At 58.9% G+C, this 56,926-nt stretch carries 52 protein-coding genes and 3 pseudogenes (1 of these 55 cut by a window edge); 13 read left to right on the plus strand and 42 right to left on the minus strand.

Annotated elements, in window-relative coordinates; all coding sequences use genetic code 11:
- The first annotated feature begins 177 nt into the window (after positions 1–177).
- Positions 178–1,038, plus strand: a complete 861-nt coding sequence (locus JJB74_RS28660; protein WP_200597979.1) for an MOSC domain-containing protein — start codon at positions 178–180, stop codon at positions 1,036–1,038.
- A gap of 333 nt (positions 1,039–1,371) precedes the next feature.
- The gene (locus JJB74_RS28665) at positions 1,372–1,536 is read left to right on the plus strand and encodes a winged helix-turn-helix domain-containing protein (RefSeq protein ID WP_234484951.1); all 165 of its coding nucleotides are present in this window, start codon (positions 1,372–1,374) and stop codon (positions 1,534–1,536) included.
- A 211-nt stretch (positions 1,537–1,747) separates the two neighbouring features.
- On the opposite strand, the gene JJB74_RS28670 is transcribed toward JJB74_RS28665, so the two are convergent.
- Positions 1,748–2,773 (minus strand): IS110 family RNA-guided transposase, encoded by a 1,026-nt coding sequence (locus tag JJB74_RS28670; protein ID WP_200597981.1) that lies wholly within the window; start codon positions 2,771–2,773, stop codon positions 1,748–1,750.
- Positions 2,774–2,858: 85 nt separating this feature from the next.
- On the opposite strand from JJB74_RS28670, the pseudogene JJB74_RS28675 reads away from it, so the two are divergent.
- A pseudogene (locus tag JJB74_RS28675) lies at positions 2,859–3,455 on the plus strand (IS630 family transposase); the annotation flags it as partial.
- Here the strand turns inward: JJB74_RS28675 and JJB74_RS28680 are convergent.
- A pseudogene (locus JJB74_RS28680) lies at positions 3,437–3,685 on the minus strand (transposase); the annotation flags it as partial. The pseudogenes JJB74_RS28675 and JJB74_RS28680 sit on opposite strands and share 19 nt — an antisense overlap.
- Positions 3,686–3,900: 215 nt before the next feature.
- Positions 3,901–4,473: a hypothetical protein gene (locus tag JJB74_RS28685; protein ID WP_200597983.1), complete on the minus strand. Its 573-nt coding sequence runs from the start codon at positions 4,471–4,473 to the stop codon at positions 3,901–3,903.
- Positions 4,474–4,565: 92 nt separating this feature from the next.
- On the opposite strand from JJB74_RS28685, the pseudogene JJB74_RS28690 reads away from it, so the two are divergent.
- Positions 4,566–4,928, plus strand: a pseudogene (locus tag JJB74_RS28690) (transposase); the annotation flags it as partial.
- Positions 4,929–5,253: 325 nt separating this feature from the next.
- Here the strand turns inward: JJB74_RS28690 and JJB74_RS28695 are convergent.
- Genes JJB74_RS28695 through JJB74_RS28710 form a run of 4 tightly spaced genes read right to left on the minus strand, consistent with a single transcriptional unit; the run spans position 5,254 to position 8,774 of the window.
- Positions 5,254–6,183, minus strand: coding sequence for an electron transfer flavoprotein subunit alpha/FixB family protein (locus tag JJB74_RS28695; RefSeq protein ID WP_200597984.1), 930 nt, complete (start codon positions 6,181–6,183; stop codon positions 5,254–5,256).
- 37 nt (positions 6,184–6,220) lie between these two features.
- Complete coding sequence (locus JJB74_RS28700; RefSeq protein ID WP_200597985.1) at positions 6,221–6,970, minus strand: electron transfer flavoprotein subunit beta/FixA family protein; 750 nt, start codon at positions 6,968–6,970, stop codon at positions 6,221–6,223.
- Positions 6,971–6,988: 18 nt separating this feature from the next.
- Positions 6,989–7,795, minus strand: coding sequence for an N-formylglutamate deformylase (gene hutG, locus JJB74_RS28705; protein ID WP_200597986.1), 807 nt, complete (start codon positions 7,793–7,795; stop codon positions 6,989–6,991).
- 10 nt (positions 7,796–7,805) lie between these two features.
- Entirely contained in the window at positions 7,806–8,774 is a 969-nt protein-coding gene (locus tag JJB74_RS28710) for a LysR family transcriptional regulator (RefSeq protein ID WP_200597987.1), read from the minus strand.
- Between the two features lie 189 nt (positions 8,775–8,963).
- Between JJB74_RS28710 and JJB74_RS28715 the strand changes: the two genes are divergently transcribed.
- From JJB74_RS28715 to JJB74_RS28725, 3 genes are all read left to right on the plus strand, one after another.
- On the plus strand, positions 8,964–10,148 hold the full coding sequence (locus JJB74_RS28715) for an NAD(P)/FAD-dependent oxidoreductase (protein WP_200598042.1): 1,185 nt from the start codon (positions 8,964–8,966) through the stop codon (positions 10,146–10,148).
- Positions 10,149–10,168: 20 nt separating this feature from the next.
- Positions 10,169–10,756 (plus strand): HutD/Ves family protein, encoded by a 588-nt coding sequence (locus JJB74_RS28720; RefSeq protein WP_200597988.1) that lies wholly within the window; start codon positions 10,169–10,171, stop codon positions 10,754–10,756.
- 238 nt (positions 10,757–10,994) lie between these two features.
- On the plus strand, positions 10,995–11,597 hold the full coding sequence (locus JJB74_RS28725) for a HupE/UreJ family protein (protein WP_200597989.1): 603 nt from the start codon (positions 10,995–10,997) through the stop codon (positions 11,595–11,597).
- A gap of 105 nt (positions 11,598–11,702) precedes the next feature.
- Here the strand turns inward: JJB74_RS28725 and JJB74_RS28730 are convergent, their stop codons facing one another.
- The 25 genes from JJB74_RS28730 to glnT form a co-directional block, all read right to left on the minus strand.
- On the minus strand, positions 11,703–13,712 hold the full coding sequence (locus tag JJB74_RS28730; protein WP_200597990.1) for a nitric oxide reductase activation protein NorD: 2,010 nt from the start codon (positions 13,710–13,712) through the stop codon (positions 11,703–11,705).
- A gap of 12 nt (positions 13,713–13,724) precedes the next feature.
- Positions 13,725–14,531 (minus strand): CbbQ/NirQ/NorQ/GpvN family protein, encoded by an 807-nt coding sequence (locus JJB74_RS28735; protein WP_200598043.1) that lies wholly within the window; start codon positions 14,529–14,531, stop codon positions 13,725–13,727.
- 66 nt (positions 14,532–14,597) lie between these two features.
- Positions 14,598–15,635, minus strand: a complete 1,038-nt coding sequence (locus JJB74_RS28740) for an aliphatic amidase (RefSeq protein WP_200597991.1) — start codon at positions 15,633–15,635, stop codon at positions 14,598–14,600.
- Positions 15,636–15,674: 39 nt separating this feature from the next.
- Positions 15,675–16,607: an urease accessory protein UreD gene (locus JJB74_RS28745; RefSeq protein ID WP_200597992.1), complete on the minus strand. Its 933-nt coding sequence runs from the start codon at positions 16,605–16,607 to the stop codon at positions 15,675–15,677.
- Positions 16,604–17,278, minus strand: a complete 675-nt coding sequence (gene ureG, locus JJB74_RS28750; protein WP_407672440.1) for an urease accessory protein UreG — start codon at positions 17,276–17,278, stop codon at positions 16,604–16,606. Before ureG ends, JJB74_RS28745 begins: the two co-directional genes overlap by 4 nt.
- 23 nt (positions 17,279–17,301) lie before the next feature.
- A complete protein-coding gene (gene ureC / locus JJB74_RS28755; RefSeq protein ID WP_325170195.1) occupies positions 17,302–19,005 on the minus strand; it encodes an urease subunit alpha in 1,704 nt (567 codons plus the stop codon).
- Between the two features lie 30 nt (positions 19,006–19,035).
- Positions 19,036–19,731 (minus strand): urease subunit beta, encoded by a 696-nt coding sequence (ureB, locus tag JJB74_RS28760; RefSeq protein WP_200597994.1) that lies wholly within the window; start codon positions 19,729–19,731, stop codon positions 19,036–19,038.
- A gap of 8 nt (positions 19,732–19,739) precedes the next feature.
- The gene (locus JJB74_RS28765) at positions 19,740–20,456 is read right to left on the minus strand and encodes an urease accessory protein UreF (protein WP_200597995.1); all 717 of its coding nucleotides are present in this window, start codon (positions 20,454–20,456) and stop codon (positions 19,740–19,742) included.
- Positions 20,431–20,940, minus strand: coding sequence for an urease accessory protein UreE (gene ureE / locus JJB74_RS28770; RefSeq protein ID WP_200597996.1), 510 nt, complete (start codon positions 20,938–20,940; stop codon positions 20,431–20,433). Before ureE ends, JJB74_RS28765 begins: the two co-directional genes overlap by 26 nt.
- A 20-nt stretch (positions 20,941–20,960) precedes the next feature.
- A complete protein-coding gene (gene urtE / locus JJB74_RS28775) occupies positions 20,961–21,650 on the minus strand; it encodes an urea ABC transporter ATP-binding subunit UrtE (RefSeq protein WP_200597997.1) in 690 nt (229 codons plus the stop codon).
- A gap of 2 nt (positions 21,651–21,652) precedes the next feature.
- Positions 21,653–22,390, minus strand: a complete 738-nt coding sequence (urtD, locus tag JJB74_RS28780) for an urea ABC transporter ATP-binding protein UrtD (protein ID WP_200597998.1) — start codon at positions 22,388–22,390, stop codon at positions 21,653–21,655.
- The gene (gene urtC / locus JJB74_RS28785) at positions 22,387–23,595 is read right to left on the minus strand and encodes an urea ABC transporter permease subunit UrtC (protein WP_200597999.1); all 1,209 of its coding nucleotides are present in this window, start codon (positions 23,593–23,595) and stop codon (positions 22,387–22,389) included. The genes urtD and urtC overlap by 4 nt, the downstream gene beginning before the upstream one ends.
- The gene (gene urtB / locus JJB74_RS28790; protein WP_200598000.1) at positions 23,592–24,494 is read right to left on the minus strand and encodes an urea ABC transporter permease subunit UrtB; all 903 of its coding nucleotides are present in this window, start codon (positions 24,492–24,494) and stop codon (positions 23,592–23,594) included. The genes urtC and urtB overlap by 4 nt, the downstream gene beginning before the upstream one ends.
- A gap of 162 nt (positions 24,495–24,656) precedes the next feature.
- Positions 24,657–25,856, minus strand: a complete 1,200-nt coding sequence (urtA, locus tag JJB74_RS28795) for an urea ABC transporter substrate-binding protein (RefSeq protein WP_200598001.1) — start codon at positions 25,854–25,856, stop codon at positions 24,657–24,659.
- Positions 25,857–26,093: 237 nt separating this feature from the next.
- Positions 26,094–26,393 (minus strand): hypothetical protein, encoded by a 300-nt coding sequence (locus JJB74_RS28800; RefSeq protein ID WP_200598002.1) that lies wholly within the window; start codon positions 26,391–26,393, stop codon positions 26,094–26,096.
- 59 nt (positions 26,394–26,452) lie between these two features.
- Entirely contained in the window at positions 26,453–27,154 is a 702-nt protein-coding gene (locus JJB74_RS28805) for a tetratricopeptide repeat protein (protein ID WP_200598003.1), read from the minus strand.
- Entirely contained in the window at positions 27,151–28,275 is a 1,125-nt protein-coding gene (locus tag JJB74_RS28810) for an aromatic ring-hydroxylating oxygenase subunit alpha (protein WP_200598004.1), read from the minus strand. The genes JJB74_RS28805 and JJB74_RS28810 overlap by 4 nt, the downstream gene beginning before the upstream one ends.
- 85 nt (positions 28,276–28,360) lie before the next feature.
- Positions 28,361–30,805, minus strand: coding sequence for a N,N-dimethylformamidase beta subunit family domain-containing protein (locus tag JJB74_RS28815; RefSeq protein ID WP_200598005.1), 2,445 nt, complete (start codon positions 30,803–30,805; stop codon positions 28,361–28,363).
- Positions 30,806–30,910: 105 nt separating this feature from the next.
- Positions 30,911–31,351 (minus strand): hypothetical protein, encoded by a 441-nt coding sequence (locus JJB74_RS28820; RefSeq protein ID WP_200598006.1) that lies wholly within the window; start codon positions 31,349–31,351, stop codon positions 30,911–30,913.
- A 185-nt stretch (positions 31,352–31,536) separates the two neighbouring features.
- Entirely contained in the window at positions 31,537–31,992 is a 456-nt protein-coding gene (locus JJB74_RS28825; RefSeq protein WP_200598007.1) for an ISAzo13-like element transposase-related protein, read from the minus strand.
- Between the two features lie 570 nt (positions 31,993–32,562).
- Positions 32,563–33,951, minus strand: a complete 1,389-nt coding sequence (locus tag JJB74_RS28830; protein WP_407672441.1) for an ammonium transporter — start codon at positions 33,949–33,951, stop codon at positions 32,563–32,565.
- A 110-nt stretch (positions 33,952–34,061) separates the two neighbouring features.
- Positions 34,062–35,399, minus strand: coding sequence for an FMN-binding glutamate synthase family protein (locus tag JJB74_RS28835; RefSeq protein WP_200598008.1), 1,338 nt, complete (start codon positions 35,397–35,399; stop codon positions 34,062–34,064).
- Positions 35,399–36,091: a GltB/FmdC/FwdC-like GXGXG domain-containing protein gene (locus tag JJB74_RS28840; protein WP_200598009.1), complete on the minus strand. Its 693-nt coding sequence runs from the start codon at positions 36,089–36,091 to the stop codon at positions 35,399–35,401. The genes JJB74_RS28835 and JJB74_RS28840 overlap by 1 nt, the downstream gene beginning before the upstream one ends.
- Entirely contained in the window at positions 36,079–36,987 is a 909-nt protein-coding gene (locus tag JJB74_RS28845; protein ID WP_200598010.1) for a class II glutamine amidotransferase, read from the minus strand. The genes JJB74_RS28840 and JJB74_RS28845 overlap by 13 nt, the downstream gene beginning before the upstream one ends.
- A gap of 68 nt (positions 36,988–37,055) precedes the next feature.
- Positions 37,056–38,384: a type III glutamate--ammonia ligase gene (glnT, locus tag JJB74_RS28850; RefSeq protein WP_200598011.1), complete on the minus strand. Its 1,329-nt coding sequence runs from the start codon at positions 38,382–38,384 to the stop codon at positions 37,056–37,058.
- Positions 38,385–38,652: 268 nt separating this feature from the next.
- Between glnT and JJB74_RS28855 the strand changes: the two genes are divergently transcribed.
- The 3 genes from JJB74_RS28855 to JJB74_RS28865 all read left to right on the plus strand — a co-directional run bounded on the left by JJB74_RS28855 (position 38,653) and on the right by JJB74_RS28865 (position 42,367).
- Positions 38,653–39,246 (plus strand): helix-turn-helix domain-containing protein, encoded by a 594-nt coding sequence (locus JJB74_RS28855; protein WP_200598012.1) that lies wholly within the window; start codon positions 38,653–38,655, stop codon positions 39,244–39,246.
- Between the two features lie 238 nt (positions 39,247–39,484).
- Positions 39,485–40,342 carry a hypothetical protein gene (locus tag JJB74_RS28860; RefSeq protein WP_200598013.1) on the plus strand — a complete coding sequence of 286 codons (858 nt, stop codon included), beginning with the start codon at positions 39,485–39,487 and terminating at the stop codon, positions 40,340–40,342.
- Between the two features lie 60 nt (positions 40,343–40,402).
- Positions 40,403–42,367: a tyrosine-type recombinase/integrase gene (locus JJB74_RS28865; RefSeq protein WP_200598014.1), complete on the plus strand. Its 1,965-nt coding sequence runs from the start codon at positions 40,403–40,405 to the stop codon at positions 42,365–42,367.
- 799 nt (positions 42,368–43,166) lie between these two features.
- Here the strand turns inward: JJB74_RS28865 and JJB74_RS28870 are convergent.
- The 8 genes from JJB74_RS28870 to JJB74_RS28905 all read right to left on the minus strand — a co-directional run bounded on the left by JJB74_RS28870 (position 43,167) and on the right by JJB74_RS28905 (position 52,654).
- Positions 43,167–44,228 (minus strand): hypothetical protein, encoded by a 1,062-nt coding sequence (locus JJB74_RS28870; RefSeq protein WP_200598015.1) that lies wholly within the window; start codon positions 44,226–44,228, stop codon positions 43,167–43,169.
- A 252-nt stretch (positions 44,229–44,480) separates the two neighbouring features.
- Complete coding sequence (locus JJB74_RS28875) at positions 44,481–45,560, minus strand: ParB/RepB/Spo0J family partition protein (protein ID WP_200598016.1); 1,080 nt, start codon at positions 45,558–45,560, stop codon at positions 44,481–44,483.
- Positions 45,560–46,810: a ParA family protein gene (locus tag JJB74_RS28880; RefSeq protein WP_200598017.1), complete on the minus strand. Its 1,251-nt coding sequence runs from the start codon at positions 46,808–46,810 to the stop codon at positions 45,560–45,562. Before JJB74_RS28880 ends, JJB74_RS28875 begins: the two co-directional genes overlap by 1 nt.
- Positions 46,811–47,175: 365 nt before the next feature.
- Complete coding sequence (locus tag JJB74_RS28885; protein WP_200598018.1) at positions 47,176–48,411, minus strand: type II toxin-antitoxin system HipA family toxin; 1,236 nt, start codon at positions 48,409–48,411, stop codon at positions 47,176–47,178.
- A complete protein-coding gene (locus JJB74_RS28890) occupies positions 48,412–48,717 on the minus strand; it encodes a helix-turn-helix domain-containing protein (RefSeq protein ID WP_200598019.1) in 306 nt (101 codons plus the stop codon).
- Positions 48,718–49,204: 487 nt separating this feature from the next.
- Positions 49,205–49,894: a hypothetical protein gene (locus JJB74_RS28895; RefSeq protein WP_200598020.1), complete on the minus strand. Its 690-nt coding sequence runs from the start codon at positions 49,892–49,894 to the stop codon at positions 49,205–49,207.
- A gap of 45 nt (positions 49,895–49,939) precedes the next feature.
- Entirely contained in the window at positions 49,940–51,358 is a 1,419-nt protein-coding gene (locus JJB74_RS28900) for a replication initiation protein (protein WP_200598021.1), read from the minus strand.
- A 1,035-nt stretch (positions 51,359–52,393) separates the two neighbouring features.
- Positions 52,394–52,654, minus strand: a complete 261-nt coding sequence (locus JJB74_RS28905; protein WP_200598022.1) for a hypothetical protein — start codon at positions 52,652–52,654, stop codon at positions 52,394–52,396.
- Between JJB74_RS28905 and JJB74_RS28910 the strand changes: the two genes are divergently transcribed.
- Entirely contained in the window at positions 52,653–53,156 is a 504-nt protein-coding gene (locus JJB74_RS28910; protein WP_200598023.1) for a hypothetical protein, read from the plus strand. The two genes, JJB74_RS28905 and JJB74_RS28910, sit on opposite strands and share 2 nt — an antisense overlap.
- A 223-nt stretch (positions 53,157–53,379) precedes the next feature.
- The gene (locus tag JJB74_RS28915) at positions 53,380–54,834 is read left to right on the plus strand and encodes a putative bifunctional diguanylate cyclase/phosphodiesterase (protein ID WP_200598024.1); all 1,455 of its coding nucleotides are present in this window, start codon (positions 53,380–53,382) and stop codon (positions 54,832–54,834) included.
- Between the two features lie 64 nt (positions 54,835–54,898).
- On the opposite strand, the gene JJB74_RS28920 is transcribed toward JJB74_RS28915, so the two are convergent.
- Both JJB74_RS28920 and JJB74_RS28925 read right to left on the minus strand, forming a co-directional pair.
- Positions 54,899–55,183, minus strand: coding sequence for an HU family DNA-binding protein (locus JJB74_RS28920; protein ID WP_200598025.1), 285 nt, complete (start codon positions 55,181–55,183; stop codon positions 54,899–54,901).
- 33 nt (positions 55,184–55,216) lie between these two features.
- Positions 55,217–56,332 carry a hypothetical protein gene (locus tag JJB74_RS28925; RefSeq protein WP_200598026.1) on the minus strand — a complete coding sequence of 372 codons (1,116 nt, stop codon included), beginning with the start codon at positions 56,330–56,332 and terminating at the stop codon, positions 55,217–55,219.
- 139 nt (positions 56,333–56,471) lie between these two features.
- Between JJB74_RS28925 and JJB74_RS28930 the strand changes: the two genes are divergently transcribed.
- On the plus strand, positions 56,472–56,926 hold the 5' end (the start) of the coding sequence (locus JJB74_RS28930) for a DUF1173 family protein (protein WP_200598027.1). Its footprint extends 910 nt past the window's final position; 455 of the gene's 1,365 nt are visible here — the first part of the coding sequence; its start codon is at positions 56,472–56,474; its stop codon lies off the right edge, out of view.

Raw genomic sequence — 56,926 nt, forward strand, 5'->3', positions numbered from 1 at the left:
CCGCAAACGCGCCAAAGCAGACGCAAACGCAAGGCTGTTTCAGAATGCGGCAACGGCAAGTCAGTGTTTTCATGGCTTTAAGAAAACGGCGACACTCGCACGGGTGGTATTTCAGCAGCCTGTTAGGCGGTAAAAAATAGCCGTCTCTTCATAAACCGCATCTTCTGGAGAAAGGTCATGAAAAAAGTCGGCGAGATTCGAGAGATCTGGCGTTACCCAGTTAAGGGCATGGCGGGTGAGCGCTTGGTACGCAGTCAGATTGGGGCAACGGGTCTGGACGGGGACCGCATTCTCGCAGTCCGCGATACCGCACGACAAGAGATCCAGAGCTGTAAATTCAGACCTGAGCTATTGTTGTGCTCAGCTCGCATCAATACTCGCTCGCCGCTCGCCGTCGACATTATTTTTCCGGACGCCAGCGTCGTTGACTGGACAGATGTCCGAGCCTCCACACAGGTTTCGGAACTGGTCGGTCGCCACTCGACGATTGAACCATTGCGCCCGGTATCGGACGCAGACTTCTACCGGCGTCACAAGACGGACGAACATACCTGGATGGCTGAATTACGCGCAACATTCGAGCGTGAAGAAGGCGAACCGCTGCCGCCGATTCTGGACAACTTTCCCAGCACTGCTGCTGAATATGTGGTGATGCCGGGGAGCTTTTTTCTAGTTACCCAGCTTCACCTGCTAACCACGAGTAGCCTGACCTGGATGAAGGCGCTCAACCCGGAGGCTGATTGGCAGAGCCGCCGTTTTCGCCCGAATGTCGTCATTGATACCGGCAGCAGTCGGGGTATGATTGAGAATAGATGGATCGGGATGCAGATCGTGATGGGCAACGCTGCCGTTTCTTGCGTCGGTTCGACACCGCGCTGCGGCGCCATTACACGACCGCAGGCAGAGCTGCCAATGAATAAGACCATGCTTCGGACAGTCGTAAAACATGCTGACCAAAACCTTGGCGTTTATGGAGAGTCGGCCCTGCCCGGAGAGATACACGTTGGCGACGCCGTGTACGTGCGCGCCCCCCTGTAGCGCACAGTTAGAGCATTTTCCCCCTGACTTGCGTCATTAAAGGACGAAAACTTCGATGTGTAGGGGCAATCAAAGCGGTACTCAGTGACGGGAGTACGGCCATGGTCTGGCATCTGGGGCAAGCCTACGGGCAAGATTTGCGCGATCGCGTACTTAACGCGACGGGCAGCATTCGCGAAGTCGCAGCACGGTTCGGTGTCAGTCAAATCGTATGTGGCCCGGGCACGTTCCCGCCGACGCCGAAACGGCGAGGATACCCCGGGACAGCAATGCAACCATGTGCCGTCCAAACTCAGCGGCTTGGAGCAAGCCTTGGCGGATCAGGTGGCGAGCGTGAACGATCTGACCTTGCAGCAGTTATGCGCCTGGCTTCACGCCGAGCACGGCGTCCGGGTGGGAATCACTACCATCTGGAAGACGGTCGGCCGGCTGGGCTTGAGCCTGAAAAAAATCTATGGTCACCCTCCTTTTTGCAATCAGAGATTTTGGGTTTTGTAGTTGGCTTGCTTTAATCTATCCGGCGTCGATGTGAAGAGTCTGATCTTCGCGCCACGATGAGAGTCGCGCCCGGTAGTCCTAAAAAGTCACTCGGCCTCGAGAGCCGATTTTTTCATCAGGTTATCTGCCGGGCCGTTATGCCGTTTACGTCATCCAATTTCTACAGTCGCAAAACCAGGTAGGTGATTTGGTACAGCCAGAACAGTGCTTCTCAGGTCCCCACAGGCACCGGAGCAGCGTGATATTCGGTGTGTCGAGCAGCAAGTGCCCATACAATACGGGCCAGCTTATTCGCCAGTGCACAAGCTACGACATTGGAGTGCCGCCGTGTCAGCATCGAGCGAACCCAGTCCGCAAGTATTCCCTTGTGCTTGTCCAGGCGCTGCATGAACGCCCTAGCACACTGTACGAGGAGTCGTCGCAGATTCTTATCGCCGCGTTTACTGATGCCGAGAAGGTTGGCATGGCCGCCCGTACTGTACTGGCGTGGCACCAAACCCACCGACGCTGCGAAGTCGCGCCCACAGCCGTACTGCTTGCCGTCTCCAAGTTCAGCCGACAGCAGGCTTGCGGTAATGGGGCCAACGCCCGGCACTTTCAGTAGACGCTGGCCGAGGTCGTCCACATTGAGTTGTTGCACCAATTCCTTCTCCACTTCAGCAATCTGTTCATCCAGGTACTTGTAATGCGCATGCAAGCGCTCGAGGATGGCAATCAGCCGTGCTGGCAGGGCCGTTTCTGCCAGTGCGGAAGGCAAGTGTCTAATGATCGTACGGCCGATGGGCAAGCTAATACCAAACTCCAAAAGAATGCCGTGGATCTGGTTGGAGGTCTTGACGCGATCGCACACCAAAGACTCCCTTACGCGATGCAATGCGCTTACGAGTTGCTGAGCTTCTGTCTTGGGAGTGACGAAGCGCATAGTCGGGCGGGAGGCAGCTTCGCAAATGGCTTCGGCATCGATGAAATCGTTCTTATTGCCCTTGACGAAGGGCCGGACGAATTGTGGATTAATGAGCTTCACTGCATGCCCAAAGGACATCAGAAAGCGCGCCATATGGTGAGCTCCGGCACAGGCTTCCATCACGACGGTGCAAGGGTGGAACGTGGCCAGGAAGGTGATGAGCTGTTTGCGGGTGCATTTCTTGCGGAATATCCCTTTGCCGGCGGCATCCTGCCCATGGATGTGGAAAGAATGCTTCCCCAAGTCAATCCCGATCAGTGTGACTTCCTGCATGATAGTCTCCTCGCTTGTTAAACAAAAAGATCGCGCCAGCGTAACCGCTTGTGGATGTGGATGGTGACCATCTCATTAGTCACTCCATGCGGCCGAGCAAACGCGTCCTGACGTAGCGCAGGCACGTCAAGCTTGGCGGGCCGAGCAGCCTGGTGCAGAGCTTGGCCGACTGGTGTTTCTCGATGAGACCTGGGCCAGCACCAACATGACGCCTACCCGGGGACGCTCGCCCATTGGTCAGCGCTGTATTGGGCAAGCACCTTACGGGCATTGGAAAACCACTACCTTTGTTTGCGCCTTGCGCGCCACGGGGTTGATTGCGCCATTGGTGCTCGATGGCCCGATGAATGGGCCGGCCTTCCGCGCGTGGGTACAACAAGCGCTGGTTCCCGAATTGCAGCCCGGCGATATCGTCGTGCTGGACAATCTTGGCGCGCACAAAGTCGGTGGCATTGCCGAAGCGATTCACGCGGCAGGAGCACAACTGTGCTATCTGCCGCCCTACAGCCCCGACTACAACCCGATCGAGCAGGTGTTTGCCAAGCTCAAAACCCTGCTCAGGAAAGCAGCCAAGCGCACCATTGACGCCCTGTGGTCCGCCATGGGCGACTTAATCGACTGCTTTACTCCAGATGAATGCGCGCGTTATATCCACCATGCCGGCTATGGCAGGTCAGCGTGAAAATGCTCTAGCAAGGCCGCCCGCGGATGTCCCAGCGTGACGACCTCGCTGTGCAGCACCGACTCCAGACGCTGAAACAGTGATTCGATTTGCCAGCGCTGGCGATACAACCGCGCAATCCGACGCGGCGTGAACTGGGACGCCGGCAGATTGCTCAGCAGTCGGATCGTCGTGTCGCCATCTTCGGTCGCACGCTCCAGATGCAATTCCACCCGGCGCAGCCGCAGACGTTGTCCCCATCGTCCTCGACTTCCACCGCTTGCTCATACACCGTGCCGGCTTCAATTCTTCCCCGGTACTGCACGGGCTCCAACGGCTGCGGGTTCGGTGTACGGCCGTGTTCGCGCACGATAAAACTGCTGCCCTGGCCATGCAAACCGCAAAGGATGCGTCGCGTGCTGAAATTGCGGTCGGCAAGCCACAACTCGCCGGGCTGGGCCTGGCGTTACGCCAGTTCCATCAGGCTGCGTTCCTGCGCATGGCCATCCTCACACGGCACCAGATCGACCACCAGATTCAGTTCCGGGTCGTACACCACCAGCGACTGTCCTGGCAAGGCCGCGCCGCGAAAGCCGCGCAATGGCTTCAGCCGTTTCTCCGTGGCCGGCAGATGATTGCCGTCGACAATCCTCAGCCGATAGCCAGGCACCGTGGGCAACTTGTCGCTCATCATGGGCAGCAGCACTTCCTGTAAGCGCACCGCTCTCTGCTGCACCAGCGCCCGCACCAGCGAGGGGTCCGTACGCCGGATCTTGTCGTACAGGGCTTGCACCGAGACCGGCAAGTCCTTGCAAGCCTTGGCGGCCGCGTGCACCGACGGGCGCAGTCCAACTGCCACGACTGACATCAATTCCACCGTGGTGGAAAACAGCAACTCGCGGGTGTACTGGGTGCCACCGGCCCGCTCAAACAGTTCATCTATCCATGCCGGTTCCAGCGCCCGTTGCAGCGCCAGTCTCGCCATGACTGTCACCGGGCTTTGCTCAACACAACGTTCCACCACTGCATCGATGAACATCGCACACCTCCAGAAACCATTAGAGGCAGTTCCGATTGTCTAGTGCGCCGACTTTCGATCAGTCTATGAATTACCTTTAAAGCGGTAGGCCTTTGACCGCAACTGCAGTGGTTGCCACTACGACTGACCATCATGGATTCAGAAGCGGCCGGCAATTTGCTGCATGGCTGGGGCTGACACCGCGGCAGACCGGTACTGGAGGAAAGATTCGCCAGCTGGGCATTTCCAAGCGGGGGGACTCGTATGTTCGGACCTTGTTAATGCATGGTGCCAGAGCCATCATTGCACGATGCAGTCGAACTGCCTGGGTCACTGCGCTATTGCAGCGACGCCCCTACTGCGTGGTGGTCGCAGCGCTGGCAAACAAATTGGCACGCACCGCTTGGGCGGTCCTAGTCAAAGGTAAAGCCTTTGACCAGGGAAAATGGCATCCTGGCGAACTCGCCATGGCATGAGCATGAGCAAGTCCATCGCGAGTTAAGGTAATGAGAGTTGTGTAAAGGAGAGCAGGCACCAGCAAAGTGATGGGTCAACAGGTAATGCAGGGCAAGGAGAATCCGCTAGTCGCACAGGGCATCAAGCCCGTTCTGCAGATAGGAACCTTGTCCGCGAATGCCATCCGGGCCAGCAGGATAAATGCCTGCATGAACAGGCCGTATATAAGACTGCGAACCTCCGTCGACGCTTCATGCTGCCAAAGCTTGCCGTCCCAGAGACGTCCATATAAGGTGCGACTTCATAGCCTCGCGCGAACCGTATTGCTCCAACAGGTCCATGGGCTCAGCCTAGCGCCGAAGTCAGCTGCGGCACGATCTCGAACAGGTCGCCGGCGATGCCATAGTCGGCTACCTGGAAGATCGGCGCTTCCGGATCCTTGTTGATCGCCACGATGGTCTTCGAATCCTTCATGCCGGCCAGGTGCTGGATCGCGCCCGAGATGCCCACCGCGATATACAGCTGCGGCGCCACGACCTTGCCGGTCTGGCCGACCTGCCAGTCGTTCGGAACGAAGCCCGCATCGACCGCTGCGCGCGAGGCGCCCATCGCCGCGCCGAGCCGATCAGCCAGCGGTTCGAGCACCTTGAATGCTTCGCCGGAGCCCATGCCGCGGCCGCCGGAGACGATGATCTTCGCCGCGGTCAGTTCCGGGCGGTCCGACTTTGCCACTTCGCGCGACACGAAGCTGGACTTGCCGGCATCGCCGACCGGGGTGATGTTCTCGGCCTGGGCCGAGCCGCCCTGCGCGGCGGCATCGAAGCCGGTGGTGCGCACGGTGATGACCTTCACCGGATCGGCCGACTGCACCGTGGCGATCGCATTGCCGGCGTAGATCGGACGCTCGAAGGTGTCCGGCGACACGACCTTGGTGATCTCGGAAATCTGCGCCACGTCCAGGCGGGCCGCCACGCGCGGCAGGATGTTCTTGCCATAGGCGGTGGCCGGGGCCAGCACATGGCTGTAATTGCCAGCCAGCGCGATCGCCTGCTCGGCGACGTTCTCGGCCAGGCCGTCGGCGAACTGCGCCGCGTCGGCAACCAGCACCTTGGCCACGCCGGCGATTTTCGCTGCGGCTTCGGCCACCGCGCCGGCATTCTGGCCGGCGACCAGGATATGGACGTCACCGCCGCATTGCGCGGCCGCGGTGACGGTGTTCAGTGTGCTGCCCTTCAGGTGGGCATTGTCGTGTTCTGCGATAACAAGTGCGGCCATGATGTTTGTCTGCCTTTATGCGGTATCTATGCGGGGGTTAGAGGACTTTGGCTTCGTTCTTGAGCTTGGATACCAGCTCGGCCACGTCCTTGACCATGATGCCGGCGGAGCGCTTCGGCGGCTCCGACACTTTCAGCGTCTTCAGGCGCGGCGTCACGTCCACGCCCAGGTCGGCCGGCTTGACGGTTTCCAGCGGCTTTTTCTTGGCCTTCATGATGTTGGGCAGCGTCACATAGCGTGGCTCGTTCAGGCGCAGGTCGGTGGTGACGATGGCCGGTAGCGGCAGCGCCACGGTTTCCAGGCCGCCATCGACTTCGCGGGTGACGGTTGCTTTGCCATCTTCGATGACGACCTTCGAGGCGAAGGTGGCCTGGCCCCAGCCGAGCAGCGCGGCCAGCATCTGGCCGGTCTGGTTGCTGTCGTCATCAATCGCTTGCTTGCCGAGGATGATCAGCTGCGGCTGCTCCTTGTCGGCCAGCGCTTTCAGCAGCTTGGCCACAGCCAGCGGCTGCAGTTCTTCGGTGGTTTCGACCAGGATGCCGCGGTCGGCGCCGATGGCCATCGCGGTGCGCAGGGTTTCCTGGCACTGGGTGACGCCGGCCGAAACCGTGATGACTTCGGTGACCTTGCCCGCTTCCTTCAAGCGCATGGCTTCTTCGACGGCGATCTCGTCGAACGGATTCATTGACATCTTGACGTTGGCAATATCGACGCCCGAGCCGTCGGATTTGACGCGCACCTTAACATTGTAGTCCACCACGCGCTTGACTGGAACCAGGACTTTCATAGATCTTCCCTTGTCGATTTATAAATCCGAAGCTTGCCTTGCAGCCGCAAGCGATGCATCGAGCAATTGCGACAACACCGGCTGCACGCGCGCCGCCAGGTCCTCACGGTACTCGAACGGTTCAGGCTCATTCATATAAATCCGTTGCGACATTTCAAGTTGTACTGCGTGGACATGGCTTCCCGGATCGCCGTAATGCCGGGTGATATATCCTCCCTTGAATCTCCCGTTCAATACCCAGCTGTATCGACTTTGCCCCGCGATCTCGCGCAATGCCTCATTGACCGGCGCTGCGGCACTTTTCCCTGCGAAGGTTCCAAAATTGAGATCCGGCAAAACGCCTTCGAATAATCGGGGCAGTTCGCCGTTGATTGAGTGCGCCTCCCAGAGAATCACGAACCCATGCCGGCTCTTGATTGTCTGGATCTGCCGCGCAAGCTCTTCGTGGTAAGGCTTCCAGTAATGATCGATGCGCGTTTGTATCTCCGTTTCGTCCGGTTCATGCCCCGGCAGATACACGGCTTCACCATGGAAGGTCTCTAGTGGCACCAGCCCAGTAGTCGTCTGCCCCGGATACAGGCTTGTTCCATCGGGCGGGCGGTTCAGATCGATGATGTAGCGCGACAGCTTCGCTGAAATCATCGATGCCCCTTGTTGGGTCGCAAACCCGTATAGCCGATCGAGATGCCAATCGGTGTCGCATACTTTTCTGCCAACTTCAGTCAATGACGCATTGATATGCGCCGGAATACCGGTTCCCAGGTGGGGAATTGAAATCAGGATCGGCAAGTCGCCGACAACCAAGTTAAAGATGGGATCGTTCATATCGTTCTCTTTACAGACATTGGATGGCAGTTGGCAGCAAATCCGGAAGCGCCTTGCGTATCTCGGGAATGGTTTGCTGGTCTAGGACTTGCCGGGTCAGCTGCGCTATCTCGCTGGACAGGCTGGCCCACTCGTTTTCCCTCGACAGTAGATAAAATTCCCGCCGCCCAATATTGCTTTCTGGCAACGACACGACGCTAACTTCCCGCAGATAATGGCGGGCCTGCCACAGGCATAGCGGCGTCGTCACAGCCCAGCCGATTCCCGATGCCACCATGCTGAGCATCGGATCGGTCGCGTCGAACTCGAACCGTCTGGAACTATTAACGTCGATGTGCCTGAGATACCGATCCACCTGCTGCCCGATCACAGAGCGCGGCGTGTATCGAATCAGGGGCAGAGCCTGCAGGATTTGCAGAAGATTTGGCATCTGCTTCTTACGCAGCTTTGGGACCGCCGCCACGAACGCTTCGGAAAGCACCGCTTGCTGACGGATGCGCGGATCACTGATCGACGTCTCCGTTACGATAGCGAGATCCAGCTCGCGTCCCTGAATCTGTTCGCTCAGCATGGGCGTCAGCCCGGACCACATCGTGATCTGTCTACTGGTTCCCGAAATCGCCTTCACCAGCGATGGGCCCACCGTCGCCGCGAACGAGTCGACGCAACCCAGGCGTATCTGGATTTCCTCGACGCGTGACATATCGGCCATCTTCGTGGAGACACGCCGCGCATGGTCCAACAATTCATTCGACAGTTTGAGCATCACCCTGCCGGCGCGGGTTGGGCGCGACGGCCTGAATTCGCGATCGAGAAAAACGATCCCGCTCTGCGCCTCCAGCGACTTGATGAGCTGGCTTACCGCGCTTTGGGTGACACCCAGCAAGCGTGCTGCCTCCATCATGGAACCGCTTTCGCATACGGCGACAAACGCCTGAAGTGCATGCAGGTCAAATGGAATTTCCTCAATCGATTTCATGGTTCATATGCTGTCTGAGCTGGCTCCGCCTCGCTGGAACAGCGCATGGAGCAGATATTGATATAAGTACCGCCGATTCCGAATAACATTAAACAGGCTACTTTAATTCTTTAGTTTTTCTAATGATACTTCGGGGCGGTACCGAATCGCCTATCTTCGATAACGACGGCACACCAACCAGGGAACATGATGGAAAACTTTGATGCAATCGTAATCGGAGCCGGCGTAATCGGCGCATCCGTCGCCTACCACCTCGCGGCGCTAGGTGTGAAAAAGGTGCTGGTCGTCGACCGCTCGATGGTAGGCGCGGGCACGACATCGCAGTCTTCCGGCATTCTGCGTACTCACTATTCGGTTCAGGAGAACGTCGACCTTGCCAAACGGTCATGGCAGGTATTCACCCGTTTTTCCGAGTACCTCGGCGATGAGGAAGCGTCTGCGGGACTGGTGAAATGCGGCTATCTGATCGCGGCTCCCGAGGGCGAGAAGCTTGAGCCGCTGCGCGCATCGATTTCCGGACAGCGGGCGCAAGGCATAGCAGTGCAATTGCTCGACCGGCAACAGGCGGCCGAGCTGTTGCCGATCGCCCGCTTCGACGATGCCGCCCTCATCGGATATGAACCGGAGGCAGGATTCGCCGACGCCTACATGGTTGCGACCAGCTTTGCCAAGGGCGCCCGCCGTCGTGGAGTCGTCATCAAGGAAGGCGTAACGGTTACCAAGCTGCTGACGGAAGGCGACAAGGTCGTCGGCATCGAAACGACCGCCGGCAGCTTCGGCTGCAATGTCCTCATCAGCACCCAGAACATCTGGACCTCGGAACTGGCTGGATGGACAGGCGCCGCGATGCCAGTCAAACCGGAACGCCATACCGTACTGTCACTGGAAGGTCCGCAGCCCTACACCTTTTCCATGCCGGTATTCAAAGATCTCGGCTCGCCGGGCATGCTGTATTGCAGGAGTTACGGCGGCTCACAGATGCTGGTCAGCGAAGGCACAGTGGGAGAAACCCTGGAGGCCCCGGACAATGAGCAGGGGGATATACCGCTAGACTATATCGCCGAGGTCGGCGCGCAGGTGGCGGAGCGCTTTCCCAGCTACGAAACCGCCGGCCTAGCGTCTTCCTGGACCGGCGTCTACGACGTTACACCGGATTGGAATCCAGTACTGGGACGGCTGCCGGGCATTGGCGGCCTGGTGGTGGGATTCGGATTTTCCGGACACGGCTTCAAGCTTTCGCCCGCGGTAGGCAAGGTGCTGGCGCAGGAAGCCATGGGCTTGACGACCGACGTCTCCCTGCAACCCTATTCGATCGAACGCTTCGCCGCAGGGTCGCTGCTGGTGGGCAGATATGGCGCCGGGGCGGTATCGTGAATCGGATACTGGGGCCGAAAATGATGAAACGATTTTCCCTGGATGACTTGCCACGGGAGCCATGGAAAAACGGCGGCGGGACGACCCGCACCGTTTGCACGGAAACTACGAAGAGGTCCGCTAGCCTTTTTGACTGGCGCGTCAGCATTGCCGACATCGTCGAGAGCGGACCGTTTTCCGTATTCCCCGGGATAGACCGAATTGCGGTGGTATTGGAAAACGGCCCACTGCGGCTGACAAAAAACCCGCCGCTCGGCCAACTGGTAGCGCCACTTCTATCCGCCGAACGCTACTGCCCCATTGCGTTCGACGGCGGGAATGCGCTGTTTGGCGCCATCCCTGGCGAGCCGGTGCTTTGCCTGAATGTCATGACCCGGCGTTCGGTAGCCTCAGCGACGATCCGGATATTGGAAGCCGATACCGTTCTTGAACCGGAGACCTGCTCCGTTCTGATCGCTGCCGATGCCGGCTGGCAGGTCGGCCCCTTCACGCTGGACAAGCATGAAGGGCTGATCATCAGGAATGGCATGCCGCTCAATGCGCGCGCGCCCCTCAATGCAAGCGGTCCGCTAATCATGGTCACGATCGGCGCTTTAGAGGGCGGCTGAACCGCCCCCCGTTGTCTGCATGCAGAAAAGGCATCTGCGTTCCCTAAGGAACACGATCATCCGCTTTTCACTATTCCGCCGCCCTTCCCTGCCCATGCGCACGTCCATGGCGTAGGCTTGGATTTTGCTCGTTGTTTTTGGAAACGCTTCGGTGCACCGGCAGAACCCCATTGGCATGCGTTACCGGGAAATACGCCGCACCGCGTTTTCACGCCTGCACACTTTTAGGGAGATAAATATGCTGCATATGTCAAGGAAGATCAAAGTCCGTTCCGCAATCATGGCCGGCGCCATGCTGAGCACTGCACCCGCATTTGCCCATTCCGACGCGAGCCATGGTGTCAGCTTCCTGGCCGGCTTGGCGCACCCGCTTTCCGGTCTGGATCATTTGTTGGCCATGCTGGCTGTCGGTTTCTGGGCGGCCCAGCACAAGCGGTCGGCGACCTGGATGCTGCCAGCAGCATTCCTGCTGATGATGGCGGCCGGCGCAGTCGCCGGAATGAACCACATTCAATTGCCGAATCTTGAAGCCGGCATCGCGGCATCGGTAGCCGTGCTCGGACTGCTGATTGCATATGCAGTCAGGATGCCGGCATGGGCAGGCGCCGGGCTGGTCTCGCTATTCGCAATTCTCCATGGCCATGCGCACGGACTGGAACTGCCTGCCGGCACATCGCCCCTGCTCTACGGCAGCGGGTTCATGACGGCAACCCTGCTGCTGCTTCTGGCCGGCCTTGTCGCAGGCATGCTCGCCGGCCGCAATGCCGAAGGAAAGGCCATGCGCTACACCGGTGCAGGCATTGCGGCCGCCGGCGCCATGCTGCTGGTCGGTGCAGCTTGACGCGAGAAGCGATATCGCTCCTGCAATACGGCGTCGACCCGTTGACGCCGCCTTTCTTTGCCCGCTATTTCTTTTCCCCTTGCGGCAAAGCGATTCGTGCCTGCTCTAGCGCGCAGCAGCCCTGACTAGCGCCTGAGCCACCTGCGCCGGCAATGTCACCGGGTCGCTGACGATCAGGTAATTCCACGCCCCGAAGATCGTGCGTACATAAGCATCGGCACGCTGATCCAGCGTGAGGCAGAAGGGTTTGATCCCTTGCCTCTCCAGCGTAGCGACCGCGTACCGCGCATCCTCGATAAGATAACGGCTGTCGTAGACATCGATGTCGGATGGCTCACCATCGGTCACCAGGAGAAGCACCTTTTTCCCTGCCTGCTCGGACGCAAGGCAGGCGCCCGCATGACGCAACGCGGCGCCCATCCTCGTGGAAAGCGCGCCCTGCTGCCCCATCAGCCGATGCCGTGCACTCTCGGCGAACGGCTCGGCGAAATCCTTGATCCTGGTATATCGGACTTCATTACGCCCATTCGACGCAAACCCATGCACGGCAATGCGGTCGCGCACGCCGTCCACGCATTCGACGGCAAGCGCGGCGGCGCGTTTTTCCATGTCGAGTATGGACGTGAAGCTGCCGCCGACGCGGTCGTTAGTGGATTCGGAAAGGTCCAGCAGCAGCAGGACCGAGGCGTCCTGCCGGCGGCGGCCCGGCCGATGGTAAATGCGCGGGTCGGGCGCCGCCCGGGTTCGGGAACTGATGCGCCATTCGACGGATGCGTCCAGGTCCAGTTCATCTCCTTCAGGCTGGCGGCGTAGACGCACCGAGCGGTCCAGCACTTGGTTCGCGGCGTTGAGCGCGCCCGTGCGCGTTGTCCGTGAATGCATCCCGCCTTTTACGCTTCCTGGCGCACCGGGCGTGGCCATGATCAGCGTCACCCAGTCTTGGCGTTCGATTTCAGCGCGATAATCCCATTCGGGATAATGCAGTCGCTGCTCATTGTCGGGTGGAATCGCGTTCACGGCCATGGCCTCCTGCGATCCCGACTGCTGCGGCGTCATCTGCACCGATTCACGCGCCAACATCTCCTGCGGCGGCGTGTCCTGCCGGTCTTCGTCGAAATGCCACAGGAAAGTATTGTCGTCGCGGTATGCCGGTTCGACGCGGTACCGCTCCGGATCGAATCGCACCCGCATTTGGCCGAGGTCGTTGGCGAGGATGTCTGCCACTTCATGGAAGGGCGCGCCATCCTCGAAACGGTCGCCGCATGCGTCGAACAGTTCCCTGCCCTTATTGACCCAGTGGTTGGGATCGGCATAAGTGGGATCGTGCAATATGCGCGAGAGCCGCGCCAGCAGCGATGCTGCGGTCAGCTCGCCCGCCTCCCCCGAAGCGAGATGGAAGCGTCCCCACAGCCGATGCAGCCCAGGCCAGTTGCGCGCCATCAGGCGCTCGACGCGCGCATCCTCGATCAGGGAGAGCACCGCAAGATGCAGCGGCTTGCGCTTACCGGCGGGCTGATGGCGCGGCGAATAAAAGATGTGCGCCATCGCATGGGCGGCCGCGGCGCGATAGATGTCGCCGCAGTCAGCTCCTTCGATCGCGAGATAGTGCTCGGGAAACAGTAGCACGCCGTCGCTGATCGCTGGCCTCGGCGGCAACGCATTCAATTCGGACTGGCGGCATGCTTTCAGCTCCACGTTATCGAGCCCAAAGCCGGCCAAATAATATTGCAGCGTATCGCGGACCTTCTCAAGGCAGGTGCCGTTGGCTTCGGCGCGAATGCCGTCGGCGGCGGCCGGGTCTTCGAGCCGGAAATAGGCGGCGAGTCGCTCGCGATGATTCGGGTACAGACGCATGCCGGTCAACACCCACCGCTTCAAACCGGCCATGTCGAGCAATCCGAGTAGCGTCTCCAGCCGCATTATCAGGTCATTCGCCAGTCCGGGCACTGCGGCGGCGGCTTGGTCGCATAAGGCAACCAGTTCAGCAAGCGCTGCGTCATCCCGCAGCAGCCGCGCCAGCGACGGCAGCTTGTCGTTGAGACAGGCGCTAGCCACACTGTCGCGCGCTTCCAGCGCGGCCATGTGCGCAACCAATGTATCGCTGAGCAGTTCCATTGGACGCCGATCTCAACGGAAATGCGCGTCGATGAACCCGTCCAGGGCGCGCAGCAGATCGTCGTCGTCGGTCAAGGGCTTGGTCATCGCTAGCCGGCACGCGGCCAGGGGAGCAATGCCGCCGGCAATCAGGCTGGCGGCGCGGATCAGCATGCGGGTCGAGATGCCTTCTTCGAGGCCGCGCCCGCGCAGCGCGCGGGACCGGTGCGCGATGCCGACCAGCCTGGCTGCGGTATCGTCGTCGCAGCCGCTCTCATGCGACACGATTTCCGCCTCCGCCGTGGCTTCCGGGTACTGGAAATCGAGCGCGCCGAAGCGCTGCTTGGTGGACTGCTTCAAATCCTTGGCAGCGCTCTGATAGCCGGGGTTGTACGACATCACCAGCTGGAAATCCGGATGGGCGTGGATCAGCTCGCCGCGCTTGTCCAGAGGGAGGATGCGCCGGTCGTCGGTCAACGGATGGATCACGACCAGCGTATCCTGGCGTGCTTCCACCACCTCATCGAGGTAGCAGATGGCGCCATGGCGCGCCGCGAGCGTCAGAGGGCCGTCCTTCCACACCGTCCCTTCCGCGTCGAGCAGATAGCGGCCGACCAGGTCCGATGCCGTCATGTCCTCGTTGCAGGCGAGCGTAATCAGCGGCCGCTTAAGACGCCATGCCATCGCTTCCATGAAGCGGGTCTTGCCGCAACCGGTTGGCCCCTTGAGAATCATCGGGGTACGCAGCGCGTACGCCGCTTCGAACAGCTCGACCTCGTCGCCGCTGGCGCGATAGAACGGCTCTTCCTTGATCAAATAAGACTGAATTTGATGGTTCATCATGGATTCGGCGGATCGTGACTAATCCGGGCCGACGCCGGTTCAGACGCGGCCCGGAGCGGTTTATCAACGGTGGGTGGCGGGCTCGTTCGGAATCCCGTCGATCGGGCATTCTGCGGTACCCGGAGTCGAGCGCGTGATCGATTCGACCATCTTGCGGGTGCCCTCCGGGTCGTTGATCCATTTCCCGTAGAATTGGTACGGGCAGGCGGCCACGCCGTTAGCGTCTTCGCCGGAATTGATCTTTCCGGTGTAGCCGCGATGCACCAGCTTGTAGAGATGGTTTTGCGACTGCGCATTCTTGCGGAAGTCGCGGATCAATCCCATGGAAAGCTCCGCGTACTGAATTCCCATATCCTCTTCGCCGCATTCGCCGAGGGTGCGGCCGTCGAAGCCAATCAGCGCGGAATGCCCGAAATAGGAATAGACACCGTCGAACCCGGCGGCATTGGCGACCGCCACATAGACATTGTTCATGAATGCCATCGCCTTGGAGACCAGGATTTGCTGTTCCTTGGCCGGGTACATATATCCCTGGCAGCGCACCACCAGTTCGGCGCCGCGCATTGCGCAGTCGCGCCAAATCTCGGGATAGTTGCCGTCGTCGCAGATGATCAGGCTGATCTTCAGGCCTTTCGGTCCTTCAGTGACATAGGTGCAATCGCCCGGATACCATCCCTCGATCGGCACCCACGGCATGATCTTGCGATACTTCTGCACGATCTCGCCATGGTTGTTCATCAGGATGAGGGTGTTGTAGGGAGCTTTTTTCGGATGTTCCTCATGGCGCTCTCCGGTCAGGGAAAACACGCCCCATACATTTGCCTTACGGCAGGCTTCGGAAAAAATCGCCGTTTCCTCGCCGGGGACCGTCGCCGCGGTGTCGTACATCTCCTTGGAGTCGTACATGATGCCGTGCGTCGAATACTCGGGGAAAATCACCAGGTCCATCCCGGGCAAACCTTTTTTCATGCCGACCAGCATGTCGGCGATCTTGCGTGCGTTGTCGAGCACTTCGTCCTTGGTATGCAGCCGCGGCATCTTGTAATTGACGACCGCTACGCCCACGCAATCGTTACTGCTCGAAATATCACCATGTCGCATTGTTTTCTCCTCGGTTGAAAAATATGCCCCTGCGGGGCTTCATGAATTAACGATTCCGATTTCCGGATTCTCTGCGGCGTGCGCGACTGCACGGCGCCCGCCGTTTGACTTGATTGCTTGAACCGCTGGCATTGCATCGGCATTGGGAAGGGCAGCCCGGTGGCCGAACACTCCGCGCATCGCCTCGGTCACGCGCAGCAGCGCCTGTCGCAGAGGTTCCCCGCTGTCGGCAAGCACCCGAACCAGGACGCCGCACCGGTTCGGCAATGCGCCGACGCCGGCATAAACGCCCTTCTGTTCTCCGATGGCCGCATGCAGCACCGATGTCAACTCAACGGAGTCGGCGCCGCGCTGGAGAACGGCAAAACTGCCGTGCGCCCTGAACGAAGCCGAGACGCCGGCCGCTGCGCCGGCCCATAGGACGCCGTCAAGCCGGACCCGGTCGCGCACCAGGATCCGGCCGGTCTCGTCATGCACGGCCAGACAGGTGTCGAGCGCGTCGAACGGCTTGGCCTGCGCCGAAGGGTCGTGCGCGAGAAAGGAATCGGCCAGGATCACAAGCGATTTCTGGTGCAGCACGACATCGACGCTGTTAACCAGCCGCGCGCCCGGGAACAGGATCGTCAATGCTGGCGCGTATTCCAGCCAGGCGTCCGGCTCCGCTTCCAGAAGCACTTTCGATACGGCTTCACCGCCGGTCATGCTGTGCACTACCGTGGCGGCGGCATTGCCGACCCGTGCACCGGCCCCGGCGCATACCTTCACACGCGCAGCCACCCTGTCATGTTCGAACAGGCCGCCGGAACAGGACTGGATCAGCACGGTGGCGGCCGAAGGCGGCGCGTCAGGGCGTCGCAGGATGCGCCCGACATGGAATGGATAGCCCGCGTACTGCCGGGCCAGGAAGGTTCCGCCGCCGGCGCGGCATTCGAAGCGCAGATCGACCTGTGGCGCAATATGCGTTCCGTTCATACGGACCGAGCAAACAGCAGCTCGCGGGTGATGGCATCGACCACTTGGTCCACGCCATCGCCGATCGCGCAGTTGGTCATCAGCACCGGGCGCCCATTGCGCACCTGTACCGCTTCCTCAGCCATGCGCGGAAGATTGACGTTCACATAGGGCGCCAGGTCAAACTTGTTGATAATCAGCAGATCGCAACTGAGCACTCCCAGGCCGCGCTTACGCGGTATGTCGTCGCCGCCGGCGACGTCAATGACGAAGATCCAGTAGTCGACCAGGTCGAGCGAGAACGACGACGCCAGGTTGTCGCCGCCGGATTCGATCAGCACCAGTTCCAGTCCGGGAAAGCGCGCGTCCAGTTCGTCCGCCGCCTGCAGGTTCAGTGTCGGATCCTCGCGGATGGCGGTATGCGGGCAGGCGCCGGTCTCGACGGCCAGCACGCGCTCGGGCGCAATCAGGCCGCTGCGCCGGACGCGCTCGGCGTCCTCCTGCGTCACTAGGTCGTTGGTGATGACGGCGAGGTTGATGCCGCGCTCGATGAAGCGCGGCACCAGTTGTTCGAGCAGACGGGTCTTGCCCGATCCGACCGGACCGCCGATGCCGACGCGGGCTGAACCGAGCGGCCGTGCCGACGCAAGGTCTTGATCCGGCATCGTGGCGATTGCGTTTTCGATTTTCATTTCTTCACTAATCCTTTTTCTTTCTAGCGCATCATGTAGCGCCGGCTGAGTGGCACTTCGCGTACGGGAGGGCAACTGATAATCTGGCCATCGATCATCACGTCGAAGGTATGCGGATTGACTGTGATATTCGGGCAATAGTCGTTGTGCAGCATGTCGGACTTGGTCAGCTTGCGGGTGCCGTGTGCCGCCACCAACTGCCGGCTCAAGCCCAGTTGGCCGCGCAAGCCGCCTTCCATGGCCATGCGATTCACGAAGTTGACGGCCAGCGATTGCGGCGCGCGGCCGAAGGCGCCCCATTGCGGCCGCATCAGCAGCGGCTCGCAAGTCATTAACGAAGCGGCAGAATCGCCCATTGCGCCATACGCAATGAAGCCGCCCTTCACCACGACTTCGGGCTTCACGCCGAAGAAGCCAGGACGCCACAACACCACGTCGGCCAGCTTGCCGGGCTCCAGCGAGCCAACGGTGTCGTCGATGCCGAAGGTGCGGGCGGCGTTGATGGTGTACTTGGCGAGATAGCGCTTGATCCGCTCGTTGTCGCCGTGCCGAGTCCTCTCCTGCGGCAGGCGGCCGCGCTGGTCCTTCATCTTGGAGGCAAGCTGCCATGTGCGACTGATCACCTCGTTGATGCGGCCCATGCCCTGGCTATCCGAGCCCAGCATCGAGATGGCGCCCAGGTCGTGCAGCACATCCTCGGCCGCGATCGTCTGCGCCCGCACGCGTGACTCCGCGAATGCCACATCCTCCGGCACCGACGGGTTCAGGTGATGGCACACCATGATCATGTCGAGATGCTCGTCGAAGGTATTGACGGTATACGGGTTGGTCGGATTGGTCGAAGATGGCAGGCAGTTCTGCCGCCCCGCCACCGCGATGATGTCCGGCGCATGGCCGCCGCCGGCGCCCTCGGTGTGATACATGTGAATGGTGCGGTTCTTCATCGCGGCGACGGTGTCCTCGAGGAACCCGGATTCATTCAGCGTATCGGTATGCAACTGGACCTGGAAATCGTATTCATCGGCGACGCTCAGGCAGACATCGATGACTGCCGGCATCGCACCCCAGTCCTCGTGGATCTTTAAGCCCATGCAGCCGCCACGCAGCTGGTCGAGCAGCGACAGCGGCTTGCTGGAATTGCCTCGCCCCAGGAAGCCGAAGTTGAGAGGCCACTGCTCCGACGACTGCATCATGCGCCCGACATTCCAGGCGCCGCCGCAGTCGATACCGACCGTGATCGGGCCAAGCGAACCACCGATCAACGTGGTTAGCCCCGATGACAGCGCATGCTCGCACAGCTGCGCCGAATCGAAGTGGACATGGACGTCGATGCCGCCGGGCGTGGCGATCATGCCTTCGGCGTCCCGCACCGTGGTCGCAGCGCCGCAAATCAGCTTTGGATGCACGCCGTCCATCACCGCCGGATTGCCAGCCTTGCCGATGGCGACGATGCGACCCTCCTTGATGCCGATATCGCCCTTGACGATGCCCAGCACCGGGTCGATCACGAGGGCGTTGCAGATCAGCATGTCGAGCGAACCCATCGCGCTGTCATAGCCGGCGGCCAAACCCATGCCATCACGCAACGTCTTTCCGCCGCCGTGCAGGCATTCGTCGCCCGGCACCGCGTAATCGTGCTCGACCTCGGCGAACAGCGATGTGTCCCCCAGCCGTACCCGGTCACCCGTGGTCGGGCCGTACATCGCCGCGTATTCCTTGCGAGTCATTGTCACCATTTGGTATTCCCGATGTTCCTCTTATGCCCCTTTGAAACCGGCTTTCCGCGCCCGCTCGATTGCCTGCGCCAAGCTGGCGTCGCCATCGATCGGTCCATCGGTAAGTCCGTTGAGCCCGAAGATTTCACGACTGCCGCCGAAGTCCACCAGCCTGACTTCCTTTTCATCGCCGGGCTCGAAGCGCACCGCGGTGCCGGCCGGGATGTCGAGATGCTTGCCGAAGGCCGCTGCACGTTCGAACTGCAGCGCGCGATTGACTTCGAAAAAGTGGAAGTGGCTGCCGATCTGTATCGGCCGGTCACCGGTGTTCAACGCCTTTACGCTCACCGATTTCCGGCCGGCGTTTAGTTCGATGTTTCCATCCATCGCAATGACTTCGCCCGGCGTCACCGCATCTGACGTGGCGGTCTTGCCCGGCCGAAGAGGCTCATGCACCGTGACCAACTTGGTTCCGTCCGGGAACGAGCCTTCGACTTGCAGCATCGGTAGCAGCTCGGAGACGCCTGGCAGCACATCGTCCTGGGTCAGGATGATGGAGCCGAAGGCAATCAGGTCGGCGACCGAGCGGCCCTCCCGCGCGCCCTCCAGCAATTCATCAGCGATGATCGCCACTGCCTCGGGATAGTTGAGCTTGAGTCCTTTCGCCCGGCGCTTGCGCGCCAGCTCGGCGGCGGTATACAGCGTGAGCCGCTCTAGTTCTGTGGGGGTGAGCAACATGATTTTCCTTAATTGGCGAACAGCCGCGCATCCAGCTGCGCATGCCGCATACCGGCGATATCGATGGCGAAAGCGCAGCTGGACAGCTCATCGAGCGCGGGCGGTTCCGTTTCCAGCACGGCGGCCAGACGGCTCCGCAACGCAGTCAGGGCGCGTTGAGCATCGAGATGACCGACCAGGCTCAGCCGCACCGCGGCGCTGACGGCCCCAGTGCAGGCCGCGTGAGCGGCGGCGGTCCGGCATTCCAGCTCGTCCATTCCTGCCTGCGTCCAGATATATCCTTGGACCACGGCAAGATGTCCGAACATCTGCCCGGCCCCGATATGGCGAAGCAGCTGGGCCGCGCCGGACTGGCCCAGCTTGGCATGCACGGTTGCCAGGGTGCGGCCGAGTCGGCATGACCCTTCCCGAAGTGACGGAATGACGCTCATCGCCTCGGCAAGCGCGTCGATTTCCGCCAGCAGATCGAATGCATCCGGGCTTCCCGCCACCTTGCATGTCGCGCTGAGAAATCCCTGGTCACAGCTTGCCCACCGATGCAGCAACTGCGTCTCGAGAAACTGCACCAGCGTCGCCGCGTCGTGCACGATGCCGTCGCGCCGCAGGGTTTCGAGCCCCCAAGAAAATGCCATCGCGCCGCCCGGAAAAAAGCTGTCGGCCTGTTGCAGCGCTGTCAGCATGCCCGCCACTCGTACACCGTTACCCATGCGCATGCCCGCGCTCATGGCTATGTCCGTGATCATGCTCATGCCCATGCTTGCGCGCAGCTGGCAAAACTTCGATGGCGCCGGCCGACAGCAATGGCTGCAGGCGCTGCAGATAGTCCTCGACTGCCCCCTTGAGGGCCACGAACAGCATGCTGCCTTCGAACCGCACCTGCCAGTGCATGTTGCCCGCGAAATAACCAAGTTCCAGCGCCGCTGCGGCATGGCGCGGGTGCAGCCGCAGCCATTCCGTTTGTGCAGTCCTTACCACCACCGCCATGTCCGGGTCGAGCCGCAATACTGCGCCGTCGTACAGATGTTCGCTGCGGTCGAGCGCGATGCCGCACTCCTGGCCGCCGTCGGTGCGTACCCGCAGCCGGCGGCGCTGAATATCGTCGCCGCTCAATGTCACATAGTCCACCCGTCCCTGGTGTTCCAGCTGATGCAAGCGCTCAGCCAGCGCGGGTTGAGCGGTGCTGCCGATGATCTTCGTATATGTCTGCATTCCTGCGAGCCTTTTGCAAATCAGATGGTCAGATAGCTTTGGATCTTTGTGGTATCCATGTTTTCGCGGGTGTCGCTATGGACGAAACGGCCCTTTTCGATGATCAGGAAGCGGTCGGCGATCTCGAGCGTGAAGGTCAATACCTGCTCCGAGACGATGATCGCGAAGTTGCGCTCGCGCTTGAGGCGGTTCAGCGTCTTGGCAATGTCCTTGATCAGCGAAGGCTGGATGCCGTCGGTGGGCTCGTCGAGGATCAGGACCTTTGGATCGGATACCAGCGCCCGCGCAATGGCGAGCTGCTGCTGCTGTCCGCCGGACAGATTGCCGCCGCGCCGCCCTCGCATTTCCCAGAGCACCGGAAATTCCTGGTACACCCAGTCCGGCACCTTCGGCCGCCGCGCGCCTTCCATGCCGGTCAGGATGTTTTCCTCAACGCTCAGATAGGGGAAGATCAGCCGCCCCTGCGGCACATAGCCGATGCCGGCGGCGACGCGCTGGTAGCTCTTCGTTCCGGTCAAGTCCTTTTTCTTGAGGTGGATATGTCCGGATTTGGTTGGCAGCACGCCGATGAGCGACTTGAGCAGCGTGGATTTGCCCATGCCATTGCGCCCCATGACGGCCAGGGTCTCGCCGGCGGACAAGGCGAAGGAAAGATCGTGCAGGACGTGGCTTTCGCCGTAATAGACGTTGAGGTTTTCGACGTTCAGCATATTTAATGGCCCAAGTAAACTTCGATCACGCGCGGATCGCTCTGCACCTTCTCCATCGCGCCTTCCGCGAGCTTTTTTCCTTGGTGGAGCACCGTGACTTTGTGGGCGATCGCCTTGACGAACTCCATGTCGTGCTCGATCACGACCATGGAGCGGTTCTGCGCGATGTTGCGCAGCAGTTCACCAGTCTTCTCCCGTTCCTTGGCACTCATGCCGGCGACCGGTTCGTCGAGCAGCAGCAGTTCCGGTTCCTGCATCAGCAGCATCCCGATCTCCAGCCACTGTTTCTGCCCGTGCGACAGCAGGCCGGCCTTCCGTTGCAGCTGGTCGTCGAGAAAAATCAATCGCGCGTTTTCTTCGATGCGGTCCCGCACCGTGGCGTCGCATTCGAAGAACAGGGAGCCAAACACATCGCGCTTGCGCGGATAAGAGATCTCGAGATTCTCGAACACCGTGAGGTCTTCATACACCAACGGGTTCTGAAACTTGCGCCCGACGCCGGCACGCGTGATCTGGTATTCGAGCATGCGTTCCAGGTTCAGTCCCTTGAAGGAAATGGTCCCCTTGGTCGGCTTGGTTTTGCCGCAGATCATGTCGAGCAGCGTTGTCTTTCCGGCGCCGTTGGGGCCGATGACCACATGCAGCTCGTTCGGGGCCACGTAGAAATTGAGGTTATCGACGGCATTGAAGCCGTCGAACGAGACCGTCAGGTCTTCCACCGACAGGATCATCTTGTTCATGACACATCCTTTTCGTTGCGGCCGCTGAGCCTGTCGAGCACGCCTGCCAGGCCCTTGGGGAGGAACATCGTAACGACGATGAACAATGCGCCGATGAGATACAACCAGACGCTAACGAATGTTTCGGAGAAGTAGGTTTTCATCATGCCGACCATCAGCGCGCCATACACCGCTCCGACCACCGAAAGTCTGCCACCCACGGCCGCATAGATCACCATCTCGATCGACGGGACAATGCCTGCCACTGAGGGCGACGCGAAGCCGACCTGCAGGGTGAACATCACACCGCCGATCGCCGAAAACATGGCGGCCACCGCGAACACGAAACCCTTGAACATCGCCGGGTCATAGCCAGAGAACCGAATCCGGTCCTCGCGGTCGCGGATGGCGATCAACACCTTTCCCAGCCGGCTGCGTAGGATGAAAGTGCTGACGACCACGGCGCCGAGCAGCAGAACGGCGGTGACGTAGTACATCACCCATACCGCGGTATCGCTTTGCACGCTCATGCCCATGAAGGTCGGCAGGTTTGTGATGCCGTTGACGCCGCCGGTATACCCTTGCTGGCCAATGATCATGATCGACATGATCGACGCTAGTGCCAGGGTGACGATGGAAAAGTACACGCCGCCGACGCGCTTGCGGAAGTTGGCATAGGCCAGCACGAACGCGACTACCGCCGGAATGATCAGCGCGGCGGGCACCGCGAACCATACGTGGGAGAAAGGCTTCCACCACCAAGGCAGGCTTTCGATGCTGTTCCAGACCATAAAATCCGGCAAGGCGGCACCAAACACCGCGGCGGCCGGATCGGCGGCCGTGGCTTCAAGTTTCATGAACATCGCTATCGCATAGCTTCCCAGCCCGAAGAAGATGCCCTGCCCAAGACTCAGGATGCCCCCATATCCCCAGCACAGCACCAAACCCACTGCGCAGAATCCGAAGGATAGATATTTTCCGTACAGTCCCAGCCGGAAGGTGCTGGCCAGCACCGGGAGGACGACCAGAAGCACCAGCGCCAGGATGGCTAGGGCATAACGCTGCAGGAATGCGGCGGCAACCGGTAGGAATGGCTTCGATGGACTAGCGGCCGCGTGCGCCTTCGGCTGCGCATCGTTGCGCGTGGCCGCCGCGCTGGCCGGCGCGGCCACTGGGCCGGATACTGAAGACGACTCGGTGGAGGAAGTAGCTTGCTTGGTGTTCATCGACGCACCTTTAAGGAAAACAGTCCGTTGGGGCGAAAATACAGGACAACGATAACGAGGGTGAGAATGGTCGCCTTTGCCATGGAACCGCTGAGCACGTACTCAAACATCGACTGCATCTGGCCGATCATGAAGGCCGAGAGGAAGGTTCCGAGCAGGCTTTCGACGCCACCGAAGACGACGACGATGAAGGTGTCGACCACGTATTGCTGGCCGGCTCCCGGGCCGGTCGAGGCCAGCATCGTCAGCGCAGATCCCGCGATGCCGGCAAGGCCGCAACCAAGCGCGAAGGTGACGGCATCGACACGAGCGGTATTGATGCCTGCGGCTCCCGCCATCGCCCGGTTCTGCGTGACTGCCCGTATCCGCAAGCCCCATCGGCTGCGGAACAGGAAGAAATAGACGGATGCGGCCACGAACAGCGTGAGGAACAGGATGAAGATGCGGCTCAGCGGCAGCTCGATGCCCTCACCGGCCTGCCACGCGCCCTGCAGCCAGCTCACGATCGGTACGCTGACATCGATCGGACCGAAGATCTGCCGATACAGTTGCTGCAGGATCAGCGAAAGTCCCCAGGTGGCGAGCATGGTGTCGAGCGGCCGCATGTAGAGGTACCGGATCATGACCAGTTCGAGCAGCATGCCGAACGCAAACGTGACGATGAACGCAACCAGTACGCCGACCAGAAAATAGATCCCCATCAGCGCAGGAAAATATTGTTGAAAGACCTCGGCGGTCAGGTACGTCATATAGGCGCCGAGGATCATCAGTTCGCCGTGCGCCATATTGATAACGCCCATAAGGCCGAACACGATGGCCAATCCCAGCGCCATCAGCGCCAGCACCGTGAAAAGCGACAATCCGCCGAAAGCCTGCATTACAAAAGTTTCGAAACTCATCGTCTGTTCCGCAAGATTGATTGAAGATGCTTGCCGTCCAGCACCCGCGGCGCGATGCCGCACGCGCGGGGTGGACGTTCGCACAAGAACAGCGGCCACGCCGCCTTTAGAAGTGCAGCCCTTCCCCTTCCCCTTCCCCTTCCCCTTCCCCTACCCCTCCTTTCATCCCGTGAGCTTCGGGAACGGGTTCGGTTCGATCAACGGTGATTCGTAGATGATCTCGATCTGTCCGTCGGGCTTGAAGGTGCCGACACGCGCGTGCTTCCACAAATGATGATTCGCAGCGTGGAACTTGACCTGCCCTTCCGGAGCGTCGAAGGCAAGATTGGACGACGCGGCCACCACCTTCGGCACATCCAGGCTGTTTGCCTTTTCTACCGCCAGCTTCCACAAGTACACCGCCGTATAACCGGCTTCCATGGTGTCGCCCACCACGCGGTCCTGGCCGTACTTGGCCTTGAATGCGCTAACGAACTTCTTGTTGGCCGGATTCTGGATGCTCTGGAAGTAACCCATGATCGAATGCACGCCGACCAGGTTTTCGGCGCCGATGCCGATGGCCTCTTCCTCCGAGACCGCCATGGCCATGATTGTCGCGTTCTTGCCCGTGATACCGGCGGACGCGAGCTGCTTATAAAAGCCGACGTTCGAGCCGCCCACGATCGTGGAGACGATGACGTCGGGCTTGATCGCCTTGATCTTGTTGATCACCGACGCGAATTCAGAAGCGCCCAGCGGGAAGTATTCTTCGCCGACGACCTTACCGCCCACTCTCGAGATGGTCGGGCGGGCGATCTTGTTCGTGGTGCGCGGCCAGACGTAGTCTGAACCGATTAGGAAGAATGTCTTCGCTTTCTTGTTCTTCGCTAGCCATTCCACGGCTGGGATGATGGACTGCGTCGCTTCCTGCCCGGTGTACATGATGTTCTTGGATTGCTCAAGGCCTTCGTAGTACGTGGGGTAGTACAGCAGCCCGTTGTAGCGCTCGAATACCGGCAACACGGCTTTGCGCGAGGCCGAGGTGTAGCAGCCGAAGACCGCGCTCACTTTGTCGTTGACCAGGAGTTTCTGCGCCTTCTCCGCGAAGGTCGGCCAGTCGCTCGCGCCGTCCTCGACGATCGGCTGGATCTGACGTCCGAGCACACCACCAGCGGCATTAATCTCATCAATCGCCAGCTTCTCCGCATCGACGACATGCGCCTCGGCGATGGCAATCGTCCCGGTCATCGAGTGGAGAATGCCTACCTTGATCGGGTCGGCTGCGCTGGCGGCGCGGCTTGCCATCATCAGAGTACCCGGGACAGCGCTTGCAGCGGCTGTGCCCAGCATGGTCTTCAGGAAATTGCGCTTTGTGATTTTCATGGTTGACCTTATGACTGGTTAAATGAATGCACTGCTTTGATACCGAGGTCTTGCACCGAATTTGGTCGCGTACTATTTCGAGCGGATACAACGACCGCCTTGGCCGCCGAATACGGCCCCGTATCGGGCACAAGTCCTTACTTCCTCACTCCCGTTACGCCGATGTGTGCATACATAAAGATCTATTTGGATACATGAGCAATGTTCGTTCCAGCAACGATGCACTATCCTGAATCGCTATGGCTGCCGCTTGAACATGAAGACACAGTGCGCGCTGCCCGCTTCCTGTTCCGTATTCGTTTCTGCCGCGCGGACCTGATATCTCTTCGTGAAGAAATCGAGGACGGCGCGTGCGGCCGATTGCGACAGTGCCGGCTTCCATATCCAGATGTCTTTGCTCAGATCGACGCCATGGCGCGCCAGCGCCTGGGACGGATCGCTGGATATGCCCATCACCCATTGATCCATCCGCGCCCCGAACTCCTTGATATAAGAAAGGCATTCGAACTTGATCTGCTGCACGCTGTAAGTCGTCATGACGAGTCGTTCCTTATCTGTTCCCTGTCCATTTCTTCTCTGCCCGACATTCGCTCCGGTCATCCGGGGACCGGGACCAGTCTTGCCGGCGACGATACGGCGGCATGCCGGTTGCGCCATTGATTGAACAGGCTTGCGCCGGCCCGTTTTTCCTCCGCCGACATCTCGGCAATAACCGCTTCGAGCGCGCTCAGCGCCATCCCTACGCCATGCTGGGCGGCGAGGGAAAGCCAAGCGAATGCCTGCACCCGGTCCTTCTCGATGCCGCTTCCATTGGCATACATGAAGCCCGCACGGGCTTGCGAGGGAAAATGCCCCTGTTCGGCCGCCCGCAGGTACCAATGTGTCGCGGCGACCTCGTCTTTCTCGACGCCCTTTCCCTTGGCATACAAGGAGGCGAGGTTGGACTGCGCCATCGCATCGCCCTGCTCCGCCGCCCTAGTGGTCCACCGCACGCCTTCGGCGATATCCGCTGCAACGCCCTGCCCGGACAGCAGCATGGCGCCCACATTGGTCTGCGATTGCCGGTGCCCGTTCTGAGCGGCCACCAGATACCAGGCGAAGCCGGCGGCCAGATCGGCTGCAACGCCTTCTCCATTGGTGTACAGCGCGCCGAGCCAGGCCTGCGCATGGACGTTTCCGGCCTCGGCGAGCGCGCCAAACAGACCGAATGCTTCATCGAACCGTCCGTGCTCGTAGGCAGCCACGGCGACTGCGAGGGATTGCGGCGTCTCGTCCTTTTTCTTCAACGGTAAGTTCATTGCATGCTCCTAATGGGAATAAGGTTTCTGGTGATCGAGGAAAGAGAATTGGCGGTCGGATCCAGCGTGCGTTCGAACCGTGACGCGACCATGTCACTCAGCCAGGCGCTCAATGCCTGATTCGCGAATGGCAGGCTGCCAGACCGGGAAGCCGATTCCGATGCGGTGCCCCATGCTTCCATGGCTCGCTGAACCTGCTTGATTTCATCGGCCTTTTTCTGAAGCCGCTTGAGCCATAAGCCGTTTTTTTCCTCTCCGGCGGCATGGAAGATGCTGAGCCGGCAACGGGTGCGGTTGATCGCCACCGGCTGTAGCAATGCGACGCATAAGCTGCCGGGCTGCGCCAGGATCAGCAGATTCGGGAAGGTCCACAAGGCGGTTGTCGGTTCGTCGCATTGCTGACCGTCGCCGGCATCGCATTCCGATTGCAACAACGCCATGCGGTCCGTGAATACGGCGTTCGATACGCTCGTTGCACTACCCGCTGCGAGCATCTGTCCCACCAGCTTCCAGTTGCCGTCGAATCCGAGAAAGGCATGTCCAGTCCGCTCCCACGCGGTGTCGGCGATCGCCGGCATCGCCTGCGCGAATGTCCGCGCGGTGTGATCGAATTCCTCACCGAGCGGATTAAGGTTCACGAAGATCAGCGGGCCCAGCGTGGCGCTGCGCACTGGCAGCAATCGCTCCGGCCGCAAGCCCAGGTATTGGTACATCTCGGGGGTATTGCTACCGACCTCATCGGCGCGCAACGGCATGCGATCCAAGCTGTGGCCGCAGGATGTGAATGAGCATGGCGTTTTCGTCCCCTGCTGGCACTGCAGGGGTACTGTTCTGCAACCGCCGTGCTGGGCCTGGTTGAAACGGCCGATCAAAGTTCCGTCGGTCTGCCTCTGTACATGGACCGCGTGGTCGCCTACCGTGAACGGCAGCAGGTCTCCGGCATTCGGGATGTCGGCATGGCTGCCGATGCATATCCAGTCGAGCGCCCAGATCGCCGCATCTTCGCGCGATGCGAAGGCGAAAGAGCGGTAGGCGTCCGGCATGAGCAATGCCGACGGCGCTGCCAATGCGGACGAAGGAGGAGCACTGCAATCCAGCAGAACAGGATCGTTATCGAGCATACTGATTACCTCTGTAGTGTCTCTTTGGCTGAACCAGGGTCCGGGGCGGCGCTCGCAGGATTGGAGCGCCGCCCCGGTTCAGCTCTTATTTCTGCATTGCCATGACTGCCGGCTCCACTGCCGGAGAAACGGCCGGCTCCGCTTTCTGCGACGAGGCTAGCGCCGGCGACTCGTAATCGGCGCGCCCGCGGTGCCTGAAGGCATCCGCCGGAGGCGCCGGCAACGGTCCGTCGGCCGCGAAACGGTCGAGGACGTTCTTCGTCAGGCGTGAGATGTTGTTATCACAGTTATTCCACGGCAACGATCCGCAGTAAGCGATGGAGCTGAATGCGAAGCAGCCGCCGCCATTGGGTGTTTCGTGGAAGGTGATATCGGCGCGCACGCGCGGATGCACCGTGCCGTCGAGGCCTTGCTGGTTGAAGCCGAAGTCTTCCATGACCAGCAGGTAAGCCTCGGTATGCCGGCCGGCCGAAGTTGCCACCGTCAGCGTGTGCGGCGGCGAACCCAGCATGGTGTCGACGATGTCGAGTTCCAGTCCTGCTGCCCCGCCTCCGACCAAGCCAAAATTGCCGAGCTTTTCATCGTAGTCGATGCCGTTGAACGCCCACGCCACGCGTGGATCCATGCTATCGGGGGTGCGCGAAAAGTAGCTCGAGATATCGAAGCCTTCGGACGACATGCCGACGCCAGCCACCGAATGCAGATAGCGGCCGCGATAGCGCCACATGCCTCCAAGCTCGCCGGTCCCCTGATGGTAGTACTCGCCCGGATCGGCGCGCCAGGTACGGATGCCCGATTCGCAGCGCCGCATCTCGGTGACGACGCCCCGGCCAAGTTCTTCATATGCCGGATGATAGGAGTGGACCCAGTACCAGCCGTCCGCGCCCATGTACATCAGGCGCCCGCCGCGCTGCGTGTAGTTATGCAGCGCATCGAGCTGCGGACCCGAATTGTGTTCCGGATGCGATCCGGTGATCACGACGTTGTAGCCCTCGAGGCGGGCCAGGCCTTCGTAGGTCAGATCTTCGTCGGTGAAGACATCGTATTCGTATCCCATCGTTTCCAGCCAGTAGATGAGATGCAGATCCGCCGGATACTGCCAAGGCGCCTGTGCTAGGAAGTGGTCGTATTTCGGGCGGATGCTCAATATCGGCCGCAGACGTGATGAGAGGCTGATGCCACTGCCGTCCGTATGGGTGTCATAGATCGAGCCGCCGTATTCCCGGTGCTCGGCGAGGAACATGTTTTGTTGCTGCATGATCGGCACGCGATACACGAACAGCTCGGCGCCGCCCGCGTTGCAGGCCACATGTTCATTGGCATACGCCATGTAGCTGATGGTGGGAACCATCACGGCGATTTTTTCCTTTTTGGCGCCGAGCTTGGGCACCACCCAGAAAGGAATATAGTCTTCGTCGCCTTCGGGCGTGGTGAGTTTGGCGGCGTAGAACCGGCTCTTGATATCCTCCGGCACTTCCCATTCGAAGCTGACGTCCCAGCGTGCATTGTCAAGATCGTCATCGTGGAAATGGATGGCGCCGTACTCCTTTTGCGCGAATTTCCAGTCGAAATTCTGGCCAGACCAGTTGTGTCCAGTGATGGCACGCACCGGGCAGTTGACCAACGGAGCATCGAATCGATATGGCCCATGATCCTTGCATATAATCGTATTGATGCCGTCAGCGAGGTCCCAGGAAGCAACGATGCATTCGGACAAAGCGCCGGTCGGTCCGGAATTGCGGCGTTCGGTCATCCCCGGCTGCGCACCGGCTTTCATCGTCTCGATCTCGAGCCGGGACAGCGCGCGATTGCACAGGCGCGGGCTGTCGAGCTTGCCGTTGTAGTGTCCTTCAATGATCACGCCCTGCGGCATGGATGAACGGCCGGACTGGCCGGCGTCGAGCTTGCCCACATATCCCGCCATGACGAGCGGAATTGGTTCGTGCGTGATCGTTCCGGAATAGCTGGTCGTCACCGGTTCGATGAGCGGATCGAGCGCATAGACGATTTGCGGCTCATGATAGATCGTGACCTCGCCGGTCTCGGCATCGAATGTCGCTGCGACGAAATGCCAAGCATGGTCGCGCAGCTGCACAGGCACGGCGAATTTCTGCTCGTTGATGCGCAGCTCGATGCAGCCATCTTCATTGATGAAGAGGCCATAGCCCTTGTTGTCGGACCATTTCGTTACAAGGCCCTGCGCCCCATGCTTCCAGTAGCGGGTATCCGTCTTGGGCATGGTGGGCCAGATCCAGCATTGCAGTGTGAAGCTTTCCACCCGCAATTGCGGCGCGTCGGCCACATATGCATGCGATCCGCTGTGTACTACCTGCTTGACGCCGTCGTAGCGCCCTTCGCATTTCGAAGCGATTTTCTTTTCGATGAATCCCGGGCCTCGTGGATTGGTGTCGCCATTGATCATCTGGACGATCGAAACGTCATACTTGGCCGGACCGTCGCAATTCACATAGAACTTGATTGTCTCGCCGGGGTGAACGCTGAATTTATTTGCATAGCCGGTTAATCTCATTGCGCACATATCGAGTCTTTTCCTGTGATGGCCCACCGGCTCCCGGCAAGCGGGTCGGTGAAGCGGTAAATAATCGGTTGCTGTCGAAGTGGATTCTTTCGTGAATCAGGTCACGGGCCAGTTGTCGTCGCGACGCTTGTAGCCTTCGTGATAGTGCTCGGGCATGCCATCGGTCTCCGGCATCTCGTCAAGCCGCATCACGAAGATGGCGTGTTGAATGTCCTGTTCGCTGGTGTATATGTCGTCGTTCACGAAGACGGGCGGCACGCCGCGGACGCCGGACAGCCGTCCAATACGCCATTCCGCATCGGGCTTGGTGCAGATCACTACCAGCTTGCCCTTGACCGATGCGCCGCGCATGCGCAGCAGCACGCGCTTTAAGTCCGGATGCTCATGGGTGCCGCCGGTGACTACCGTCGTATCGCCAGGAGTGGCGCATTTCAAGATGGAGAATCCGGCAACGCCATGCATGGACTCGGTACATTCCTTGTGCAACTGAATGAGGCGTTCGCGTTCAGGCGTTCCCTTCTTGGGAATTGGGATCATGCTTTAACTCCTCGCTGGTTGTTCATCAAAAGAGCGGCGCTATCGACCCCAAGGCGGCATGAGCCTTAAAGCTTTGCGTCGCAGACTGGCCGGATAACCCTGTATCGATTGGTCAGACCGTCGCAAAGTCCAAGCACATCAGGTTTGGATGCACACGAAAATCGCAGTGCCTTGCGACCGGAGATTTAATGCAAACGCTGTGCCATATTTGAATAGAGCGAATTTTTTATTCTCTGTATTAAAAAAGCGCAGATTTGCACCACAGGCGGGAAAAAAGGATTCCAAGGTTTAATGGATGACGGCGGGCCGTTTTTTATGGTGCGCGATGCACGTATTCGAGCGTGCAAAGTGCACCCGGGCCAATCGCCTATCGTATCGACGGCAAAGCTTGGCGTATCAAAGCAGTCCCCGACAAAAAGGAAGCCTCGATTAGCGCCGACTTCATAAACGCCATAGGGCACCGCTTGTCCAATGGCGTCCTGTGGCCAGTCATGTACCAGCACCGGCTGCGCCAGCCTGCGCCACGTTTTGCCGGCATTCTTGAACTCGCCGATCAGCTCTTTTTTCGTGTCGACACTGACGATCGGATCCCCCCATGGTATGGAAGTCGTCGCGCTAAGTGATATGCTCACACTGATCATGACGCTGGGCTGCGGAAGCGCCTCGGACCTCGGTACGCCGCGGCGTTAGCCAATGCACCGGGACTAGCCGGGCGCGTACCGCGCGCAAGGTCTTGGTCCAGCATGGGTAAAGGATTGCGCGGCTGATTTTTTCCGTCCCGTTGACGGCACTGGCGGCAAAGCCGGTTGCTGTGATCGATCGATGACACGCACCGGGTTGGTCTCATATCGCCAGCAAAAGCTGAAGGCGCAATACACCAGGATCCAGTGCCGGCGAATCGAGCGGTCGCTGCGCACCATTAAATCGGCCCAGCGCAATTCATCCTTATTCTGCTTCTAGCTTTGCTCGACCCAATTGCGCAGTCCGGAAAGTCGCACGGCTTCTTCCAGGGACACCTGTTCGACAGGCAGGTTGGTCGTTGGGTACCATGGCCCGGGTGTCTCGGTCCGGACCATAACCAGCAGCGTCAATTCTGTCGCCCACCAACGTCACGAGACACCGCTGCATTTCCCTCTTACTCCGGAAAGAAAAAGCGCGGCCCGTCTTTCGATGACGGGCCGCGCTTCTATGCGCCTCTTGGCATTACCTGGTTACAGGCGATATGCCGCTTCGCCATGCACGCTCAAGTCCAGCCCTTCCACTTCGTGCTCGATCGGCACGCGCAAGCCGATCGTCTTATCAACGACATAGTAGGCGACGAGCGAGACCACGCCAGACCAGAGGATGCACACGGCAACACCCCAGAACTGGCTGACGAGCTGCGCCGTCATGTCGTAATCGCCGACCTTGTTGAGCACATAGTCGTATACTCCCGCGCCGCCCAGCGAAGGCGAAGCGAACACGGCGGTCAGCAGGGCACCAATCACTCCTCCCACGCCATGGATACCAAACACATCGAGCGAATCGTCGGCTTTGAGCAAGCGCTTGAGCCCGTTCACCGCCCACAGGCAGGCAACGCCGGTAATCAGGCCGATTACCAGCGCGCCCATCGGACTTACGAAACCGCAGGCCGGCGTGATCGCGACAAGGCCGGCGATCGCTCCGGAAATTCCGCCCAGCAGGGATGGCCTGCCTTTGAAGGTCCATTCGACGAACAGCCATGTCGATGCCGCAGCGCAGCTTGCGAGGAAGGTGTTCAGGAACGCCATCGTCGCCACACTGTTAGCCTCTAGGTTGGAACCGACATTGAAGCCGAACCATCCGACCCACAACAGCGAGCCGCCGATCAATGTCAGCGAGAGATTATGCGGCGGCATGTGTTCCTGGCCGTAACCGGTACGCTTGCCGATCATGATGGCGCCGATCAATGCGGCGACTGCTGAATTGATATGCACCACCGTGCCGCCGGCGAAGTCGAGTGCTCCCTTCTGGAACAGGAAACCGGCGGTCGCGCCTGCCTTGGCTGCGGCGTCCGCGTCCGTGTAGGCGTCCGGGCCTGCCCAGTACCAGACCATGTGCGCCATGGGCAGGTAGGAAAATGTAAACCACAGGACCATGAATGCGACCACGGCGGAGAATTTGGCGCGCTCGGCGAATCCGCCGATGATGATCGCCGGCGTGATCGCGGCGAACGTCATCTGGAAAGCGATATAGGCGAACTCGGGCACCACAACTCCCTTGCTGAAGGTGGCTGCCATGCTGTCAGCCGTCACGCCCTTGAGGAATAGCTTGCCCAGACCACCGAAGAAGGCATTCCCCTCAGTGAAGGCGACGCTGTAGCCATAGACACACCACAGCAGTCCCAACAGAGAAAACACGGCCAGCACCTGGGTGAGGACAGATACCGTGTTCTTGCTGCGCACCATGCCGCCGTAGAACAGCGCCAGCCCGGGCACGGCCATCATGATGACGAGCAGGGTCGAGAGCATTACCCAGGCTACGTCGCCCTTGTTGACCTGTGGCCCTGCCCCTTGTGCCAGCGCATGCAGCGAGAAGAGCAAGGGTCCGGCAAATAGCAATAACTTGCATAGTCGTTTCACAGTGTTCTCCCCTTCAAGTGGTCTGATTCAATGTCACTGCGCTAATGCTGCGATACTCACGTCCATGAGCGCCGGCGCTGGCTGCCGGCCGGTGGATGCGGCACTCCAGTTCAATACGAAGCGTTCTTTCCCGGTATCCAGCTGGTTCCGGCCAGCGGAACCTGAGCCATCGCTGCTGCCTCGATTGTCAGCGCGACCAGATCCTCGGGCTCCAGGTTGTGGAGATGCGACTTGCCGCAAGCACGGGCAATCACTTGTGCTTCCATCGTCACGACAGAGAGATAGTTCGCCAAGCGCCGTCCGGCGAGCACCGGGTCCAGCCGCTCGGCCAGCTCCGGATCCTGAGTAGTGATCCCCGCCGGGTCGCGTCCGTCCTGCCAGTCGTCGTACGCGCCGGCAGTGGTGCCCAACGCCTGGTACTGTGCCTCCAGCCGAGGATCGTTGTCGCCGAGGGCAACCAGCGCCGCGGTGCCGATGGCCACCGCGTCGGCGCCCAGGGCAAGCGCCTTGGCCACGTCCGCGCCGTTGCGAATGCCACCCGACACGATGAGCTGCACCTTGCGATGCATGTTCAGATCCTGCAGCGCCTGCACGGCGGGCCGGATCGCCGCGAGAATAGGAATGCCGACATGCTCGATGAACACTTCCTGGGTCGCCGCCGTCCCGCCCTGCATGCCGTCGATCACTATCACGTCGGCGCCCGATTTCACCGCGAGGGCCGTGTCATAGTACGGGCGGGTTGCTCCCACCTTGACGTAGATAGGCTTTTCCCAGTCGGTGATCTCGCGCAGTTCGGCGATCTTTATTTCCAGGTCGTCCGGGCCGGTCCAGTCCGGGTGACGGCTGGCGGAACGCTGGTCGATGCCTTCGGGCAGGCAGCGCATCTTCGCTACGCGGGGGCTGATCTTCTGCCCGAGCAGCATGCCGCCGCCGCCGGGCTTCGCCCCCTGGCCGATGACGACCTCGATGGCATCGGCCTTTCGCAGATCGTCCGGGTTCATGCCATAGCGCGACGGTAGATACTGGTACACCAAGATTTTCGACTGGCCGCGCTCTTCCGGCGTCATGCCGCCGTCGCCAGTCGTGGTGCTGGTGCCGGCAATGGTCGCGCCGCGTCCCAACGCCTCCTTGGCGCGCCCGGACAGCGCCCCAAAGCTCATGCCAGCGATGGTAACAGGGGTCTTCAGATGGATCGGCATCTTGGCATAGCGCGTGCCGAGGATCACATCGGTTCCGCACTTCTCACGGTATCCTTCCAGCGGATAACGGCTAATCGACGCGCCGAGAAACAGCAGGTCATCGAAATGCGGCAGTTTCCGCTTGGTGCCGGCTCCGCGGATATCGTAGATGCCGGTGGCGGCGGCGCGCCGGATCTCAGCTAGGGTGTGCGGATCGAAGGTCGCGGAGAACCGTGGCAAGGTCTTTGGGATGGAGGAATGGTCGCTCATCAGTAGGCTCCTGCATTGTCGACGTGGAAGTTGTAAAGAGTGCGGGCGGAGCCGTACAGCGTGAATTCATTGGGACTGACATCGCCATGGCCGGCCTCCTGCAGCAGATCGGCAAGGATCCGGCGGTCCGTTGCGACCATGGGCTTTTCCTCGCAATCCGCTCCGAGGCTTTTCACTTTCCCGCGCACGAAAATCCGCGCCTCGTACAGCGAGTCGCCGAGCGCTTCGCCGGCATCGCCCAGGACGACCAGATTGCCGGCCTGCGCCATGAAGGCGGAAAAGCTGCCGATTGAACCGCCGACCACGATGTCGGCGCCCTTGAGCGAAATGCCGCAGCGCAGCCCGGCGTCGCCGTCGATGACCAGCAGCCCGCCCTGCGCGGTGGCGCCCGCTGCATTGGAAGCGAAGCCTTTCACATGCACCCTGCCGCTCATCATGTTTTCGGCGACGCCGGTGCCGGCGTTCCCCTCGATGGTAACCCGGGCCAGCTGGTTCATCCCCGCCGCGTAGTAGCCTGCGTGGCCCGCGATCTCGATATCGATGGGCGCATTCATGCCGGCTGCGATGCTATGCGCGCCGTCCGGATTGAGGACGGTGACCTTCCTGATTTCGCGCTCCTTGATCCCGGTGTGGAGGAACTGGTTCAGCTCGCGCAAGGGGGTCCGTGTGAGATCGAACGTCAGATTTTCCATACGTACATCTCCTCGGGCGCGGGTTCAAATACGGCGGCGTTCTTTACGCCCGGCAGATGGGCCAGCGAGCGGAATTCGGACGCGATGGCGACGTAGTCGTCGGTCTCGGCGACCACGGCCGGCTTGCAGGCGAACGGGTCGCGGACCAGCGCAAGCTTGTCCTCGGTCCCCATGAGCAGCGTGTAAAAACCGTCGAGCTCATTGAAGGCAGACTGCAATGCGGCTTCGAGGTCGTCCCCTTCGCGCATCCTCCATTCGATGAAACGGCAGGCTGCCTCGGTGTCGTTGTCGGTCTCGAAATGGATCCCCAGCGGCTGGAGCTTGCGGCGGATCGCATTGTGATTGGACAGCGAACCGTTGTGCACGAGGCAGAAGTCTTCCCCTGCCGTGAAAGGATGCGCGCGGTCGGGCGTGACGGCCGATTCCGTCGCCATGCGGGTATGCCCGACCAGGTGCGTGCCCTTCAGTGATGAAAAGCGGTAACGCTCGGACACTTCCGCCGGCGTACCGGTGTCCTTGTACAGATCAATCGATTTGCCGGCCGAAAGCAGATGGAGGCCGGGGTATTGGGCGGCAAGCCAGGCCTTGAACGGTTCTGGCGCGATCGATGCCGTCAGCACCGCATGGTTGCCTTTCGCATCGATCCTAGGCTCGGCATTCAATTGCGTTCGCAGCGCCGATGCCAGGGCGTTCCAGTCGAATTCGTCACCGCCTTCGATCAAGCCGGAATACATGCTGTATTTGCGCGCCTGGCCGGTCAAGGGCTCGGTGAACACCGCGAGACCCGCCGAGTCGGGCCCGCGCCCAGTCATGCCGAGCAGCATCGGGACCATTAGGTCGCCGAGTTGTTCGCGCAGTTCTGATTTCTTGATCAGTAATCCCACAATTCCGCACATTGCGATTTTCCTTTTTTATCAGATGACTTGTCAGGCGAGTAAGCGGCGTCGTCGTGCTGCTCACCCTGTCAGAAGAATTCAAGATAGCTTGTGATTTCCCAGTCGGACACATGACGCATGTATTCGACCCATTCCATCTGCTTGAGCTCGATGAAGGTGTCTGCTATGGGGCCGAGCGCGCGCCGGACGACGTCGTCCTTCTCCAGCGCGGAGACGGCTGCGTGCAGGTTCTGCGGCAGGATGCCGATCCCTCGTTCCTTGAGTTCGGCCGATGAAAGAAGATAGAGGTTGGTGTTTTGCGGTTCGCCAGGGTCTAGATCGTTTTCGATTCCATCCAGCCCGGCGGCGATCACCGCGGCCGTTGCAAGGTACGGATTGCAGGCGCCGTCCGGCAGGCGCAGTTCGAGCCGGCCCTTGGGAATTCGAACCATGGACGAGCGATTGTTATCGCCGTAGCTGATATAGGCTGGCGCCCAAGTGGCCCCGGTGAGCGAGCGCCCAACCACGAGTCGCTTATAGGAATTCACCGTTGGCGCGCACAGTGCGGTGAGCGCGGGCGCATGCTTGAGCACGCCCGCCATGAACTGGTAAGCCAGCCGGGACAGGTCAAGACCGCGCGAATCGCTCTTATCTTCGAACAGGTTGCGTTCCCCGTCGCCGAGCGACATATGCATGTGCATGCCGTTGCCCGGACGGTTGGAAAACGGTTTGGGCATGAATGAACAGATCAACCCCTGCTCATGCGCGATTTCCGACGCGGCCATCTTGAACAGCAGGAACTGGTCGCACGAGCTTAGGCAGTCGGCAAAGGTGTAATTGACTTCGAACTGTCCGTTCGCATCTTCGTGGTCAATCTGGTAGACGTCGATGTCGGTATCCTGCAGGCAACTGACGAGCTTTTCGAGAAACGCACCGGCCCGAGTGAGGCCTTTGTAGTCGTAACAGGGCTTTGCGAGCACATCGGTATTGTCGAACGGAGCGATGTCGCCCTCTGAAGTGCGCTTGAGCAGCGAGAATTCCGGTTCGAGCCCGGTATAGAACGTCAGGCCGCGGCGCTCCAGCCGCTCGATCTGCTGTTGCAGCACGACGCGTGCGTCGTGGTGCCATGGCTTGCCGTTGACATGTCCGTTGCAGACGATGCGCGCATATCCGGGCTGCCAAGGCATAAGCGTCAGCGTATCCAGATCGCCGATGGCCATGAAATCCGGGCCATGCGGTTCGATACCCATGCCGGAAATGGCAAATCCGGCGAAACCGGCGCCTTGGTTGAGTATGTCGTCGAAATGCTTGACCGGAACTGCCTTGGCTTTGGCTACGCCATAGATGTCGACGAACTGGGCCAGAACCAGCTTTACATTGTTTGCTTCAAGATACTGCTTCGCTTCTATGGGCGTCATGACGCTCTCCCTCAAAGATTTGGAACAGAAAATCTGTTTGTGAAAGGCGCCGTTACCTTCCACTCGCCAACGCCGCTTCGCTGCAGCGCAAGGTGCATATGCAGCACTATTTTTGAACAGTGTGCATAATCCTCGGTGAGAAGTCAACTAAAGGGAAATTTTTATTCACGCGGTTAAACTAATGTTGCAGGTGGGGCAATAGTCCTTTGGTATGTTTTTCTGATCAAGGCTGTGCCATCATTGAGCCCCTACTTCACTTCTATTTCACATGACGAAACAACATTCCCTGGAACTCCACCTTGGAAACACCGTGCGTCGCATCAGACAACAGAACCATTTGACGATAGCGGATGTCGCCGATCGCGCGGGCATCAGCCGTGGAATGCTGTCCCGCATCGAGAATGCACAGACCGCCACTAGCGTGGAAACGCTCGCCAAGCTTTCGCACGCGCTCGGCGTATCGATCGCCACGCTGTTTCGCGATTACGATATGCCAGGCGGCAGCGCGCAGCTCGTTAAAAAGGATCAGGCAATGGAAGTGGTGCGTCGCGGAAGCAAGCGGGGCCATACTTATCATCTGCTTGCTTTTGACCAAGGACCAACGAAAATCTTCGATCCTTTTCTAATTACGATCAATCACGAGTCGGAGGTATTTCCCTCATTCGAACATCCGGGTACCGAGTTTATTTATATGCTGAGCGGAAAAATCGAGTACCGGCACGGGGATAAGACTTATGTCTTGTCCCCTGGAGATTCCTTGACCTTCCGTGGCGAGATCCCCCATGGCCCGGAAAGCCTTTTGGAATGTCCAATTACGTTCCTGTCCATTATCATCTACCCGTCCCCACCCCAAGAAACGTGACGTTCGCGACACTGCTGATTAGGCCTGTATCCTCAAGGCGCTAGTTTTGTAATAGTGATGAGCCAGACAAATGATAGGCAGATAAACCACATTATCCATAGTTGAAGTTTTACGCCAGAAACTCTCGTTTTTGATTTCAGGCTCATCCGGTCGATGCTCGACATGGTGCAGGATTTGCCATCGCGTCCGCGTCAATCTTTGTAGGAACAACGACTTATGCGCTTTCCATCCCGCCCAGATGCCTAACTACCAAGTCGTCGGTACCGGCCGCGACACCGGCAGACTGCGCAAACGCGTCTACACCTGCGCCAGCGAAACCGATGCGCGGCTTCAGGCCGAGATCGACGGCACGCTGGTGAGCAGCGTCTACGAGCTTGCGCCTGAGCCGCCTACGCCTGGTCAACTGGACTGTGCGCGCAATCTGGGTATCAGAATCCCCGACGGCGTCTCCGGCGATGAACTAAGCGATCTCATCAGTCTGGAAACTTGGAAAGACAAAATCGCCTCGCCGGAACTGAAATCCATGGCGGATGCATTCGGTGTTGCACACACGCGGTACACCGGAAAAAAACTTATGTTCAAACAGATTTTCATGTGCCTCTCGGTGGCTGGGCGCGAAAGGAATCTTGCGGCGTGGTTCGCTTATCGCGTCTATCGGGAGATGGTCGGCGGCGCCTATGGCAGCAAAATTGCCGGTCCAGGCGACGAAGCGATTCAAAGGGTCGCCGCAATGCTCGCCGGCGACACCAGCGTCATGCAATCGATTCGTCGATACCGAGGCGACGATCTCATCTGGTTTGGGAAATGTAGCTCGCCTAGTGGTGCTGTGCACCAGGGAGGCAGCAACCGGACGACGGCATACAAGCGCGCAAGTGAACTATTGCGGCCGACTGTCGCCGCAGAACAGCGGGCGGAGACCCTTGAACGCGCCCATCGCGAGCGTGAGCGCCCGCCTCCGCCGCCGGTCAAGATTGCCGAAGAGCCTTGGCGGTCCCCTCCTTCGCCTACCGCCAAGGGTTGCTTGCCCGTTCTCTTGATCGGTTTCAGCGTGATTTTCATGCTGGCGGCGGTGACCTCCTCCTTGGTCACGAGGTAAGTTCATCCGCCATCTGCCACTTGTAGCAGTTCGACCTCTTCTTTTGGAAAGATTCTTTTCATGCCCTATTCCTGGACCGATCGCGGCACGGTACTGATCCAGCTCGGACGCCACCACTTCGCCTTCTATCGAGGCTACCTGGACGGAATTAGTCTTCGCGCCTTGGCCGACCGCTATCTGGAAACGACCGAGGATCTGGGCGGCGAAGGTGAATTGGATCTGCGGGTGGCCAAGTCAATGCTGAAGTGGATTCGTGGCCAGTTGATGGTTGCGGCCAAGCGGACGGGCAGCAACGCCCGCCTGATCCGGCTCCCGCCAGAGGCGCTTCGGGTAACGTATGGCGCGCATGTGCCGACGCTGGAAGCGTTCCGCGAGGAGCGCGACCCGTATGAGACATTCACCGAACAGGAGCTGATTGATCTCTTTCAAGAAGAATACGGCAATGCGGCGCCCGGCCTCGATCGGCGAACCGAACGCAACAACCGGCTGCGCAACAAGCAGCTTGCCATTCTGCGGAAGATCGAGGACCTCACCAACGCCGATCCGAGCCTGTCCGATGCCGTGGGCGGCTGGCTCGACCCCGCCATCGCCAAGCGGTTGCAGGCGGCCGGCCTGTACACGCTCGAGCAGCTCGTCGGCGCGGTCAACAACCATGGCTTTCGCTGGTACACCAAGGTGCCGCGGATTGGCGTCAAAGCCGCAAAGCAGATCGTGGACTGGCTTTTGCTACCGGAGACTGAGGCTGCACTCGGGGTGAAAGTCTCCGGGCGAGGAATCAAGCCTCGAAAGGAGTGGGCTGTTGCCCTCACTGCGCCGCGCGCAATGACGACCGATATCGTGCCGTTGGAAAGCTTTCATGTTCCACACGAGCTCAATGGCGCCTTCGGCACCAATCGGGGGGAGCGATCGTCGCTCAACGCGAGAAACGACTATGAGGCCATCCAGGTCTGGCTGGCGCGATATAAGGCCGGCAGCCATACCGTTCGCACGTACCGCAAGGAAGCCGAGCGCTTTCTCCTATGGTCGGTCCTCGAGGCCGGCAAGGCACTCAGCTCGCTGAAGGTGGAAGATTGCATCCGGTATCGGGATTTCCTCTGGTATCTCGGCCGCCAGACGCCCGAAGTCTGGGCGCAGTACAACCGGATCCCGCAGCAGCGATGGATCGGCCAGCGCGGAATCGAGCGGTTTTCTCCTCTGTGGCGGCCGTTTGAGGGCCCGCTTTCGGAAAGCTCCCAGAAGCACTCGCTGGTCGTCTTGCAGAGCATGATGCAATGGCTGACCGAGCAGAAATACCTGCACAACAATCCTTTCAAGGCGATGCCGCACCTGGCCCGACGCGGAACGGAAGGGCTCGACATCTCCAGGTCGCTGACGGTCGCAGAGTGGAGGCTAGTGAAGGCCTATCTGCTGAAAATGCCTCAGGATGCGCGCTATTACCGTCTACGTTTCATTCTCGCTCTCGCCTACAGCACCGGCTGCCGGCTCTCCGAATTGGTTGCACTGCGCAGCGGGAATTTGCGATCGTTTACCCGCGCCGGCGAGTCGGATCTCAGCTGGGAAATTGGCGTCACCGGCAAGGGCAACAAGAAGCGGTGGGTCCAGCTAAATCCTCAGGTGGTAAATGAAATCCGCAGTTATTTCCACTACCGCGGCCACGAAAGCTGGCGCAACATACCGAACGAAACACCGCTCATTGCCGCTCACCCGGTTCCTGGCCGTCCGGGAACGCCCGATGACCCGCTCACCTCTTCGCGGCTGTACCAGGTGCTGAAGGCCTTCTTTGCGGAAGTGGCCCGTTCCGTCTCGCAAGAGGATTTCGATACCGCTCGAAAGCTCAACAGCGCCTCGACCCACTGGCTGCGCCATACCTTTGCCACACACGGCATTCACAATGGCATGACGCTGGAAACCATCCGAGAACTCTTGGGCCATACATCATTGACCACGACGTCCGTCTATGTCACTTCTGAAAAGGACAAGCGCAGCCGGGAGGTAGAAAAGCTAGGCGATTTGGCGACTTTTTAGCTGTCGAGTCGCTCTTGCTTTATCGCTATTGGCGCTTCCTCTTCTCGCGTTCCGGCATTGCACCTATGGTGCAAATGAAAATGGCCGCGAGCTTTCCCGCCCACTCCGACTCGGCTGACCGGCGGCTGATCCTATCGACTCCGTCGCAATCGCGCTTCATGGCTGTCTCCGCGAGCTACAGCATGGAATGAGGATGCAACAGCGCCCTCCCCTACTTGCCACCTGCCCTTCGTTTTCACCAGGACGCGACATCTCTCGAGCTTAATGGGCAAGAGACGGTACGCTGGCTGCGTTACGTTTGATGGAAATAAGCGACCCCGGTGAACGGAGACTCGCACACGAATCAGCCGACTTTCACCTCAATGCGCTGCGGCAGGGTAACCGCATGAGTTTACACCGCACACTCGCGGCAGCGTACGCATGACTTTCGTATACCCTTGATTTTTAAAGAATTGGAAATTCCAACTTTTTAAGAAGGACTTTCATCACCATCGCAATCGACACACGAAGTTTGTAAGTGTCTGATTTTTAAAGAGTTGGAAATTCCAACTTTTTTGCATGTATTCAGGTGAGAACCATAGCGAAGATAGGGGGCGGCGCACTTACTCGGCAACGAGTGCAGTAAATGAAACCACGGTGCCGCTGGCCAGTTTCTATGCTTCCGAATTCTTGCCCACGAAGGCGCGGCATTAGGACGCATGCAGTTCGACAAGCGCCGGACGACCGTCGGTACCTGCCGAAGTAACGCTCATCCGCAATCCGTCAACTCGTGATCGTCATTGCATTCGCCTATCCAGTTCTACGCGTATGCATGCACATACAGATCCTGCGGCGCGCGTAATCGCAGTCCCCCTGCCAAGACCTGCTTTGCAAATGCCAGATTCACGGGGATGGAGCCACGTGCACCAACGATCGCGTGCAGTCCGGATGCACTGGGCTCGAAAACGCCGAGCATAACGCCGTCGGCAGATACCAGCTCGAAGCCACGATATCGTTCGCCAAGAGACTCGAGCATTGCCCTAGCGCGTGTATCCGCATGCTCCTTTGCGGCCGTGTCAGCACACTGCTTCGCAACGAAGGCAAAGTCCATTTTCATGTGGACCATGAACTTGAGGTATGACACGACTTCGCGGCCTCGTAACGAGCGAATTCGATGCCAGACGGTGGCAACGACGTGGCTGAGTCGAACGCCAGCCCCTCGGGCCTGCTTCATGAGCCAGCATATGGCACCCTTGCTCACGTCCAATGCCATCAGCCGCAGTAGGTCCTTCGGTAATCCCGTGTGCGGATCGATGTCATTCACCGGAGCGGATTCGTCGGCTCGTATGCCACAAGTCTGCGGGCTGCTTATTGCGTCTTTTGGCGCTAAGTTTTGCCGAGCGACTTCAGCTTGCTGGACTGTATTCTGTAAAGACTGTTCGGGTTTGGTATGTTCTATATATTGGCCGTCTCTCACTTTGAGAGACCGCTGTTTGTGAATAAGTCCGCTCAGGCCCAGCATAGACAATGCCTTCTTTGTAACCGTTATTGGGGATAGTGAGAACTCCCCGTTATGGACGCGGCGCTCCTGCGAGCGCGTGATATAGCCTGCCACTTCAAGCGCTTTCAGGCCGCGATACAAGGTTGGCTCCGAATTGAGCAGAGACTCTGCGCGTAGCAGGTCACGTCTTGGGAAGACGGCCTTATGCAGCCGCGCCAAGTTGAGAAAAGTTAGGATTCCGAACAGTACGCGCCTGGCGGTCTGGTTCAGGTCCTGGCAGAGCAGAGGGTTAAATACGGCAGCCCGCGCCTCAATAAGAGCCGCGGGGAGTGGACGTGCACAGGCAACCGCCCGTCCCGTCATCACTTGGGGGAAGGTCATCGTTACTCCTTTTCGTTAAGAAAAAGGAGTCCCCGGTTGACAGGCACAGATTTTTGGATAGAATGGGGAACTTGATGGGGTTCCTGGTTCCGACGCCAATCGGAATCTATCGTACTAGTCAGTGCGAGCCAAACCTAATAGACCGAAGCCAGAGGGCCAACTCTGGCTTTTGTCTTTTTGGGACTCACTACTTGCGTTTCAATCTCACATAGCGTTTCTCGCTCTTGATGTAGTGATAGGGGAGGGCGCCGATTACTGCGACGCCTTCAGCTTTCCTCGCAGAAATTCTTCAACTTCCTTAGCCCACTCGACAGTTTTGGCAGGGTCTATCCCAGCCGGAAAATCGACAATCACGCGGTTTTCTTTCGCGACGATTTTCGCAAAAATCTGCTTGCCATCCTTTATGACGCGAGGTTCTGGACGGGTAGGGGGCACGGCTTTCTTTTTCGACGCGTAGCCCACCGCCTGCGCTTGGGTGAAGCGGCTGTCTCGAGCAAGCATTTGCACGGCTTCGATCACCAGATCGACATTGCCGGCTTCAGCAGCTTGGGCCAGTTTCAACGCTGCTTTCGCGCCAAGAATCTCAGGACGTGCATCCAGCTGGCTCAAAACTTCTGCCGGCAGACGCTCGAAGTAGAAATACTCGGTCACTGCGCTCGCGGAAATGCCCGCTTCAGCGGCTAGCTCGACGCGCCTCCTTCCACTTTGCTTTTCCCTCCGCTTGAAGCCCAGGAACTTTTCATAGTCCGGCAGCGAGGGCTGCAGAAGATTCGCATAGAATGCGCTGAGATCGCTTTCCTCATCTGAACCTTGCAGAAGAACCGCAGTGATGGAGTGGCGGCCAAGCTCACGGTATGCCGCAACCCGGTTATTTCCCGACACCACGTCATACTTTCCATCGTCGCGCCTGCGCACCGTAATGGCCTGAACGAGCGGGTTGATCCGGAGATTTTCCACTAATTCGGCGAACTGCCCTTCAGTGAGTTTGCGCCGCCGGCCGGGTATTTCAATCAGTTGATCAAGAGGCACGTCCAGCCCTTGGCCGGCTGTCTGCGCGGCTTCCTGCTGTACCTGTTCCAGTCGAGCCCGAAGCTCGGCGATCTCTTGCTCACCGCCACCCGCTTGTGCGAGCCTGCTTTCTGCCTCGGCGAGTCGCTGCTGCAGTTCCTCAACTTCACGCTCCTTTTCTGCCATAAAGGGCAGGGAAGCCATCAGCTGGCCGGGGGCGGTTTTCGGTATCCGTGGCGTCGCAGCGTCGGATCGCTCCTGCGTTGGCCGAGGCGTGCTGCCGATGCCCGCCGCCTTGGCAGCCAAACGTTCCTTCATACCCATTAAAGATTCTCCTCAGCGGTCCACAGAGCGACTAGCTGCATGTCGATGGTTTCGACCAAGCGGTCGTAACCTTCGCGTGCGCGCTGGTACGTCTTCAGCGAGCCCTCGTATTTCGAAATGTCGTAGACGGTGCCGAACTCCGCGGCCGCGCTCTTGGTAACGGTCGTCTCGGGGATTTCCATCGGTAGCACGAGCCCTTCGTAGGTCTTTTTGATCCACTCGCGAACGACATGAGTGGCGGCATCCTGCGTATTCACACGGGCGAGCAGCACATGGATGAAGTCGAAATTCTTTTCCAAGCCCGGGACGTTCTGCTTCATGTTTGCCGACAGATCGGCGAACAGATTCCAGAATTGTGTGGAGCTCGCATAATCCAGCGCCGAGGGGGGCGTCGGGATCACCAGGCCGTCAGCTGCCATGAATGCGTTAATGGTCATGTACGACAGGGCAGGGGGCGTGTCGATAATGATCGCGTCATAACGGTCGAGCAAAGGCTCAAGACCTTTGTTCAGCACATTCCAGAACTGAAACTTCGAATCTTTGCTCTGCTTGAACGGCAAATAGAATTCGGCGCTGAAGAGCGCCGCGCTTGCCGGAATCAAATCGATGCCATCCCAGTAAGTCTTCTGTACCGCATACTCAAGTGACGTCTGCTCACCGTAGATCAGAGGTAGAACGGTCTGCTCCTCGGTGACCTCGCTGTCTGCAAGTAGGCCGGTCAACGCAGTTAGCGATGCCTGTGGGTCGAGATCAATGATCAGCACATCGCGGCCGCACAGTGTCAAACCCTGAGCGAGCGTCATCGCGGTCGACGTCTTGCTCACGCCGCCTTTGAAATTACCAATAGCAATCTTTTTGCCCAGGGCGTTCTCACCGCGCTTCTTGTATGGACCGACTTTCTTGACCCACTCACGTGCCTCTTCCAACGAGAATATACGGCTGCTCCCTTTGCCGGACAGGGTACCCGTGGGCAGTTCTAGGTCGCTACGTGAAGACACGAAGTAGTTGGCTTTCATGCGATCAATCTTGCATAGAGCCGCTACCTGAGCAGTCGTATAAACTGGAGGATGCTTTCGAGGATGGGGCTTCAACATGCTCTCGCGCACCTCAACCAGCATGTCACTGGCGTGGGTGGCGATGTCAGAGATGGCATCAAGGCTAATCCGATTCACCTTGGAGAACTGGTTAGCGTGGATTGATACCGCCGGCACCTGCGTTTTTGGCAGTTTTGCCTTTGCGGTAGTTGTCATAGGTGCTCTCTAGTTAGTTGGCGTCGTGTTTTACATGCAGCCGCGCATTCTACACATTTCATGGGTTCGGCTGCAAAGTGTATAACTGGCGACAGGTTAATAAGTAAACAACCAGAATGCAAGTAAACTTTCCGATCTGCTAGCGAAAGGTGGTAAGCGGTTAAAGATTGGCTGTGCCGCCTGATCTTTCGACGATGACATGGTGCGCGCCGCCGACTGCATGATTAGCTGCGAATCAGCCTTGCGAAAAAGCCGGCGCGTGGCAGACTTGTGGGGCGGCGGTCATTGACTGAGGGGGAATTTCTGCACCCAAGATACTAGCAATGCGCTGAACATCCATTCAAAATTCCGCTCGTGTGGAGCGGTCAGCCCGGTCCTTCTGCTGCGCCGAAGCATGATACCAAGAGCAGAATGTCGCGTTGGGAAACCCCTGCTTCCTGGAAGATTGCCCGCCATCCCGAGGCAACAGTTCTGACCTGATTGATAATCGCAATCGCTTCGTCGTGGGTAAGTTGGAAGCGGCCGCGCTGAGAGAGCGCGTTCTCTATGGTGCTGGCGCGGCCGTGCGCACCCACGCCGATCCACTGCGGCATCGAGGCAGCATCGATGTGCGGCACGATATCGAATGCCGGCGACAGGCGATATTTGCCGTTGTCGGAGAGGATCAGCCCGTGATTCCGCATATGGTCATCCACGTTGCCCACCAGGATGTTGATCACCATGCGGCGGAACAGCTCATGACTGTCTTCCACCACATGCTCGTTAATGCCTCGCATGGCCTCGGCGATCCCGGCATAGGAATATCTGGTCTTGTAGTCGTTGTCAGTCACGCGACCCATGCCTATCAGGGAATTGGCGCTGATGTAATGGATCCGTTTGCCGTCGCGCGTCCGGTCAAAGCGTTCGATCAAGAGCACTGACCTGCCGCCAATCTCCACATGCTCAAAATCGGGCAAGCGCACTCCAGCGCGGAAGGCCAGCATGAGGGTTGCGTACTCGACTTTCGGAAGATCGAAAGGGTCATCTGGCCGCGAGAATTTCGCGATGTACTCTTTCCCCTCGTGCAATACCACCGTCTTGGGGCGCACGCCGCCGAGGCTCCCACCGGGGAGCGCCAAGCGGATGGCTTCTTGGTCCAGGTCCTCGTCCGGGTGCGTGGCCAGCATCTCGATGGCTTTGACGAGCCGCGCCGACAGCTGTGTGGTGGATTGCGGCACCATGCCGAGCTGCGGCGGTGTGCTGGGCTCTGCAGAAAAACCGAGGCAGCCGGCACCGTAATGCCAGGAGTGTAGCAGCCAGTCCACTGGGGTCTGAGGAACCGGGGTCTTCGTCACGCGGGAAATGCTGGCGGTAAGCTTGACGCCCCACGCGTTCGGGCCCGCATCCGAGATAACCCCGTAAGAGCCATCTGGCTGGCGCGGAATCCGATGCGGTTTCGGGGAGACCGGCAGATGCACCGGATCTAAGGGCAGCGCATTCGCAAGCCGCTGGTAGCTTTTGCCATAGGCGAAAAGGCCGTCGCCGTTCTTATCAAGAGCAAAGCGGGCAACGGGAACAGGACTCCCGGGATCGGCGCAGTTAAAAACTATGCAGCTTTCCATTTAAAAATCCGTGTCCAGTTCAACGACGGCTCCTTCCCGCTTTGTCCTCGGGACATGGGGTTGGCTCAATACCAGCTCCAATTCTTGCAGTTCGCCGAGCGCCTCAAGAACCATGAGCACGACCGCGAAGGTTACGTTCGGATCACCTTTTTCGAGTCTGCTTAATGTAGTGCGGTGAACTCGGCACTGATGTTCCAGCGCCTTCAGGGTGAGGTGTTGCGCTTTGCGCGCTTGACGAATCCGCTCCCCCAGTCGCTTGGCGGCCTCAGATGCTGCAAAGGAAGTGAACTCGTAGGAATGTCGCATATATAGGACTTATCATGATTTTTGTCACATATATGCATTCTACAGAAAGCGATCCATTTGCCTGACTAGCATCGGCACGATTACAGTTTATTTTTTATGACGTCGCCGTGAAGATCCATACAGGACAACATTCCTCGGCGTTTTAGAACCTAATTCCCCTTGATTCCTGTTAATAAGCAAGATATCGTGCTTGTCAGGTCGCAAGCTTTCGTCCCACTGCCGTAGGCCATTCAGCGCGCTGACATGCGCGGCATGTCCTGCGCGGCTAGTCCCGCACTTCCTCCAGATCAAACGGCTGGGCCGTTTGATCTCGACCGCTGGCCGCTCGATCAGGACAATGGCCAGACGGTGAATGACGAACATCCCTGCACGCGGCACGAAATGCATTCGATATATGCCTTACCATGTGCAGCACAGTGTGCTGCACCGTGTACTACACCGTGTGTGCCACTAATTATTGTGCCGCAACGGAAGACAAATGCCGCCTTCAATTTTTCGAGCTGCAATGCGCCGCGATGAGAGCCGCTAGCTTGCTAAGGTAGTCGTCCGCCCAATTGCAGAAAAAATTTCCGGGTGGTTGGGTGCGATACGCTGGCAGCGCCAGCGAAGGAATAAGGAAGACCCGTGTTCCTGTCGCCAGGTCGTAATGGAAGAACTCAGCCGCATGCGTCGGAAGAGGCAGCAAGTCCGGATTGACGTTAAAAACCTTGCCAAATTCCTTTCGGACGCCGGCACCATGGATGACCATCGCCTTCGGCCGAATTACTGTGGTTAGCATGCTGAAAATTGCCCTGCCGCGTTCCTTGCCGCCAGCATGCTCCGGCAAGCGAAGCGCTTTGGAATCCGCGGTGGAGTAGCAAATGACGTTTGTCTCGAGCACTGAGCACACGCCGGCTGCGGAAAGCTTCGCCGCCAATAGGTCGATGTTGCCGCGAGTGCGCGACTCCTGCGTGACCTCGGCATAGAGCCCTCGGCACGACTCTCCATTGCGATTGAAGAGGGCGTCGATATGCCGCTGGTGCGAAACCGCACTAGAGGGGTACGCCTTGGCAGGATTCAGTCCCACTATGAAGACGTCCGCAGCGGCCGGATCGGTCATAGTCGTCATCCACGGCCGCGGAAATTGTCCGTTGATTTCCGCCGTAAGCTCACGTACGGCTTGTTCCAGGTTATTCACTAAAGTCTCGAAAGATGCGCATGAAGCGGTGAGAAAGTGATGCAGTTAGGGCAGAGTGCCCTTGTCATGGAAAGCGATTACATCCCTGTCCTGCACGTCACCCCAGATCTCATTGGCCAGCCACTGTCCCAATGCCGTGCGAACGACTTTCATCTCCAGACCCTTTTTCCTGTAATACCCCTTAATTGTCTTCCCGGCCTGGTCAATGAAACGGTCTACAAGGCCTTTGCGTTCCTCTTCAGACAGTTCAGCCAGATAGCTCATAGCTTGTTCGCTGCGCACTGCGACATATTGCGCGACCAGGTCCTTACGGCTTGGTGCGGCATCGAGATCTCCAACGGCTGCTGCCGGTTGCGCTATGTGCGGGTTGCTTGCATAGCCATTGGCCAGCGCGACTTTAAAGTAGGCAGCCGGCGAGTTGAGGACTGCGCCTGTCTTCATGTTCTGGCGCTTCTCAACCAGATCAAGATGGGACAAAACTGCCTGTTCCCCATGCCGGGCATAAATATCAGTCGCTTCCTCCTGAGGGATTCCAAGCCGCATGATCCGCTCAACGACTTGCATATTGACCAGCGGACCCGGCTCGATATCGGGGATAAACTCCAGTGCGCCCTGCGCCTTGAGGTTGACTTTGAACTGTAGTCCTTCGACTCTTCGCCCCGCCCGGAACTCGACCAGCTCAACTTCAATGTCGGTGGCTGAATTGATTTCCGCTATGACTGGCTTTAAGACATCGCGTTTGAAGTATTTGTACTCCGGGACCGGATCGGCGCCCTCAATAGGCGTGCCGGTTAATACATGGAACCAGAATTCAGGAGTCTGCCTGTACGTGACCTTGGACGGGCTTGTTGCATATCGTCTGCAAACTTCGTACAGGGCAAGGGCTTGCGAACCACTCAGAATACTTTGGTAGTGGAGACTGTATTTTGTGAAATTGTTATCCGGCTTGAGCACAATATCCTGGAACGTCGGAGAGAAGGCGTAACCCAGCCACACCTCTCCGTTTTTATTTCCCATCCCGCCGGAATTCCAGATCTTGATGCCGGATACCATCACCTCGTCGGTCCAAGACTTCGTCGTCGTCTGAAGAACCTTAACCGACTGCATCTCCTGAGCGGTCCGCTTGATCAGTTCCGTGTTATTGCCTGAGTAGTTGAAGCCAGCGACCACATCGGCCATCGGAATCCAGAAATAGCCCTTAGCGCCAGGTTCACCCGCCGGCGCGTTGCGCCCAGGAGCGCCTGCTTTCTGAGCGTGGTAGATGAAAATATTCAGCAGCTTCCTGGAGACGAAGGTGAAGCGGCCCGCCTTTATGCGCAGCCCAACCGCATCGTTGGACTTGCGGAATTCCTGCAGATCACCCGCCTTGTTGCGATCTTGCTCAGAAAGGTTAATTGTCTCAGCCATGTTGGCTTTTTTTAAACGAGCCATCTTCATAGAGATTGTGTTGCCACTGAGAATCATAATGAATCAAAGGTGAGAAACCGGAAAGTTATTTCACCTTTCCGAGTGCGAAAAAATGTCATCCTATACGGGTCGTTACCCAAAACTCTCACCTGAATTTCCTTTCGTTACCCAATCCACTCACCTTCATTACCCAAAACTCTCACCCGTCACGGATTTCGCAACCCAAAACTCTCACCTTCGTTACCCAAAGCTCTCACCTCCGATACCCAAAACTCTCACCTAAAACGCCAGAAAGCCTTATCTGGCGCGGGTTTCAGCGGTCCCTTAAGGTTTTAAGGTTTACCAAGGTGTTTACTTGTAAACAACCCTCAAAGAGCTGCGAACAGGAAATATCGCCGACTTCACATGCTCGAACACAGCCGTCGGTAGTTCTCCTTTCCGCCAGCAAGGAAAATTACACAAGTAGCCGAGATTTTGTTTTTCCTTGCACGCAGCGAAAAATCACTTACGTTCGGATCGCATAAACGCGTTGCGGTGCAAGCAATCCAGAACTATGGCTCGGCCTAGCGACGCCGGTAACGTAATGCTAGGCAGCTATCTCCAGCCGCGTTAGCTCCGCATCTGTGGCTTGGTGGAACCATTTCTAACCGCGGATGCGATTTCGTTACCCAAAACTCTCACCTGAACGCCTAAAGGGCCGGTTTCGTTACCCAAAACTCTCACCTGTCACCTGATTTAAGCGATTTCGTTACCCAAAACTCTCACCTATGGACACAATAACGCCTATCCATAACCGCCAACACGCGCTTATAAGACCAAAATACATTGCATCAAAGTAGCTTCTGTTCCGCCAATTAACGTTTCTATATGCCTTAAGACACACAATCCCCCAAAATCCCCCTATTTTCGGCCTTTCGATACCCAAAACTCTCACCTGTTGCCCGATAGGCCGTTTTCGATACCCAAAACTCTCACCTTTCATTGGCCAGCGAGCCTTTCATTACCCAAAACTCTCACCTATTCGGTCGGGGCGCTTACGAGCCGCTACGCCGAAGACAGTGTCCTCACGATGCAAGTCCAACGCTACGGCCGTCAGCCCATGCGGAAACGTGGCGAGAGCGGGTATCCCGGATTCAGGAAACCGAACAATATGACGCGCATACAACTATGCGTAACGGGTAGTGATAATTCATAGGCTTGCATTGTATTGAGATTCAGGATTAAATCAAGCGCATTGAAGTTTTCTTGTTGGAAATGTAGCGGCGACATTACAAACGCCTGTGCGTCATACCGATGTACCAGGCCCAACGCAAATGTCTGGCATCCCTTAACTTCACTCTGGAAATCAATCATGACTATCGCAATCATCCTCAAAAACGCCGCCGGTTCGCTGTTCCCCGTTGCAAACCCTGGACAGGGCAAGCCGGTCCTCGAAGGCTTCGTCGAGTTTCCTCTCGAAGACAAGAAAGACGGCAAGAAGATGCGTCTCGAAGCCCACGCATGGCTGAAAGAAAAGGACGGCAAGAAGTTCTATTCCCTCAGCATCGGTGGCATTTCCGCTGCCTTGTTCAAGGAAAAGGAGTCGACCAACGATAAGCTGCCGGCATACGCAGGCACTTTCGGCTTCAACCGCGAACTCCGCCTTGCGGCCTGGAAGAAGACCGCGCAAGGATCGGGCAAGCCGTACCTGTCCATCGCCATCTCGGAAAAGACGAGCAACGGCAGTGGCTCCAGCACCAGCGGAGCAGCAGGCAATGCACCGTCGACCGGTTCGCTGCCCCAGCACGAGCCGGCAAGCCAGCAGCCAGCGCATGCTGGAACCAAGGCAGAGGAACCGGACTTTGACTTCGTCTGATTACCTCATCAACTCAACCAACCCCGCGCACGCGGGGTTTTTTTTCGCCTGTCGATTTCAGCGCAGACGTTTCCCTGCCGTTATCGCATCCGTATGCAAAATTGTTGTTAACAAGTGCTTGCAATACTGTTTATAATGCTTTCGCTTCTAACGATAAGCATTTTTTAGCAAAACATGGCGGCGTGCGGCTGATCGAATCCGCACCGAGGGATGGGATAGACACATGCAAAAAGCATCGGTACAGATGGACGGTGTGCTGGCGGCACTTCCGGATACGCGGGCTGGCCAGCGCGTCGGGATGGTGTCAGCGATTGCGCCGGCCGTTGGTCTGCATGCGCATCCCATTCCCCATCTCACGCAACGCGACACGGCCATTCCAAGACAAGACGCGTTGCTTGCGGCGACATCGAGTGCTGCGATGGCATTGCGCGGCAGCGATGAGGTCACCGGCCTGCTGACTCGCAGCCGGTTTCACACGTTGTTGCGAAACGCGCTTTCCGATGGGGAGAGGGCGGACGAGCAGCTGACTGTACTCTTCGTAGGACTCGATAACTTCCGTCGGATCAACAGCTGCTATGGACATGCCGTGGGTGACAAGATCCTGCGCGCCGTCGCCCACCGGCTGCGGTGCCACGTTGTCTCTCGCAGTGGCGTCACCTCTCGCTTCAGCGGCGACCAGTTTGCCGTCTTGATTCAAGGGGATGCCGATGTTGGTTATGGTGCCGACATCCTGAAGGCGCTCGCAGCGCCCTATGACCTCGACGGCGCCAGCATCACACTCTCTGCCAGCGTCGGCATCGCCCGGTATCCCTTCGACAGCCGGGATGCCGACGAGCTTTTGCAGTTTGCCGACACCGCGATGTACGCGGCAAAGGAGTCCGGCGGCCATGGCGCGCGCTGGTTTGCTCCGGAAATGAAAGCAAGCGCGGTAGACCAGATGATGATCGAAGGACGGCTGCGCCACGCGCTGGAGAGCGGTGAATTTGCGCTGTTCTACCAGCCGATTCAGCGCGCAGGGTCGGCCGACATTCCAGTTGTCGAGACGCTGCTACGCTGGAATACCGCTCAAAAGGAAACGATTGCCCCTGATCGGTTCATTCCGGTCGCGGAAAAATGCGGACTGATCCATGACATCGGCCGCTGGGTGCTGCGGGAAGCATGCCGGCAGGCGGGCGACTGGTTCCGGACTCGCCGCAACCCGATTGTCGTCAGCGTGAACGCTTCGCCGCTCCAGTTAGCCGATCCCGGCTTTTGCGATGATGTCGAACATGCGCTTGAAGCAGCGAACCTGCCGCCGAACCACCTGGTGATCGAGATCACCGAGCGTTTGATCGTGGAGGACGACTTCGTCACGGTAGCCAACATCCGCCGTCTCAATAGCATGGGGGTACGGGTCGCACTGGACGATTTCGGCACCGGGTATTCTTCGCTGCGCTATCTCACCAGGTTCCAGATCTACAGCATCAAGATCGACAAATCCTTCATCCGGAACATTGTGACCGACGCAAAGGCGCGTGCGCTGGTCCAGGCAATCATCGGCATCGGGAAAAGCCTCAACGTTTCGATGGTCGCTGAAGGAGTCGAAACTCAGGAACAGGCCGACATTCTGAAAAACTTGGGTTGCGCCTTCCTGCAGGGTTATCTGATCAGTCGGCCGGTCGCGCCAGCTGCCATCTAGCCGGACATTCTTTATGCGGATAAAAAAAGGGCGGGATATCCCGCCCATAGTCGTTGACTGACGCTCAGCCTTTGAATTTGCTCGCAGCTTCCTTCAGGTCCGGTGCGGCGCGGAACTTGGCGGTTTTCGATGCTTTGATCTTGATCGATTCCCCGGTCGCCGGATTGCGGCCCACCCGCGCGGCGCGTTTGCCGACCGAGAAGGTGCCCAGGCCGGACACGGCAAAGCGACCTTCCTTGCGCATTCCGGTGTGGATGAACCCGATCAGCATTTCCATGCCTTCCTTGGCTTGCGCACGAGTGATCCCGGTTTGTGCTGCGATTGCATCGATGATTTCAGTCTTCTTCATGACTTTTCTCCCTTTAAAAGACGGTTCAAGAGCTTATACGCCCAATTTCATTATTTCAACTTGCTTCATCGCCAGTTTCAGCACCAGGTCGGCGGTCAGGAACGGATCATTGGCCAGCATCTGCTTCACGATCATGGTCGTGATCGGGTACGCGTCTCCCGGCGCGATTGCCACGCCGCGAGCACCAGTGCCCTTGCTCTGCACGGACAAATAGAGCTTGCCCTGCTGCGCTTCCAGGGTCATCCACTTTTCGTTGTTCTGGCCGTGTCCCTTCGCTTCGAATTTGTTCGTCCAGAGCATCAGCGTCGCCAGCATCAGCGGCAGCTCCCGTTGCGACAGCTGGATGGCCACTTTGTTCTTCCAATTGTAGGTGCGCTGCCCAACGGCTTCGGTCGCCTCCACGCGGATGGTGTGAATGCCGCGCTGCGTCGTATCCTCGGAAAAGCATGCGGCGAACTTGCCGCCATAGACATGGTAGGACTTGAATCGGTCCTCGCCATCCGGCGCCGGTCCCTGTTCAGGATCATTTCCCGGCCAGCCGGAATCGGAGTAGGGCGCTTCTTCCTGCTGCGCCTGTTGCCCGCGCCCCTGCATCCGCGTGGGCATGGGTTGATTTGCCATGGAATCGGTGCCTTGCTGTTTTGGCTGTGGCTGTGGCTGTGGCTGTGGCTGTGGCTGTGGCTGTGGCTGTGGCTGTGGCGCAGAGTGCGTGCGTGCAGCCGGCGGATTGGTTGCTGCTGGCGCTACCGCCGCAGTCGCGGTACCGGACTTTGACGCCTTTTCCAGATAACGGGCAAGTGTCAGCCGCACATAGCGAGCTTCCGGGCAATTGTCTTGTCCACTCTCGTCCCAGGCCTTGAGCTTGATCGAGAACTCCGGCCCCTCACGTCGGCCGATGGAGACCAGCACGCCAAGACCCGGCACAACAAGGCCGCGGCGCATCAGGCGCTCTTTCGTTGCCGGGGTGACGGCGTACAGAATCCCGCGCAGATAATTCTTCGCCCGTTCATTGCCCGCCTTGAAAGCATCGACAGCCTGGACGATCGCATCACCTTCCACATCGAAGATATCGAACAGCGTATGCGAGTCGGGAACGGGCAACGAAAGTGCGCGAATCGACTGCTGACAGGTGATGGCGTTGAAGTTCATGATTTATCCCCGGTAAATTATGCTATACAATACATCTAATTATAAAACACCAAGTATGAATTATCAATAGCTGTTACTCGTCGGCGCGCACGTTTTTCCCAGTGACGCGCTGTGATGGGACAGGAAAGACGGACTGGCCATGACCACCAAGCGATATTCGATTTCGATCGACGGACAGAACTATTCGGCTGCATTCCAGACGGAGCCGCAATACGCGCTGGCGTGGGAAAAGGTGCTTTCGCAGGCCCATGAGAAGAAATCGCCGGTGAAGTGCTGCTGCATGGGCCGCGGCCAGAAAGTGCTTGTGCCGAAAAAATATGCGAACCGGTATGGATTGGCGCGGTATGGACAATCCGGTCCGGAACACTCGACGGACTGCATTTACCATTCCTGGTCCCACGACCGTAGCGGCATGCAGGCGTACGGCAAGGATGCCATCGAGGACCTGGACAGCGGGGGAGTGCGGTTGAACCGGCCAGTCGGGCTGGCGCTGGACGTTCCGTCGCTGCCGTCCGGGATAGAGCCGGGCTTGCGCCCAGTGCCGACCGAGGTGCGGGATGCGACGCTGTCCCTGTACGGTCTGCTGCACTTGAT

The organism is Noviherbaspirillum pedocola (assembly GCF_016632335.1).
GTDB classification, from domain to species: domain Bacteria; phylum Pseudomonadota; class Gammaproteobacteria; order Burkholderiales; family Burkholderiaceae_D; genus Noviherbaspirillum_A; species Noviherbaspirillum_A pedocola.

Coding starts and splice junctions, on each gene's coding strand:
- JJB74_RS28875 (WP_200598016.1), bottom strand. CDS start 45,560: ATGGGTATGAAGGAACGTTTGGCTGCCAAGGCGGCGGGCATCGGCAGC.
- JJB74_RS28805 (WP_200598003.1), bottom strand. CDS start 27,154: ATGAACTTACCGTTGAAGAAAAAGGACGAGACGCCGCAATCCCTCGCA.
- ureG (WP_407672440.1), bottom strand. CDS start 17,278: ATGAAAATCGAAAACGCAATCGCCACGATGCCGGATCAAGACCTTGCG.
- JJB74_RS28660 (WP_200597979.1), top strand. CDS start 178: ATGAAAAAAGTCGGCGAGATTCGAGAGATCTGGCGTTACCCAGTTAAG.
- JJB74_RS28685 (WP_200597983.1), bottom strand. CDS start 4,473: ATGTTCATCGATGCAGTGGTGGAACGTTGTGTTGAGCAAAGCCCGGTG.
- JJB74_RS28815 (WP_200598005.1), bottom strand. CDS start 30,805: ATGAGATTAACCGGCTATGCAAATAAATTCAGCGTTCACCCCGGCGAG.
- JJB74_RS28905 (WP_200598022.1), bottom strand. CDS start 52,654: ATGATTGATTTCCAGAGTGAAGTTAAGGGATGCCAGACATTTGCGTTG.
- JJB74_RS28870 (WP_200598015.1), bottom strand. CDS start 44,228: ATGACCTTCCCCCAAGTGATGACGGGACGGGCGGTTGCCTGTGCACGT.
- JJB74_RS28890 (WP_200598019.1), bottom strand. CDS start 48,717: ATGCGACATTCCTACGAGTTCACTTCCTTTGCAGCATCTGAGGCCGCC.
- hutG (WP_200597986.1), bottom strand. CDS start 7,795: ATGAACGATCCCATCTTTAACTTGGTTGTCGGCGACTTGCCGATCCTG.
- JJB74_RS28860 (WP_200598013.1), top strand. CDS start 39,485: ATGCCTAACTACCAAGTCGTCGGTACCGGCCGCGACACCGGCAGACTG.
- urtE (WP_200597997.1), bottom strand. CDS start 21,650: ATGCTGAACGTCGAAAACCTCAACGTCTATTACGGCGAAAGCCACGTC.
- JJB74_RS28865 (WP_200598014.1), top strand. CDS start 40,403: ATGCCCTATTCCTGGACCGATCGCGGCACGGTACTGATCCAGCTCGGA.
- JJB74_RS28915 (WP_200598024.1), top strand. CDS start 53,380: ATGCAAAAAGCATCGGTACAGATGGACGGTGTGCTGGCGGCACTTCCG.
- JJB74_RS28880 (WP_200598017.1), bottom strand. CDS start 46,810: ATGACAACTACCGCAAAGGCAAAACTGCCAAAAACGCAGGTGCCGGCG.
- JJB74_RS28920 (WP_200598025.1), bottom strand. CDS start 55,183: ATGAAGAAGACTGAAATCATCGATGCAATCGCAGCACAAACCGGGATC.
- JJB74_RS28765 (WP_200597995.1), bottom strand. CDS start 20,456: ATGAGCGCGGGCATGCGCATGGGTAACGGTGTACGAGTGGCGGGCATG.
- JJB74_RS28800 (WP_200598002.1), bottom strand. CDS start 26,393: ATGACGACTTACAGCGTGCAGCAGATCAAGTTCGAATGCCTTTCTTAT.
- urtA (WP_200598001.1), bottom strand. CDS start 25,856: ATGAAAATCACAAAGCGCAATTTCCTGAAGACCATGCTGGGCACAGCC.
- JJB74_RS28700 (WP_200597985.1), bottom strand. CDS start 6,970: ATGAAAGTCCTGGTTCCAGTCAAGCGCGTGGTGGACTACAATGTTAAG.
- JJB74_RS28725 (WP_200597989.1), top strand. CDS start 10,995: ATGCTGCATATGTCAAGGAAGATCAAAGTCCGTTCCGCAATCATGGCC.
- JJB74_RS28840 (WP_200598009.1), bottom strand. CDS start 36,091: ATGGAAAATCTGACGTTCGATCTCACACGGACCCCCTTGCGCGAGCTG.
- JJB74_RS28925 (WP_200598026.1), bottom strand. CDS start 56,332: ATGAACTTCAACGCCATCACCTGTCAGCAGTCGATTCGCGCACTTTCG.
- JJB74_RS28730 (WP_200597990.1), bottom strand. CDS start 13,712: ATGGAACTGCTCAGCGATACATTGGTTGCGCACATGGCCGCGCTGGAA.
- ureC (WP_325170195.1), bottom strand. CDS start 19,005: ATGACTCGCAAGGAATACGCGGCGATGTACGGCCCGACCACGGGTGAC.
- JJB74_RS28710 (WP_200597987.1), bottom strand. CDS start 8,774: ATGAAATCGATTGAGGAAATTCCATTTGACCTGCATGCACTTCAGGCG.
- JJB74_RS28740 (WP_200597991.1), bottom strand. CDS start 15,635: ATGCGACATGGTGATATTTCGAGCAGTAACGATTGCGTGGGCGTAGCG.
- JJB74_RS28735 (WP_200598043.1), bottom strand. CDS start 14,531: ATGAACCATCAAATTCAGTCTTATTTGATCAAGGAAGAGCCGTTCTAT.
- ureB (WP_200597994.1), bottom strand. CDS start 19,731: ATGTTGCTCACCCCCACAGAACTAGAGCGGCTCACGCTGTATACCGCC.
- JJB74_RS28670 (WP_200597981.1), bottom strand. CDS start 2,773: ATGCAGGAAGTCACACTGATCGGGATTGACTTGGGGAAGCATTCTTTC.
- JJB74_RS28695 (WP_200597984.1), bottom strand. CDS start 6,183: ATGGCCGCACTTGTTATCGCAGAACACGACAATGCCCACCTGAAGGGC.
- JJB74_RS28820 (WP_200598006.1), bottom strand. CDS start 31,351: ATGATCCCAATTCCCAAGAAGGGAACGCCTGAACGCGAACGCCTCATT.
- JJB74_RS28715 (WP_200598042.1), top strand. CDS start 8,964: ATGGAAAACTTTGATGCAATCGTAATCGGAGCCGGCGTAATCGGCGCA.
- urtC (WP_200597999.1), bottom strand. CDS start 23,595: ATGAACACCAAGCAAGCTACTTCCTCCACCGAGTCGTCTTCAGTATCC.
- ureE (WP_200597996.1), bottom strand. CDS start 20,940: ATGCAGACATATACGAAGATCATCGGCAGCACCGCTCAACCCGCGCTG.
- JJB74_RS28835 (WP_200598008.1), bottom strand. CDS start 35,399: ATGAGCGACCATTCCTCCATCCCAAAGACCTTGCCACGGTTCTCCGCG.
- urtD (WP_200597998.1), bottom strand. CDS start 22,390: ATGAACAAGATGATCCTGTCGGTGGAAGACCTGACGGTCTCGTTCGAC.
- JJB74_RS28825 (WP_200598007.1), bottom strand. CDS start 31,992: ATGATCAGTGTGAGCATATCACTTAGCGCGACGACTTCCATACCATGG.
- JJB74_RS28900 (WP_200598021.1), bottom strand. CDS start 51,358: ATGATTCTCAGTGGCAACACAATCTCTATGAAGATGGCTCGTTTAAAA.
- JJB74_RS28845 (WP_200598010.1), bottom strand. CDS start 36,987: ATGTGCGGAATTGTGGGATTACTGATCAAGAAATCAGAACTGCGCGAA.
- glnT (WP_200598011.1), bottom strand. CDS start 38,384: ATGACGCCCATAGAAGCGAAGCAGTATCTTGAAGCAAACAATGTAAAG.
- JJB74_RS28810 (WP_200598004.1), bottom strand. CDS start 28,275: ATGCTCGATAACGATCCTGTTCTGCTGGATTGCAGTGCTCCTCCTTCG.
- JJB74_RS28745 (WP_200597992.1), bottom strand. CDS start 16,607: ATGAACGGAACGCATATTGCGCCACAGGTCGATCTGCGCTTCGAATGC.
- JJB74_RS28720 (WP_200597988.1), top strand. CDS start 10,169: ATGATGAAACGATTTTCCCTGGATGACTTGCCACGGGAGCCATGGAAA.
- JJB74_RS28855 (WP_200598012.1), top strand. CDS start 38,653: ATGACGAAACAACATTCCCTGGAACTCCACCTTGGAAACACCGTGCGT.
- JJB74_RS28910 (WP_200598023.1), top strand. CDS start 52,653: ATGACTATCGCAATCATCCTCAAAAACGCCGCCGGTTCGCTGTTCCCC.
- urtB (WP_200598000.1), bottom strand. CDS start 24,494: ATGAGTTTCGAAACTTTTGTAATGCAGGCTTTCGGCGGATTGTCGCTT.
- JJB74_RS28885 (WP_200598018.1), bottom strand. CDS start 48,411: ATGGAAAGCTGCATAGTTTTTAACTGCGCCGATCCCGGGAGTCCTGTT.